The organism is Streptomyces albofaciens JCM 4342, assembly GCF_008634025.1.
Classification (GTDB): domain Bacteria; phylum Actinomycetota; class Actinomycetes; order Streptomycetales; family Streptomycetaceae; genus Streptomyces; species Streptomyces albofaciens.
Map to the genome: position 1 here is coordinate 3,874,404 of NZ_PDCM01000002.1, position 54,529 is coordinate 3,928,932.

Here is a 54,529-nt window from a genome sequence, read left to right on the forward strand (position 1 = left end):
GCCGACGCTCCCCGCCGAGCTGCTGCCCTGTGCGGAACTCGGCGAGTACATCGCGGAGTTGATGCCGATGATCTGGCCCTTCATGTCGATCAGCGCGCCGCCGGAGTTGCCGGGGTTGAGCGCCGCGTCGGTCTGGATGGCCTTGTACGTGGTCTTGGACGAACCGGTGTCGCCGTTGTACTGGTTGCCGCCGAACTCGAACGGCCACCGGGGCCCGCCCTGCTCCTGCTGCTGCTGTCCCTCGTCCTTGGGGACCGTCACATCACGCTTGAGGGCGGAGACGATGCCGCTGGTGACCGAGCCGGTGAGGCCCTCGGGCGAGCCGATCGCGACGACCTCGTCGCCCACCGCCAGGTTGTCGGAGTTGCCCAGCGAGGCGGTGGTGAGGTTCTTGGCGCCCCTGACCTTGAGCAGCGCCAGGTCCTTGTCCGGGTCGGTGCCCACCACGTCGGCCTGCTTCTTGCTGCCGTCGCTGAAGGTGATCTCGACCGTGGACGCGCCGGCCACCACGTGGTTGTTGGTGATGATCTCGCCGTCCGGGGTGATCACCACGCCGGAGCCGGTGGACTGGCCGCTGGACGTGCGCGCCTTGATCTCGACTATGGCGGGGCTGACCGCCTTGGCGACCGCCGAGACGCCGCCGCTCTTGGACGAGCCCGCGTTGACCGCCGGGGTGGTCGTGCTCGCCTGCGGCCGGTCCGTGGCATTGCCGATGAGTGCGGCGCTGCCGCCGCCGATCAGGCCGGAGGCCAGCGCCACGGCCGCGATCAGCGCGACCGGGCGGCGGGCCCGGCGGCGCGGCGCGGGCGCGTCCGTACCGGTGGCGTCGGGGCCTTCCGGGCCACCGGGGCCGCCGAAGCCGGCCGGCTGCCCGGCGCCGTACGGCGGGTGGGGCGGGGGCGGCGGATAGCCCGCGCCGCCCGTCCCGCCGCTCGTCCCGCCCTGCGCCTGCGGCTCATGGGCGTAACTCTGGTACTGAGGTGCTTCGTCGCCGCTTCGGCGGTACGTCTCGGTCATGTACCCGACTTTGCGAGCCGACCATGAGAACCGTCTGAGAACGCCCTGAGAGGCCCGACAGAAGTAGGTATGCCCGGTGTAAGGAAGATCGGCCGGGCGGGGTTTTCCGGCCCTGGCGGGGGGTGACCGGCCGGGTCAGCCGCGGGGCGACTGGTCGACGCTCGGCACCTGGCCGCCGGCCGCCGGGCCGCAGCCGCACGAGCCCCGGACGACCAGCCGCGCCGGGAACTGCCGCAGCCGCTCGCGCCGCGAGCCGACCACCCGCAGGCCGTCGTCCAGCACCAGGTCCACCGCGGCCCGCGCCATCGCCACCCGGTCCGAGGCGACCGTGGTCAGCGGCGGGTCGGTCAGCGCGGCTTCCTTGACGTCGTCGAACCCGGCCACGGCCAGTTCGCCCGGTACGTCGATGCGCAGCTCGCGGGCGGCCCGCAGGACGCCGATCGCCTGATCGTCGGTGGCGCACATGATGGCCGGCGGCCGGTCCGGGCCGGCGAGCAGCCCGAGGGCGACCCGGTAGGCGTCGTAACGGTTGTACGGCGCCTGGAAGTACCGGCCTTCGAGCGACTTCCCGGACTCCTCCATCGCCCGGCGCCAGCCCTCCAGGTGGTCGGTGACCGGGTCGCCGGACTTCGGCGTCTCTTCCGTGCCGCCGAGGAAGGCGACGTACGGATGGCCGTGCTCCAGCAGGTGCCGGGTCGCCAGCTGCGCGCCGCCGATGTCGTCCGTCATCACCGCCACGTCGTCGATCGCGTCGGGGCGCCGGTGCAGCAGCACCACCCGGGCGTCCCAGGCGTCGATCTCGGCGGCGGCGTGCTCGCTGGGCCCCTGGCTGATCAGGATCAGACCGGCCACCCGCATGCCCAAGAAAGCGCGCAAATAGTGCACTTCGCGCTCGTCCAGGTAGTCGGCGTTGCCGACCAGGACCATCTTTCCGCGCTCGGCGGCGGCCTGCTCGACGGCGTGCGCCATCTCCGCGAAGAACGGCTGCCGGGTGTCCGGCACGATCAGACCTATGAGGTCCGTGCGCCGGGACGCCATCGCCTGGGCCACCCGGTCCGGGCGGTACCCCAGTTCCTTGATCGCGGCGAGCACCCGCTCGCGCGTGGCCGGGGCGACCGGCCTCGGTCCGTTGTTGATGACGTAACTCACCACGGCGGTCGAGGTACCCGCCAGTTTTGCCACATCATCCCGCGTCACCTTGGCCACGCGCGGCAGTCTACGCGGGTGGTTCTACCGCTCGGCAGGCCGAGCGGCGGCGGCTTCCCTCCCGGCACCGGCGCGCGAGGGCGTGCCGCGGCGCGCGCCCGCGCCCGCGCCGTCCTCCGAGCCGTCGCCGTTCGCCGCGGACCGGCCGCCGCGCTTGTCCTTCGGCTCCCGGTCCTCCGCCGCGCGCTCGGGCTTCTCCGGGGTCACGAAGCGGTAGCCGACGTTGCGCACGGTGCCGATCAGCGACTCGTGCTCCGGGCCCAGCTTCGCGCGCAGCCGCCGTACGTGCACGTCGACGGTCCGCGTACCGCCGAAGTAGTCGTAGCCCCAGACCTCTTGCAGCAGCTGGGCGCGGGTGAAGACCCGGCCCGGGTGCTGCGCCAGGTACTTCAGCAGCTCGAACTCCTTGAAGGTCAGGTCCAGGACCCGGCCCTTGAGCTTGGCGCTGTAGGTCGCCTCGTCCACCGACAGGTCGCCGTTGCGGATCTCCATCGGGCAGTCGTCGGCGGTGATCTGCTGGCGGCCCATCGCCAGCCGCAGCCGGGCCTCGACCTCGGCGGGGCCCGCGGTGTCCAGCAGGACGTCGTCGATGCCCCAGTCGGCGGTGACGGCGGCCAGCCCGCCCTCGGTCACCACCAGCACCAGGGGACAGCCGGGGCCGGTGGAGCGCAGCAGCTGGCACAGCGACCGTACGTGCGGCAGGTCACGCCGCCCGTCGATCAGTATGACGTCGGCACCGGGGGTGTCCACCAGGGCCGGCCCCTCGGCGGGGGCGACCCGCACGCTGTGGAGCAGCAGGCCGAGCGCGGGCAGCACCTCCGTCGAGGGCTGGAGGGCGTTGGTCAGGAGCAGCAACGAGCTCATCGCCGACCACCCGCCCGGGTCCCGGCCGGCCGTTTACTGCCCTTCGTGTCCTGCACGCTTCGCTCGCCCATTACGTCTGGTTCCTCCTCGGTCCCTGCGAACGGGGCCCCTCCCATGACGTTCTTCCCGGCATGGGGGCGTCTGCGGCACTGCTTCCTACGGGCGGGCTCCGCTGCCACCCGAAGGGCCCTCGGAGCGCCGGTGCTCATCGGCGCGTGAACGCGTTTCAAAGCACAAAAGGACCCGGGGGCAACGCTGCCCGGATCCTTCTTGCCCAGCAGAATAGCCCACATGACTTCCGGACCCGAGGCCGATTTTGCGCGATCTTGTGTTCCGTCGATCACTTCGAGTGGCCGGCGCACGTCGTTGTTGACGGAGGACGGGGTCCGGATCGAGGCCGTCTACACGCCTCCGCGCGCCCCCGCGGGCGCCCCCGCGGACGGCCTCGCCGTGGTCCTCGCGCACGGTTTCACCGGGGCGCTGGAGCGGCCCGCGCTGCGCCGCGCGGCCGAGGTCTTCGCCCAGGATGCGGCCGTGATCACGTTTTCCTTCCGGGGGCACGGGCGGTCCGGCGGGCGGTCCACGGTCGGCGACCGCGAGGTGCTGGACCTGGCCGCGGCGGTCGGCTGGGCGCGGGCCCTGGGCCACCGCCGGGTCGCGACCGTGGGGTTCTCCATGGGCGGCTCGGTCGTCCTGCGGCACGCCGCGCTGTTCGGAGGGGCGCGCGGGGGGCGCACAGATGCGCGGACCGACATGGTGGTGTCGGTGAGTGCTCCCGCGCGGTGGTTCTACCGGGGTACGGCGTCGATGCGCAGGCTGCACTGGGTGGTGACCCGGCCCACCGGACGCCTGGTGTCGCGCCTGGGGCTGCGGACCCGCGTCCACCCGGAGGACTGGGACCCCGTACCGCTCTCCCCCGTCGCCGCCGTCCCGCGCATCGCCCCCACCCCCCTGCTGATCGTGCACGGCGACCGGGACCCGTACTTCCCGCTGGACCATCCGAGGATGCTCGCCGCTGCCGCCGACCCGGACACCGCGGAGCTGTGGCTGGTGCGCGGCTTCGGCCACGCGGAGAACGCGGCGCCCGAGGAACTGCTCGGCCGCATCGCGGCGTGGACGGCGGCGCGGGCCGCGGAGCGGACGGCGGAGCGGTCAGGATGAACGCGACGGCGGCCCGTACCGGGTGGTACGGGCCGCCGTCGGGTCGCTGCCGGTGACCGGCCGCCGATGATTCGGCCTCCGGTGCCCGGCCCCCGGTTATCCCGCCTCTGCCACCGGCTCCGCGAACTGCGCCGCGTACAGCCGCGCATAGGCCCCGTCCGCCGCCAGCAGCTCGTCGTGGGTGCCCTGCTCCACGATCGCGCCGGACTCCATGACCAGGATCAGGTCCGCGTCGCGGATCGTGGAGAGCCGGTGCGCGATCACGAAGCTGGTGCGGCCGGTGCGCAGCTGCGCCATGGCGTGCTGGATGAGGACCTCGGTACGGGTGTCGACCGAGCTGGTGGCCTCGTCCAGGACCAGGATCGCCGGCTCGGCGAGGAAGGCGCGGGCGATGGTGATCAGCTGCTTCTCGCCCACCGAGACATTGGCGCCCTCGTCGTCGATGACGGTGTCGTAGCCGTCCGGGAGGGTGCGGACGAAGCGGTCCACGTGGGTGGCCTTCGCCGCCTCGATGATCTTGTCCATCGAGGTTCCCTCGGGCGCGCCGTAGGCGATGTTCTCGGCGATGGTGCCGCCGAAGAGCCAGGTGTCCTGGAGGACCATGCCGATGTTGGAGCGCAGCTCCTCGCGGCTCATCGCCTGGATGTCCACGCCGTCCAGGGTGATCCGGCCGCCGCGCACCTCGTAGAACCGCATCAGCAGGTTGACCAGCGTGGTCTTGCCCGCGCCGGTCGGGCCGACGATCGCGACGGTCTGGCCCGGGTGGACGGCCAGCGACAGGTCGTCGATCAGCGGCTTGTCGTCCTCGTAGCGGAAGGAGACGTCCTCGAAGACGACATGGCCGCTGAGGTGCTCGGGGCGCTCGGGCGCGGCCGCGTCCGGCTCCTGCTCGGCGGCGTCCAGCAGCTCGAAGACCCGCTCCGCCGAGGCGACGCCGGACTGCACCAGGTTGGCCATCGAGGCGACCTGGGTGAGCGGCTGGCTGAACTGCCGGGAGTACTGGATGAACGCCTGGACGTCCCCGATGGACAGCGCGCCGGAGGCGACGCGCAGGCCGCCGACCACCGCCACCAGGACGTAGTTCAGGTTCCCGATGAACATCATCGCGGGCTGGATGATCCCGGAGATGAACTGGGCCTTGAACCCCGCCTCGTACAGCGCGTCGTTCTGCTCGCGGAACAGCGCGGCGGACTCCTTCTGGCGGCCGAAGACCTTGACCAGGGAGTGGCCGGTGTACATCTCCTCGATGTGCGCGTTGAGCTTGCCGGTGGTCTTCCACTGCTGGACGAACTGGGGCTGCGCCCGCTTGCCGACCTTGGTGGCGACGACGACCGAGACCGGCACGGTGACCAGCGCGACCAGGGCCAGCAGCGGCGAGATCCAGAACATCATCGCCAGCACGCCGACGATGGTCAGCAGCGAGGTGAGGATCTGGCTGAGGGTCTGCTGGAGCGTCTGCTGGATGTTGTCGATGTCGTTGGTGGCGCGGGAGAGCACCTCGCCGCGCGGCTGCTTGTCGAAGTAGCGCAGCGGCAGCCGCGCCAGCTTCTCCTCGACCTGCTCGCGCAGCCGGAAGACGGTGCGCTGGACGACGAAGGTGGCGATCCGGGCCTGCACGAAGCCGAAGGCCGAGGCGCCCACGTAGATCAGGAAGACCCACATCAGGACGGTGCCGACGGCGCCGAAGTCGATGCCCTGGCCGGGCACGACCGGCATCGTGCCGAGCATGTCGGCCAGCCCGTCGTCGCCCTGGTCGCGCAGGTGGGCGACGGCCTGGTCCTTGGTGATGCCGGCCGGCAGCTGCCGCCCGACGATGCCCGCCACGATCAGGTCGGTGGCGTGGCCGAGGACCTTGGGGCCCAGTACGGACAGCGCGACGCCCAGCAGGCCCAGCACCACCGCCACCCACATGACGGCGCGCTCGGGCCGCATCTGCCGCAGCAGCCGCAGGCCGGAGCCGCGGAAGTCCATGACCTTCTCGGTGGGCTGGCCGCCCATCATGCGCGCGGGTCCGGCGGCCGGCGCGGGCCCGCGCCGCTGTGGCGCCTCCTGGCTGGTCACGCGGCCTCCTGCTCGGTGAGCTGGGAGAGGACGATCTCCCGGTACGTCTCGTTGTCCGCCATCAGCGCGGTGTGCGTGCCGGTGCCGACCACCCGGCCCTCGTCCAGGACGACGATGCGGTCGGCGCCGCGGATCGTGGACACCCGCTGGGCGACGATCACGACGGTGGCGCGGTCCGTCTCGCGGGCCAGCGCGGCCCGCAGCGCGGCGTCGGTCGCGTAGTCCAGGGCCGAGAAGGAGTCGTCGAACAGGTAGATCTCCGGCTTGCGCACCAGCGCCCGCGCTATGGCCAGGCGCTGCCGCTGCCCGCCGGAGACGTTGCCGCCGCCCTGGGCTATCGGCGCGTCCAGGCCGCCTTCCATCCGCTCGACGAAGTCGCGGGCCTGCGCGGTCTCCAGCGCGTGCCACAGCTCCTCGTCGGTGGCGTCCGGGTTGCCGTAGCGCAGGTTCGTGGCGACGGTCCCGGAGAAGAGGTACGGCTTCTGGGGGACGAGGCCGATGACGGAGGCCAGCGTCTCGGGCGCGAGGGTGCGCACGTCCACGCCGTCCACCAGCACCTGGCCGCCCGTCGCGTCGAACAGCCGGGGCACCAGTCCCAGCAGGGTGGACTTGCCGCTGCCGGTGGAGCCGATGACGGCGGTGGTCTCACCCGGGCGGGCGAGCAGCGAGACGTCCTTGAGGACCGGCTCCTCGGCGCCCGGGAAGCGGAACTCCACGCCGCGCAGTTCCAGTTCGCCGTGCCGCCGCAGCTCGGTGACCGGGGCCTTCGGCGGACTGACGCTGGTGTCGGTGGCCAGCACCTCCTGGATGCGCTCGGCGCAGACCTCGGCGCGCGGCAGCATCATCACCATGAACGTCGCCATCATGATCGACATGAAGATGTACATCAGATAGCTGAGGAAGGCGGTCAGCGCGCCGATCTGCATGCCGCCGCTGTCGATGCGGTGCCCGCCGAACCAGACCACGGCCACGCTGGAGACGTTCACGATCAGCATGACCAGCGGGAACATCAGCGACATCAGCCGGCCGGCGCGCAGCGAGACGTCGTACAGGTCGTGGTTGGCGCCCTTGAAGCGCTCGCGCTCGTAGCCGTCGCGCACGAACGCCCGGATGACCCGTATGCCGGTGATCTGCTCGCGCAGCACCCGGTTGACGGTGTCGATGCGCTCCTGGACACCGCGGAACAGCGGGCGCATCCGGCGCACGATCAGCGACACCAGGACCGCCAGCACCGGCACGATGACCAGGATGAGGCCGGACAGCGGCACGTCCTGGTTGAGCGCCATCACCACACCGCCGACGCACATGATGGGCGCCGCGACCATCATCGTGAACGTCATCAGGACCAGCATCTGGACCTGCTGTACGTCGTTGGTGGTACGGGTGATCAGGGACGGCGCGCCGAACCGGCCCACCTCACGGGCGGAGAAGGACTGCACCCGGTCGAAGACCGCGGCCCGGATGTCCCGGCCCAGCGCCATGGCCGTACGGGCGCCGAAGTACACCGCGCCGATGGAGCAGCAGATCTGGAGCAGCGTCACACCGATCATGACGCCGCCGAGACCGAGGATGTAGCCCATGTCGCCCTTGATGACGCCGTCGTCGATGATGTCGGCGTTCAGGGTGGGCAGGTAGAGGGTGGCCAGCGTCTGGATGAGCTGGAGCAGCACGATCAGGGATATGGGGCGCATATGGGGTCGCAGATGCGCCCGCGCCAATCGGACCAACACCATTCGAGCCTAAGCGAGCGATGACCACCGGCAATCGGATTTTCCGGCGCCACCCGAACGGGCCGGCAGGCTTTACCAGAACTTGTCCGGACACCCGCCGTGGCCAACCGGAACGGGTCCCGTCGCCGCGTACGCCATCATGGAGGCACCCTGAACGACGCAACGACGTGACGACGAACGACGACGAAGAGGCCGCCGTGACAACAACTGGCACCGTGCGCTACTGGGCCGCGGCGAAGGCCGCCGCCGGCACCGCCGAGGAGCCGTACGCGGCGGCGACGCTCGCCGAGGCGCTGGCCGCGGCGCGCGAGCGGCACGCCGCGAACCCGGAGTTCGCCCGCGTCCTGCTGCGCTGTTCGTTCCTGGTGGACGGGGACCCGGTCGGCAGCCGCGATCACGCGGCCGTCCGGCTGGCCGAGGGCGGCACCGTCGAGGTCCTGCCGCCGTTCGCGGGAGGATGAGCGAGAGCATGAGCGAGAACCAGTCGCCGAACCCGTACGGGCCCTACGGCCCGTACGAGCCGCAGGACCAGCAGCAGGACCGGCGGCCGCAGCAGCCCGCGCCCGACCCGCAGGCTCCGTACGGCACGCCCGGGACGTACGAGAACGGCGGTGCGTACGGGCAGCAGGCACCGCAGTCGTACGGCGGTCACGACGGCCCGTACGGCCAGGCGCCGCAGCAGCCGTACGGGCAGCAGGCCTACGGGCAGCAGCCCCAGCAGTCGTACGGGCAGCAGCCCCAGCAGCCGCAGCAGACGTACGGCCGGCAGGCATACGGAACCCCGCCGTACGGACACCAGCAGCACCAGCAGCATCCCCCGCAGCAGGCTTACGACGCGTACGGGCAGCCGCAGCAGACGGCCTGGCCCGCGGCGGCCGGGCAACAGCAGCAGACCGGCCAGTACGGACAGCCGGGCCACAGCGGGCAGTCCGGCCAGTACGCCACCGGCCACGACGGCCGGGCGGGTTACGGCCAGGGCCCGGCGCAGGGCGCTGCGTACGGACAGCAGGCCTCCACCACGGGCGGCGGCCACGAGGACCCGCAGACCCAGATCTGGACGGCGCCGACCTGGGACACCAGCGCGCAGCTGCCCGTCCTCGGCGGACCGGACGCGGGCCCCGACCCGTCGGCCGCCGAGACCTCGTACCTCCCGAAGCAGAGCCCCGCGCCGACCGCCGTGCGGAGCCCGCAGCCGCAGACCCAGACCCCGCCGCAGACCGGCGCACAGCCGCGGCACCGGGGCGCGGCGGAGCCCGAGCGGCCGTCGGACGGGCCCGCGCCCGACCTCTCGCGGCTCGCGCCCAACCAGCGGGCCCGCGCCGAGGGCCGGTCCCCGATCATTCCGCCCGGTCTGCGGCCCGCGGCCGTCACCGCCGCGCTGGCCGTGCTCCTGGCGCTCGCCGCGCCGCTGCCCCGGGTGGCCCTGATGGTGCCGGTGGTGCTCCTCCAGGCCGTCACCGCGGCCGGCTGGTTCCGGCTCAACGGCATGTGGCCGGCCCGGCAGGGCATCGCGCTCGCCTTCCTGGCGGGCGTGACCACCGACATCGCGCTGCTGGCCACGGAGCGCGAGCAGGCGCCCGTGGTCGCCATCGGCACACTCGGCGTCTGGTGCCTGTTCGTGCTGATCCTCCAGCTGCGCAACCGCAGCAGCGCCGACGAGCGGATGTACGCGCTGACCGCGGGCCTCACCTCGACCGCGCTGACGGTGCTGGCCGCCGGGCAGCTGGCCGCCGCGGCGAACGCGGTGACGGTGGGCTGCGTCGCGGTGGCCGTGGCCACCCTCGCCCGCGCGCTGCCGCTGCCCCCGGTCCCGTCGCTCGCCGTCGCGCTGCTCGGCGGCGCGGGCGCGGGCATCGCGGCCGGCCAGCTCACCGGCCTGGGCGCGGCCGGCGCCCTGCTCGGCCTGGTCGCCGGCGGCTGCGCCCTGATCGGTCTCCGCGTGGCCAGCTACGACTACCCGTCCCGCTTCGTCCACCTCACCGCGGGCGTGGCCCTGCCGCTGACCCTGGCGGCGCCGGCGGTGTACGTCCTGGGGCGGGCGCTGGCCTGACACCTCGGTTCACAGGCGGGTCCGGTGTTGCGCCGGGCCCGCCTTTCCGTTGCCGGGACCGGTGCCCCGGACCGCGGAAATCCGCCTGCCCCCACCGGCCGGTTAGGCTCACGGGACAGACCGGGGGTCTGACCCGGTACACAACCGGGCCGAAATCGGCCCCACGCCTGGGGGTAGTGGTTCGATGCGCGCACTACGAGTGCTGTTGGTGATCGTCGTGATACTCGGCGGCCTGTTCGTGGCCGCCGACCGCGTGGCCGTGAACATCGCCGAGGACAAGGCCGCGGACAAGATCCGCGGCAGCCAGGGGCTGGACCGTACGCCGGAGGTCTCGATCACCGGCTTCCCGTTCCTGACGCAGGTCGCGAACCGCAGCCTGGACGAGGTGGACGCCACCATCGACGGGCTGAACGCCACCGCCGAGGGGCACACGCTGCGCATCCAGCAGCTCTCGGCGAAGTTCCACGACGTCAAGCTGACCAGCGATTACACCTCGATCGAGAGCGCCGCGAGCGCGTCCGGCGAGGCCCGCATCTCGTACGCGGACCTGACCACCGCGTCCGGCAAGAACGTCAAGGTGAGCTACGGCGGCGAGAAGAACGGCAAGAGCCAGGTGAAGATCTCGCCGAACCTGCCGAACCTGCCGATGCTGAACTCGCTGGAGGTCACCGGCACGGTCAGCGTCGTGAACGGCGACACCGTACGGCTGCGCGCCGACTCGCTGCCGGCCCTGTGCTCGCAGCTGTCCGCCTGCCGCGACCAGGTCCGCGCGCAGACCGACCACGAGTGGAAGCTGAACCGGCTGCCCGGCGGCCTGAAGCTGGACAAGGTCGTCTCGACGCGGGACGGCATCTCGATCTCGGCCAGCGGCACGAACGTCAAGATCCAGGGCTGAGCGCCGGTGCCGTGCCCCCGGCCGGGGCTCCCCCCACCCCCGGCCGGGCCGGTAACGGCACGGAACGCCGCGAATCACCCATCCGTCCGGCCATTGAGACACACCGTCCCGTAAGCCAGACCCCCACCGTCGGGCGAGCCGCACCGGGGTGCCCCGCACCCCTCCGCCCACCACTCCGCGTACCGCCATACGGACGACAGCGTCTCAGCATCCGACACACCGGTGACACGCCGAGCCGACCCTCCCTACGATCGGTCGCATGCAGAGCTCTCTGAGCGGTCCCCGTCACCGGGGACAGGCGAATCTCACGAAGCGGCGGGCAGTCGACCTGTGCCGCGTCGCCGCCATGCTCTGTCGCACTGCCTGACGGGCGGCCTCTCCCCCCGTACACGCCCGGCCCGCTGAGGCCACCCTGCCACTTCCACGCAGCGCCGCGATCCCCGCCGCCGCGCGCATCGGCGTACGCGTGCCCCGCAACTGCCCCGGAGGAGAACAACATGAGCCGTAGCGACGTCCTGGTGGACGCCGACTGGGTCGAGGCCCACATCGACGATCCGAAGGTGGTCATCGTCGAGGTCGACGAGGACACCTCGGCCTACGACAAGAACCACATCAAGAACGCCGTCCGCATCGACTGGAAGCAGGACCTCCAGGACCCGGTGCGCCGCGACTTCGTCGACCAGGCGGGCTTCGAGAAGCTGCTCTCCGAGAAGGGCATCGCCAACGACGACACCGTCGTCCTCTACGGCGGCAACAACAACTGGTTCGCCTCGTACGCGTACTGGTACTTCAAGCTGTACGGCCACGAGAGCGTCAAGCTGCTCGACGGCGGCCGCAAGAAGTGGGAGCTGGACTCCCGCGACCTGGTCGACGGCGCGCAGGTGCCGAACCGCCCGAAGACCGACTACAAGGCGAAGGCCCAGGACACCTCCATCCGCGCCTTCCGGGACGACGTCGTCGCCGCGATCGACAACCTCAACCTGGTCGACGTGCGCTCCCCCGACGAGTTCAGCGGCAAGCTGCTCGCCCCCGCGCACCTGCCGCAGGAGCAGTCGCAGCGCCCCGGCCACGTGCCCAGCGCCCGCAACATCCCGTGGTCGAAGAACGCCAACGACGACGGCACCTTCAAGTCGGACGACGAGCTCAAGGCCCTCTACGAGGCCGAGAACGTGGACCTGTCCAAGGACACCATCGCCTACTGCCGCATCGGCGAGCGCTCCGCGCTCACCTGGTTCGTCCTGCACGAGCTGCTCGGCCAGTCGAACGTCAAGAACTACGACGGTTCGTGGACCGAGTACGGCTCGCTGGTCGGCGTGCCGATCGAGCTCGGCGCCGCGAAGTAGGCGCACCGCCGCAGTACCGCCTCCCCGTACCCCTCAACCCTCCAAGGAAGTACCGACATGTGTGGAGCACAGGCCGGCGGCCCGGACGCTTCGACGATCAAGCCGGGTGAGACCACCATCCAGGGCAGCGTGACCCGCGACGGCCAGCCCGTCACCGGTTACGTGCGCCTGCTGGACAGCACCGGCGAGTTCACCGCCGAGGTCCCCACCTCGGCCACCGGGCAGTTCCGCTTCTACGCGGCCGAGGGCACCTGGACGCTGCGCGCGCTGGTCCCGGGCGGGACCGCCGACCGCACCGTGGTCGCCCGCAAGGGCGGTCTCGCGGAGGTCGCCATCGCCGTCTGACGACGGTACGCAGCCGTACGCGCGTACGGCCGGAGGGCCGCACCCCAGGGGTTTGGACGCCATGGCTGGGGGTGCGGCCCTCCGCGCTTCCCAGGCACCCGCGCCGGACCTACCGTGGAAGCATGTCCGCGCACCAGCGTCCGCCCGCGCAGCGCCGGCACCGCCGGTACTTCGCCCTGATGGGCGTGTGTGTCGCCCTGTTCGTGCTGGCGTGGGGCGTGGTGCGGCTGTGGTCCGTCCCGGCGGCCGTGGCGATGTGCGTGGTCGCCATGGTCATCCCGCCGTTCGCGGCGATCATCGGCAACCGGCGGGAGCCGGGTGAGCGCTGGTGGGACGAGTCGGGCGACCCGGAATCGGACCGGTGGTGGCGCGAGCTGGACGACCACGGGCCCGGCCGCCGCTGAGCCGCGGGCGCGGGCACGCTTCCGGGCCCGGCCGTACGCGTACGTCCCGGGCCCGGCCGTACGGGCGCGCCGCCTCAGTACACCAGCGCCTGCACGCCGTCCGGCATGACCTCGCTGACGAACACCTGCGCCCCGGCGATCCGGGCGCCCTCGATCAGGTCCTTCTCCTCGATGTCCCGGCGTGCCGCGCACTGCGTGCACACGGTGATGGTGCCGCCGCCCGCCGTGATCGAGTCGATCAGGTCCGGCAGCGGGGCCGCGTGCGGCAGCTCGAACTCCGCCGCGCGCCCCGGCAGCCCGAACCACGCCGACTCGCCGGTCAGCCAGAGCGAGACCTGCACCCCGCTGGCCACGGCCACCGCCGCCACCGTGAACGCCTGCGAACACCGCTCGGGCGCGTCCGCCCCCGCCGTCACCTTGATCACCAGCTTCTTCGCCATACCCGCACTCTAGGGCGCGCCCGCGCGTTCCCGGCGGCCCGCGCGCCGGGCGGGACCGACCTCACAGCGCCGGGTCCGACCGCGCCGACTAGACTCGCTCCCGGTCCGTAACACCTCACTGACGTCCGAGGAGCGCGCTCGTGCTTGAGGCAGTCTTCACCACCCTGCTCGTCCTGGTCGCCGTCGGCGTCGTCGCCTTCGCCGGACTGACCTGGAAGAAGCTGTACCAGGGCCAGCGCTGAACCACTGAGACCCGACCTTTCCCCGAAACAGATCGCCTGAGCTGATGATCGAGATCCCGTCCGACCTGAACCCGGCCCTCGTGCCCCTCGCCTTCCTGCTGGGCAACTGGGAGGGCGCGGGCGTCGCCGACTTCCCCGGTTCCGAGAAGTGCAACTTCGGCCAGGAGGTCACCTTCACCCACGACGGCCGTGACTTCCTGGAGTACACCTCGCACAGCTGGGTGCTCGACGGCGAAGGCAAGAAGGTCGCTCCGCTGGAGACCGAGTCCGGCTACTGGCGCATCGACAAGGACCGCAAGGTCGAGATCGTGATGATCCGCGACGGTGGTGTCGCGGAGGTCTGGTACGGCGAGCTGGCCGACCAGAAGCCGCAGATCGACCTGGCCACCGACGCCGTCGCGCGCACCGCCGCCTCCGGCCCGTACAGCGGTGGCAAGCGCCTGTACGGCTACGTGAACAGCGACCTGATGTGGGTCGGCGAGAAGGCCACCCCCGAGGTGCCGCTGCGCCCGTACATGTCCGCGCACCTGAAGAAGGTCGTCGACCCGCGCGAGTGGGCCAAGGACATCAAGGACCTGCCGGACGACGGCATCGCGTTCTTCAAGTAGACCCCCGTGGGTCCGCACGGACCCACGGCACACGGCGCCCCGCGGGGGAAGTCCGGTGAGAGTCCGGCGCTGACCCGCAACGGTAAGCGGAAGCCTGCTTCCGCGAGCCCGATCGCCCGCGGGGGCGCCCGTTCCTGACAACTCGCCGTGGACTGCGAGGGGACTCCGCCGCCGGCCTCGTGCCACGCGCCGTCACCCCGAGCGTACGGACGCGGCCCGAGCCGAAGGCGTACGTCCCCTTGGCCGCCCCCGCCGCCCGCACCACCGCCGTACCCACCGCGCCGCTGGCCGCCGGGCTCGCCATGGCGCTGCTCGTCTCGCTGCTGTGCGGCGTCGGCCTCGGCGCCTCCGGCGTCGGCTGGGCCGATGTGCTGCGCTATCTCAGCGCGGGGCTGGGCGGCGGCACCATCGCCCCGGACGAGGTCTCCGCGTACACCATCGTGTGGGAGCTGCGCTTCCCGCGCGCCGTGCTGGCCGCCGTGGTCGGCGCCGGGCTCTCGGCCATCGGCGTCGCCGTGCAGGCCCTGGTCCGCAACGCGCTCGCCGACCCGTTCGTGCTGGGCATCTCCTCCGGCGCGGCGGTCGGCGCCAACGCCGTCCTGCTCTTCGGGTCGCTCGGCGCGCTCGGCGTCTGGGCACTGTCCACCGCCGCGTTCGGCTCGGCCCTGCTGGCCATGGTGCTGGTGTACGCGGCGGCCCGCGGCGCGCACGGCCTGACTCCGCTGCGCCTGGTCCTGACCGGCTCCGCGATGTACTACGGCTTCTCCGCCGTCTCCACGCTGATGATCTTCGCCCATGACCACGGCGAGGCGGCGCGCTCCGCGATGATGTGGCTGCTCGGCAGCCTCAGCGGCGCGGGCTGGGGCTCGGTGCCGGTCGCCGCGGCGGCGGTGGCCGGCGCGCTGCTGTACCTGTCGCTCTCCGCGGGCCGCCTGAACGCGCTCGCCATGGGCGACGAGTCGGCCGCCGCGCTCGGCGTGGACCCGGGCCGGCTGCGTCGGCAGCTGTTCGCGGTCACGGCGGCCGTCACCGGCGCGGTGGTCGCGGTCAGCGGGGCCATCGGGTTCGTCGGGCTGGTGGTGCCGCACGTGACGCGGATGCTGGTGGGCGCCGGGCACCGCCGGGTGCTGGTGGTGGCGCCGCTGCTGGGCGCGGTGCTGCTGGTGTGGGTGGACATCCTGTCCCGGGTGCTGCTGGCGCCCGTCGAGCTGCCGGTCGGGGTGATCACGGCCGTCATCGGGGTGCCGTGCTTCGTGCTGCTGCTGCGGCGGCGCGGTTACGCGTTCGGGGGTGGGGCGTGATGCGGGGACACGGCACGTCGTACGGAGGCGAGGGCTGATGCGGCTCGATATCGACGCGGTGTCCGTGGACGTGGCCGGGGCCCGGCTCGTGCACGACATCACCCTGCGCGCCGGCAGCGGCCGGGTCGTCGGACTGGTCGGGCCCAACGGCAGCGGCAAGTCGACACTGCTGCGCTGCGCGTACCGCGCGCTGCGCCCCGCCGCCGGGGCGGTACGGCTGGACGGCACCGACCTGCACGCCATGGGCGTACGCGAGAGCGCCCGCCAACTGGCCGCGCTGCCCCAGGAGTCGGCGACCGAGTTCGGCTTCACGGCCGCCGAGGTGGTCGCCATGGGGCGGCTGCCGCACCAGCGCGGTTCGGGCCGCCCCAGCGCCGCGGACCTGCGGGTGTGCGAGCGCGCGCTGGACCGTACCGGCGCCGCGCACCTGGCCGAGCGCGCCTTCCTGAGCCTGTCCGGCGGCGAGAAGCAGCGCGTCCTGATCGCCCGCGCGCTGGCCCAGGAGCCGCGGGTGCTGGTACTGGACGAGCCGACCAACCACCTCGACATCGCGCAGCAGTTGGAGCTGCTGGCCCTGGTGCGGGACAGCGGGCTGACGGTGCTGACCGCGCTGCACGACCTCAATCTGGCCGCCGGGCACTGCGACGAGCTGTACGTCGTCTCCCACGGCCGGATCGTCGCCTCCGGCGCGCCGCACGACGTACTGGCCCCGGACCTGCTCGCCGAGGTGTTCGGGGTGCGCGCGCACCGCGTACCGCATCCCGAGACCGGCGCCGTCCAGCTGCTGTTCGACCGCCTGCCCGGCCGTACCGAACCGTCGGCCGCCCCGTGAAGACCGCCGCCGAAACCGCCCCGAGGACCCCCATGCGCATCCGCCACCGCTCCGCCGCCCTGCTCACCGCCCTCGCGCTCGCCGCGCTCACCGGCTGCGGCGCGCACGTCGCCGAGGACGGGAAGGGGGCCGGGAAGGGGGACTCCGCGACGGCGTCCGGGTCCGGGCACTACCCCGTCACCATCGAGAACTGCGGCACGAAGACGACGTACGACAAGGCGCCGCGGCGGGTGGTCACCAACGACGTCGGGATCGCGGACATCATGTTCGCGCTCGGGCTGGAGGACCACATGGCCGGGTATGTGATGCCGGAGTACCGGGGGAAGCTCGACGCCGTCGCCTGGAAGGACGCGTACGGCAAGGTGCCGTGGCTGTCCAAGAAGGCGATCACCAAGGAACTGGCCCTGGACGCCAAGGCCGACCTGGTCTTCGCCGGCTGGAACTACGGCTTCGGCGAGGACAGCGGCGTCACCCCCGCCTCCCTGAAGAAGCTCGGCATCGGCAGCTACGTCCTGACCGAGTCGTGCCGCAACGGGGCCGACGGGGACCAGGGCACCGCGCGCGGTGTGATGCCGCCGCTGGACGCGCTCTACACCGACCTGCGGACGCTGGGGAAGATCTTCGACGTCGAGGACCGGGCGGAGGCGCTGATCGCGAAGTACCGCAAGCAGGTCGCCGACGCGCAGGCCGGGGCGCCGGAGGACGGTGCGCGGCCGACCGTCTTCCTGTACGACGGCGGCCAGGACAAGCCGATGACCTCCGGCCGCTTCGCCGGGCCGCACGACATCATCACCAAGGCCGGCGGCGACCACGTGATGAAGGACCTGAAGGACTCCTGGACCACGGTGGGCTGGGAGACGGTGGTCGAGCGCGATCCCGACGTGATCGTCATCAACGACTACGGCACGCCCACCGCCGAACAGAAGAAGGCGTTCCTGAAGTCGTACGCGCCCCTGAAGAACGTCTCGGCGGTCAAGAACGACCGCATCTTCGTCATGGACTACGCCGACCTGGTCGAGAGCCCGCGCAACCCCGCGGCCGTCACGGCGCTCTCCGGCTACCTGCGGGGCGTACGCGAGCACTGACACCGGACCGCCCGCCGGCCGGACACGGCCACTGGACGAACGCGGCCGCCGCGCACCCTCCTACACTGGACGCGTGGTGAGCACCGACTGGCAGAGCGACCTCCGCAAGCGCGGATACCGGCTGACCCCGCAGCGCCAGCTCGTGCTGGAGGCGGTGGACAAGCTCGAACACGCCACCCCCGACGACATCCTCACCGAGGTGCGCAGGACGGCGGGCGGCGTGAACATCTCCACCGTCTACCGGACGCTGGAGCTGCTGGAGGAGCTGAAGCTGGTCAGCCACGCCCACCTCGGGCACGGCGCGCCCACCTACCACCTCGCCGACCGGCACCACCACATCCACCTGGTGTGCCGGGACTGCACGGAGGTGATCGAGGCCGACCTGTCGGTGGCCGAGCCGTTCACGGCGACGCTCAAGGAGACGTTCGGCTTCGATACGGACCTGAAGCACTTCGCGATCTTCGGGTGCTGTGCGGCGTGTACGGACAAGAGCGCGGCCGGGGCGGCGGACGACGGACCGGAGGCCGGGGGCGGCGCCTCCGGGGCCGGGGCGTAGCCGGACGCACCGCCCGGGGCCGGGCACCGGCGCACCGGTCGTAGGCTGGGGGTATGCCGCGTCAACGTGAAGCCAGTCCGCTGCTGTCGCTGCCCGGTGCCGTCCCGGCCGAGGCCCCCGACGAAGGTGTCGCCGCCCACTACGGCGATCTGTTCCGCGAGCAACGCGCCCTCGCGGACGGCCGTGGCTTCGTGGACCTCTCGCACCGCGGCGTGGTCACCGTCAGCGGGCCCGAGCGGCTGAGCTGGCTGCACCTGCTGCTGACCCAGCACGTCACCGAGCTGCCGCCCGGCCACGCCACCGAGGCGCTGATCCTCTCCGCCAACGGGCACATCGAGCACGCCCTGTACCTCGTCGACGACGGGGAGACGACCTGGCTGCACACCGAGCCGGGTGACGAGGAGCCGCTGCTCGCCTACCTGGAGAGCATGAAGTTCTTCTACCGGGTCGAGATCGCCGACCGTACGGAGGAGTACGCGGTCGTCCACCTGCCGGCCGGCTCCATCGCCGAGGCCCCGAAGGACGCCGTCGTACGGGAGACCGCGCACGGCCGGGACCTGTTCCTGCCGCGCGGCGAACTGGAGGCCTTCGCGGCGGCCAACGGACCGGCCGCCGGCACCCTGGCCCTGGAGGCGCTGCGCGTGGAGGCGCACCGGCCGCGGCTGGGCCTGGAGACCGACCACCGCACCATCCCGCACGAGCTGGGCTGGATCGGCACCGCCGTCCACCTCCAGAAGGGCTGCTACCGCGGCCAGGAGACGGTGGCCCGCGTCCACAACCTGGGGAAGCCGCCGCGCCGCCTGGTCTTCCTGCACCTGGACGGCAGCGAGGTGCACCTGCCGCCGCACGGCGCGCCCGTACGCCTCGCCGCCGACGGCCCCGAAGGCCGCCAGCTCGGCTTCATCACCACCTCGGCCCGCCACCACGAGCTGGGGCCCATCGCGCTGGCCCTGGTCAAGCGCAACGTCCCGGTGGACGCGCCGCTGCTCGCGGAGAGCACCGCGGCGGCCCAGGAGGTCGTGGTCGAGCCGTAGGCGGCCGGGCAGGCCGTATACCGGCCCGGGTACGGTACGGGCGTCCGCCGGACCGGCGGACGCCCGCTCACACCTCCAGCAGCACCGTGAACGGCCCGTCGTTCGTCAGGCTCACCTTCATGTCCGCGCCGAAGCGGCCCGTGGCGACCTCCGCGCCCAGCGCGCGCAGCCGGGTGACGACCTCGTCCACGAGCGGTTCGGCCACCGGACCGGGCGCCGCCGCGTTCCAGGTGGGCCGACGGCCCTTGCGGGCGTCACCGTAGAGAGTGAACTGGCTGATCACCAGCAGGCCCGCACCCGTGTCCGAGCAGGACTTCTCGCCGTCCAGGATCCGCACCGACCACAGCTTGCGGGCGAGCTGCGCCGCCTTCGCCGGGGTGTCGTCGTGCGTGACCCCGACCAGCACGCACAGCCCTTCTCCGACGATCTCACCGACCGTCTCGCCGTCCACCTCGACGCGTGCGCCGTCGACCCTCTGCACCACTGCTCGCATACCGCCCATGATGCACCGGGGCCCGCGGGCCCCCGACAGCCGTACCGGGCCGGGGCCGTTCGGGTGCCATGGCCATGGCTGGCCCTGCGGGGGCCCCGTCCGCAGTGGCACGATGCGTGCACGCGGTGCGTTCCACGGACAACCCGCCCGTGCGACCGCACCGGACGAGGGGACGGAAACGACTCATGAGCACTGCCGGTTCCGGGCACACACCCGGTCCCGTACCGACCGCCCGTACGGCGCCCGCCGCGGCCCGTACGACCACGACGGCCCAGGCGCGCCCCGGGCCCGCCCGCACGGAGGACGGTCCCATGGTCCAGGCAGGCACGGCCGCGGCGCCGCACCGCGCCCCGCTGCAACGCGACCGCTTCCGCCCGGTGTCCCGGCCCGACCTGGACGGACTGAGCCTGCCCGACCTGCGGGTGGTGCGGCGCGAGGCGCAGCGGGAGGAGGCCGACCTGAGCTATGTGCGGCGGCTGCTCCAGGGCCGGATCGACATCCTGCGCGCCGAGAGCACCCGCCGCACCGCCCCGCACTCCCCGCTGCTGGACCGCCTGCCGGAGATCCTGACGGACGGGCCGTCGCGGCACCGCTCCTCGGCCCGCCATGTGACGCTCGGCATGCCGCACAGCGAGGAGTACCGCCAGCTGGCGGAGCAGATGGCCGGTGAGGTGGAGCTGTCGGACCTCACCGCCCGTACGGACCAGGAGCTGCACGACGCGATGTGCCGCCTGGTCCGGTACGAGCAGCAGGTCTCCCGGCGCCGCCAGTCCCTCCAGCGGACGGCCGACGATTGCAGTGCGGAGATCGCGCGCAGGTACCGTGAAGGCGAAGCACAAGTAGACGACCTGCTCTCCTGACCCCGCCGCCACCGGTCCCGGGAGGAGCGCGGGCCACCTCCCGGAAGGCCGCCGCCGATGAGCACTGCCACCGTTACCGACGGGTCCGTCCCGTCCGGTATACCCCCCGTCCTCGCCGAGGTCGTGCGTTCGGGCTTCGTCGAGGGCCGGCACCGCGGATCGCTCGTGATCCTGGCGGCGGACGGCAGCGTCGAGACCGCGCTCGGCGATGTGACCTCCCCGGTCTTCCCGCGCTCCGCCAACAAGCCGATGCAGGCCGCGGCCATCCTGCGGGCGGGCCTGGACCTGTCCGGCGAGCGGCTGGCGCTGGCCGCGGCGAGCCACTCGGGCGAGGGCTTCCACCTCGACCTGGTGCAGAAGATGCTCAGCGAGCACGGCCTGTCCACGGACCAGCTGCGCACCCCGCCGGACCTGCCGCTGGACCCCGCGGAGGCGGAGACGTACCTGGCCTCCGGGCGGGTGCGCGAGTCGCTGACGATGAACTGCTCCGGCAAGCACGCCGCGATGCTGGCGGCCTGCGCCGCCAACGGCTGGCCGCTGGAGTCGTACCTCCACCTGGAGCACCCGCTCCAGCAGCTGGTGCTGGAGGCGGTGCGCTCCGCGAGCGGCGAGCGCGTCGAGCACATCGGTACGGACGGCTGCGGCGCCCCGCTGATGGCGATCTCGCTGACCGGCCTGGCCCGCTCCTTCCGGCACTTCGTGCTGGCCGACGAGGGCACGCCGGAGCGGCGGGTGGCCGACGCGATGCGCGCGCACCCGGAGTACGTGGCCGGCACCCGCCGCCCCGACACCTGGCTGATGCAGGCGGTGCCCGGCGTGCTGTCCAAGATGGGCGCGGAGGCCGTGCAGGCGGTGGCGCTGCCGGACGGGCGCGCGCTGGCGTTCAAGGTGGACGACGGGGCGACCCGTACCCTCGGCCCGATACTCGCCCGCGTCCTCGGGGAGATGGGCGTCGAGTCGCCGGTGCTGGCGCGCATCGGGGAGGCACCGCTGCTGGGCGGTGCCGAGCGCGTCGGAGAGATCCGCGCGGCCTTCTGAGGCACCAGGGTGCCCGCGGTCCCCGGGCACCCCCTCGAAATTGCCGCGACGGCGGTACAGGGCCGTGGCTACCGTACGCGCATGGACATCGAGGTGCGTACGGTCGGCGACGACGACCTGCCCGAGTGGATGCGGGCCATGGAGGTGGGCTTCCTGCGGCCGCCCGAGATCTCCGAGGACCGGATCGGATACCGCCGCGCGCGCTACGACCCCGCCCGTACGCAGGGCGCGTACGACAACGGCCGCTGTGTCGCCACGTTCCGCAGCTTCGCGCAGGAACTGACCGTCGTCGGCGGGGCACCGGTGCCCGCCGACGCCGTCTCGAACGTGACGGTCTCCCCCACCCACCGGCGGCGCGGCCTGCTCAGCCGGATGATGGCGAACGACCTGCGGCTCGCCAAGGAGCGCGGGGACGCCGTCGCCACGCTGATCGCCGCGGAGTTCCCGATCTACGGGCGGTACGGCTTCGGCCCGGCCACCTGGTTCACCGAGTGGCACATCGACGTGGCGCGCGCCGCGCTGGACCCGCGCCACGCGGGCCCGGAGTGCGGCGGCCGGGTCGACTTCGCCGACGCCGCCGAGGTCCTTGAGGCGGGTCCCGCCCTCCACGACCGGTTCCGGGCCCGGCAGCCCGGCGCGATCGACCTCTCCCACGACTGGTGGCGGGAGCTGACCGGTGTGAACCCGCGCCCGTACAACCCCGCCAAGGACCGCTTCCACGCCCTCTACCGCAGCGCGTCCGGCGAGATCGAGGGCCTGGTCTCGTACCGCGCGGACGACAAGTGGGAACGCAAGCTGCCGCAGAACACGGTCACCGTCGACCGCCTGACCGCGCTCACCCCGGCCGCCGAGCGGGCCCTGTGGCGGTTCCTGTGCTCGATCGACTGGGTCATGCACATCACGTCCGGCGTGCGCGGCCCCGACGACCTCCTGCCGTACCACCTCGGCGACCCGCGCGCGGCACGGATCGAACAGCACGCCGACTACCTGTGGATACGGCCGCTGGACGTCCCCCGGCTGCTGGAGGCCCGTACGTACCCGGCCGAGGGCTCCCTCGTCCTGGAGATCCATGACAAGGCGGGCCTGGCCGACGGCCGCTACCTCCTCGAAGCCACCCCGGCGGGCGCCACCTGCACCCGCACGAACCGGCCCGCCGAACTCACCCTCGACGTGGGCGACTTCGCGGCGCTCTACCTCGGCGACGAGTCCGCGGCACGCCTGCACGCCCTGGGCCGCGTCACCGAGGAACGCCCGGGCGCCCTGGCGACCTCCGACCTCCTGCTGCACACCGCCCGCCGCCCCTGGTGCCCGGACATCTTCTGACCGGGCGCCGCGCGCCGGGGGCCCGGCGGTGGTGTGCTGCATAAGGTGGCGGAAACACGTAACGGCCCAGGCGGAAGTTGCAGGACACCGCCCACCACCGGAGCAGGAGGACGGCGACCATGAGTGACGCGAACACGGAGCCGCAGGGTCCCGACACGACCGAGCACGCCCACGACCCCGAGGTACTACAGCTCGCGGCCAAGGTCTTCGACCTGGCCCGGCACGGCGACACCAGCACCCTCGCCGCCTACGTCGACGCCGGCGTCCCCGCCACGCTCACCAACGACAAGGGCGACTCCCTGGTGATGCTCGCCGCCTACCACGGCCACGCCGACACGGTGGCCGCCCTCCTGGAACGCGGCGCCGACCCCGACCGCACCAACGACCGCGGCCAGACCCCGCTGGCCGGTGCCGTCTTCAAGGGCGAGGACGCGGTCGTACGCGTCCTGGTGGCCCACGGCGCGGACCCGGCGGCGGGGACGCCGTCGGCGATCGACACGGCGCGGATGTTCCAGAAGGGGGAGCTGCTGGGGCTGTTCGGGGCGGAGTGAGCCGGGGGCCGCACGGCGGCGGGCGGCAGCGTCCCGCCGCGTCCGGCCTTCGCCGCGAGGGCGCGGTTCGGCGAGTGGTGTCCCGGCCTCCGGGGTGAGGCCGGCGTGGCGAGTGGAGCGGCCTTGGGTTAGGAAGGTGGCACCTTCGACTCCGTCTTCGACGTGGCCGACGCCGTGGCCGACCCCGACCGGCCGGACCGCATCCGCGCCGAGTTCGACAGCGGAGACGGACTGCATCTCAACGACGCCGGGGCCCGGGCCATGGCGGCGACCGTCGATCTCGACGCACTCGGCGGCTGACGGCCGCCCCCGGACGTCACCCCAAGGCCACACCTTGACATCAACTTTGGTTGAGGTTTTAGCGTCGGGTCCCGAAGCCGACCGCCGGCTCCGCGCCACCGCCTTCAGGAGGACCCGTCATGCCCGAGCGCCCCTTCACCCTGGCCGTCATCGTCGGCAGCACCCGTGAGGGCCGGTTCGCGCCCGTTGTCGCGAACTGGTTCACCGCACACGCCGGCCGGCGTACGGACGTCGTGGTGGACCTCATCGACCTGGACGAGGTCCGTCCGTACGAACTGCGGCACGGCAGCGAGGAGATGGAGACCTACGCCAAGCGGATCGGCGCGGCGGACGCCTTCGTCGTGATCACACCGGAGTACAACCACTCCTTCCCCGCCCCGCTCAAGCACGCCATCGACCTGCTGCACCAGCAGTGGCAGGCCAAGCCGGTCGGCTTCGTGTCCTACGGCGGGATCTCCGGCGGCCTGCGCGCCGTCGAGCAACTGCGGCTCGTCTTCGCCGAGTTGCACGCCACGACGGTGCGCGAGACGGTCAGCTTCCCGATGGCCGGGCGCCTCTTCGACGAGGGCGGGCAGCTGCGGGACCCCGAGGACGCGGACCGGGCCGCCGCCGTGCTGCTCGACCAGCTGGCCTGGTGGGCCCTGGCGCTGCGCGAGGCGCGCGAGGCGCGGCCGTACGGGGGCTGAGACCGCGCGGCGGCGGGCGGGCCGTCCCGCCCTCGCCGCGCTCGCAGCCGGCTTACGATTTCCCCGTCCGGCGGCGAACGAGGGGGACACGGTCATGAGCCGACGCAAAGGCCCGTACGAGTGCGGCCTGGACGCCGCCGTGGACGTCATCGGCGGCAAGTGGAAGGTCCTGCTGCTGTGGCAGCTGGCCCAAGGGCCGCAGCGCTTCGGTGAACTGAAGCGCGCGCTGCCGGACATCAGCGAGAAGGTGCTGATCCAGCAGCTGCGCGAGATGGAGACCGACCGCATCGTGCACCGCGAGGTCTACCACCAGGTCCCGCTGAAGGTGGAGTACTCCCTCACCGGGCTGGGCACCTCGCTCAACGCCGCGCTGGAACCGCTCGGCGCGTGGGGCCTGGTGCACATGGAGGAGATCGAGGCGACGTACGGGTCACGTCACCCGTGCGCGAGCTGAGCGGCCGGGGCCGACGGCCCGCTCGTGAGCGGCTCACGGTTGCCGCGGCGCGCGTTCGCACCCGTACCGCTCCCGGGCCAGCGCCAGTGACCGGTCGAAGTCCCGCTGGGTGGCTTCGCACCAGTGCAGCAGGTCGGCCAGGACCCGCTGGAGCGTCTCGCCCGGGCTCGCCCGCCAGCCCGCCTCGGAGAGCGTGTACGTCTCCAGGGCCGCGCCCGCGCGCCGCACCTGTTCATCGTTGCCGGTCATGGCGTCCCCTTCCGGTGTCGGTGCGCCCAGCGTACCAATGCAAGCGCATCGGAAAGGCTCTCACTCCTGGTCCGGTATCCAGTTGCCGTGGAACCCGACCGGCACCCGCACCGGCAGGTGCACCCGGGCGACCGGCTCGCCCGTGATGTCCTGGGCCGCGAGGATGACGAGGTCCGTCGCGTCGCGCTCCGGGGCGTGGACGTACGCCAGCAGCCAGCCGTCGTCCTCGGCGGCGTCCGGGCCGGCGGGCACGAACACGGCCTCTCCGGCACCGCCCTGCGGGGAGAAGCGGCGCACCTCGCTCGTGCCGCGCTCCAGGTCGTACTTCACCAGCCCGCAGCCCATCCGCTCGATCCCCGGGTACCGGGGCGCCCGCAGGTCCGAGTCGGCGGACTCCAGCACCGCGTAGCCGTAGCGGTGGGGCAGCGTGAGCCGCCGCGGGTCCACGCGCGGCAGTTCCACCGGCCGCTCGTCCAGCCGCTCGCGGTGGACCCGGCCCGCCCGCAGGTCCACGGTCCAGCGTTCCAGCGCGGGCGGCGCCCCGTCCGGACCGGTACGCCCCTTCGCGAACAGCCGCTCGTAGCGCACGAGATGGACCACGATGCGGCCGCTGCCGTCCTCGGCCTCGTACGCGTTCATCGGGTGGAAGACGAAGCACGGGTCGACCTCCAGCCACCGCACGTCCGCCGCCCGCCCCTCCCGCGGCAGCACGCCCAGCCGGGCCGGGCGCTCCGCGTCCCACACGTACGGGAAGGACGGCCCGACGCCGACGCCGCCCGGATTGAAGACCACCGGCAGGTCGTACAGCAGCACATGCCGCTCGGTCAGCGAGAAGTCGTGCATCATCGGCCGCCCCTCGACGGGGACGTCCACGCGGCGCCGGACGCGGCCGTCCGTCCCCACGACCAGGTACTGCACGTACGGCCAGGCCCAGCAGTACGCCACGCAGTGCAGTTCCTCGGTGTCCGGGTCGATCGTGGTGTGCGCGGCGAGGCCGCCCGGCAGCGTGCCGGCGAAGTCGAAGGGGCCCACCGTGTCCAGCTCGGCGTCCACCTCGTACGGCAGCGAGCCGCCCTCGACCAGCGCGAGGAGGCGCCCGGCGAAGCGGGTCACATGGCTGTTCGGCGCGAAGTCCATGTCCAGGTGGCGAGGACCGTGCAGGATCTTCTCGCCCAGGCGCATCGCCATCGCGTCGGAACGCACCCAGCGGTTGCGGTACCACTCGGCCCGGCCCCCGCGCAGCCGGACGCCGTGCAGCATCCCGTCGCCGCTGAACCAGTGGTACGCCACCGGGTCGTCCACCCCCAGCGGATTCGGTCCGTTGCGTACATAACGTCCGTCCAGCTCCTCCGGTATCCGGCCGGTCACGGCCATGTCGTACGCGGTGGTCTCCTCCTTCACCGGAGCGAACAGTCCCCGCATGTACGGATTCCTGGCACCCACCATCGCCGCCCACCTTCCCGGCTCCGCCCCGCGGCGACCCCCCGGTCACCGCCTCCCGCGCAGCACCCCACATCCACCCTCCAGCCCCGGCACCGCCGCGTCGAGACCACCGGCGAGCCCGGGGGCGCGGAGAGCTTCCCCGCACGCCCCTTCGGGACACCGGCCGGGACACGTCATGGGGCCGCTCCGCACCCGCCCGGCGTCCCCGCACCGCGTCAACGCTCCCGGCTTCGGGTAAGGTGACCGCCTCAAGCAGTGAGCGACCGAGGAGGTGAGACCCATTACCGCTGTCCAGGCCGGGTGCTCTCACCGCACGGCTGTACGGTCCCTCCGAGGCAGGTGACCGCGAGAGCGCCCTTCGGCACCCCGAAAGGCCCGAACTCGCATGTCACACCACCTGTCTTCACCCTCTCCCGCCGCCGTCCCCGCCCCGCTGCCCGCCCTCGTCGCCAGACTCCGCGCGGCCGGCTGCGTCTTCGCCGAGGACGAGGCGGAACTGCTCGTCGCCACCGCCCGCACACCGTCCAACCTCGCCGCCATGACGGACCGGCGCGTCGCCGGATTCCCCCTCGAACAGGTCCTGGGCTGGGCGGAGTTCTGCGGCCGGCGCATCGCGGTCGACCCCGGTGTCTTCGTACCCCGCCGCCGCACCGAATTCCTCGTCGGCCGGGCCGCCGCCCTCCTGCGCGCCGTTCACCGGCCGAGACCCGTCGTCGTGGACCTGTGCTGCGGCACGGGCGCGGTGGGCGCGGCACTGGCGGCGGCGGTCGGCGGCCCGGCGGGGGCTCCCGCGGACCTGCCGTCTCCGCCCGTCGAACTCCACGCCGCCGACATCGAACCCGCCGCCGTACGCTGCGCCCGCCGCAACATCCCGCCCGCCACGGGCCGGGTGTACGAGGGCGACCTGTACGCCGCGCTCCCGCCCGGCCTGCGCGGACGCGTCGACATCCTGGTCGTCAACGCCCCCTACGTACCGACCGACGCCATCGGCCTGCTGCCGCCGGAAGCACGCGACCACGAGCCGCGGGTGGCGCTGGACGGCGGCGCGGACGGACTCGATGTGCAGCGCCGGGTGGCGGCCGAGGCGCTTCAGTGGCTGGCCCCCGGCGGCCACCTCCTGATCGAGACCAGCGAACGCCAGGCGCCGCACACCCTCGACGCCTTCCGGCGCAGCGGTCTGCGCGCCTGGCTGGCCACCGACGAGGATCTGTGCGCGACGGTCGTCATAGGCACCGGGCCGGACGGCGCCCCGTCCTGACAGGGGGCTCCCTCCGGGCGCGGACGGGCTCGGATATTCCGTTGCCCGGCGGGGAGCCGGGGCGGCAGCATGACGCCCCGTGCAACGTGACGAGTACGCCGGTCCGTTGGCCCTGCGCGCCATGCAGAGCCTGGCCGTCCGCGCCTTCCCGGTGACCGGCTACCGTCACATCGGCGACCTGGCCTGGAGCTGGTGCCTGGCGCTCGGCCGCGCCGACCAGTGCCCGACGGCGGTCTGGAGCGACGGCGGCCGGACGCTGGCGTGGGGCTGGCTGGAGCTGCCCGGCGGGCTGATGCTCCAGGTCGATCCGGAGCGGCCGGAGTTGGTGCACGACGTGCTGGACTGGGCGGAGGCGGCGGTCGGTACGGCGGTCGGTACGACGGCCGGTGCGGCGGTCGGTGCGGCGGTCGGTGCGGCGGCCGGTGCGACGGTCGGTGCGGCCGAGTCCGGCCCGCTGAGCGTCGAGGTGGCCGGCACCGAGCAGGCCGTGATCGAGGCGCTGGAGCTGCGGGGGTACGTACGGGAGACCGGCGGGCCGGGTCCGGGCCCGGCGACCGGCCAGGGCACGTGCCCCGCCACCGGCCCCGGCCCGGACTCCGCGACCGGCTCGGGCACCAGCCCCGCCACCGGCCCGTACATGACCTGCCTCGGCCGCCCCCTCACCGGTGGTCTCCCGCTCCTCCCCCGCCTGCCGGACGGATACGTGATCCGCGCCCAGCGGGATTACGCGGACGTGGCGGGCCGGGCGGCAGCGCACCGCGCCGCTTTCGGTTCGGAGCGGATCACCGCCGAACGCCACGCCCGGATGCGCGCGGTCTGGCCGTACCGTCCCGAGTTCGACCTCGTCGTCGCCTCCCCCGGCGGCGACATCGTGGCCTACTGCCAGGGCTGGTACGACGAGGCCAACCGTACGGGCGTGTTCGAGCCGGTCGGCACCCGTCCGGACCACCGCCGGCTCGGGCTGGCCCGGGCCGTGTGCGCCGCGGTGCTGCACGCCTTCGCCCGGGCCGGCGGGCACCGCGCCGTCGTGCAGGCCCGCGGTGACGCCGCCTATCCGGTTCCCAAGCGGCTCTACGAGTCGCTGGGGTTCGCCGCGTACGCCCGGACGTACACGTACACCCGTACGCGCACGCCCGGACCTGCGCCCGTGCCGCCCGGTCAGGCGCCCACGTAATCCGCCAGGTGCTCGCCGGTGAGGGTCGAGCGCGCGGCGACCAGGTCGGCGGGGGTGCCCTCGAAGACGATCCGGCCGCCGTCGTGGCCCGCGCCCGGGCCGAGGTCGATGATCCAGTCCGCGTGGGCCATGACCGCCTGGTGGTGCTCGATGACGATGACCGACTTGCCGGAGTCGACCAGCCGGTCCAGCAGGCCGAGCAGCTGCTCGACATCGGCGAGGTGGAGGCCGGTGGTCGGCTCGTCGAGGACGTAGACGCCGCCCTTGTCGGCCATGTACGTGGCCAGCTTCAAGCGCTGCCGTTCGCCGCCGGAGAGCGTGGTGAGCGGCTGGCCGAGGGTGAGGTAGCCGAGTCCGACATCGGCGAGCCGCCGGAGGATCTTGTGGGCCGCCGGGAGGCGCGCTTCGCCCGCGCCGAAGAACTCCTCGGCCTCGGCCACCGGCATCGCCAGCACCTCGCTGATGTCGCGGCCGCCGAGGCGGTACTCCAGCACCGACGCCTGGAACCGCTTGCCCTCGCAGTCCTCGCAGGTGGTCGCCACACCGGCCATCATCGCCAGGTCGGTGTAGACGACCCCGGCGCCGTTGCAGGCCGGACAGGCGCCCTCGGAGTTGGCGCTGAACAGCGCCGGCTTCACGCCGTTGGCCTTGGCGAACGCCTTGCGGACCGGGTCCAGCAGCCCGGTGTACGTCGCCGGGTTGCTGCGCCGCGAGCCGCGGATCGGCGTCTGGTCCACCGCGACCACACCCGTGTCCGCCGGGATCGAGCCGTGCAGGAGCGAGCTCTTGCCGGAGCCCGCGACACCGGTGACCACGCAGAGCACCCCGAGCGGGATGTCGACGTCCACGTCCCGCAGGTTGTTCGCGGTGGCTCCGCGGATCTCCAGCGTGCCGGTGGCCTCGCGCACCGACTCCTTGAGCGAGGCGCGGTCGTCGAGGTGGCGGCCGGTGACGGTGCCGCTCGCCCGCAGCTTCTCGACGGTGCCCTCGAAACAGACGCTGCCGCCCGCCATACCGGCGCCCGGGCCGAGGTCCACCACATGGTCGGCGATCGCGATCGTCTCCGGCTTGTGCTCCACGACGAGCACCGTGTTGCCCTTGTCGCGCAGCCGCAGCAGCAGGTTGTTCATGCGCTGGATGTCGTGCGGGTGCAGGCCGGTGGTCGGCTCGTCGAAGACGTACGTGACATCGGTGAGCGAGGAGCCGAGGTGGCGGATCATCTTGACGCGCTGCGCCTCGCCGCCGGAGAGCGTGCCGGCCGGGCGGTCGAGCGAGAGGTAGCCCAGGCCGATCTCCGTGAACGAGTCGAGGGTGCCCTGGAGCGCGGTGAGCAGCGGCGTCACCGAGGGCGCGGCGAGGCCGCGCACCCACTCGGCCAGGTCGCGGATCTCCATCGCGCAGGCGTCCGCGATCGAGATCCCCTTGATCTTCGAGGAGCGGGCGCCCTCGCTGAGCCGGGTGCCGTCGCACTCGGGGCAGGTGGTGAAGGTGACGGCCCGCTCCACGAACGCGCGGATGTGCGGCTGCATCGCCTCCTTGTCCTTGGCCAGGAACGACTTCGTCACCCGCGGGATCAGACCCTCGTAGGTCATGTTGATGCCCGCGATCTTCATCCGGGTCGGTTCCTGGTGGAGGAGGGCGTGCAGCTCCTTCTTGGTGAACTCGCGGATCGGCTTGTCCGCGTCGTACAGGCCCGACTCCGCGTAGAGCCGCGCGTTCCAGCCGCCCGCCGTGTAGCCGGGGATGGTGAACGCGCCCTCGGAGATCGACTTGGAGTCGTCGTAGAGCTGGGCGAGGTCGATGTCGGACACCTTGCCGCGGCCCTCGCAGCGGACGCACATGCCGCCGGTACGGCTGAAGGTCACCTTCTCCGTCTTGGTCTTCTCCCCGCGCTCGACCCGGAACCCGCCGCTCGCCGACACCGACGCGGTGTTGAAGGAGTACGCGCTGGGCGGGCCGATGTGCGGCTCGCCCAGCCGGCTGAAGAGGATGCGCAGCATCGCGTTGGCGTCGGTGGCGGTGCCGACGGTGGAGCGGGGGTCGGAGCCCATCCGCTGCTGGTCGACGATGATCGCGGTGGTCAGCCCGTCGAGCACGTCCACCTCGGGGCGGGCCAGGGTCGGCATGAAGCCCTGCACGAAGGCGCTGTACGTCTCGTTGATCAGCCGCTGCGACTCGGCGGCGATCGTGTCGAACACCAGCGAGCTCTTGCCCGAGCCGGAGACCCCGGTGAACACCGTCAGGCGGCGCTTCGGGATCTCGATGCTGACGTCCTTGAGGTTGTTCTCGCGCGCGCCGTGCACGCGGATCGCGTCGTGGCTGTCGGCGGCGTGCCGCGCGGCCGGCCGCGGATCCGTCTTCGGGCCCGTGCTCATACGTTTCTCCCTGTGTGCGGCGGCGCCGCCGCCGCGGTTCCCCCGTCGGCGTCGCCGGATTCCGACTGACTGCTCGGGGCCGTACGACCGGTACGCACCGGCCCGGCCCCGGCCGGTGGCCGCCGCCGGCCGGGGCGGTCACCGGCCGGCGTCCGGCTCACTTCTTGCGCTGAGCGAAGCGCAGCATATTGCCCGCGGGGTCGCGGAAGGCGCAGTCCCGCACCCCGTACGGCTGGTCGGCCGGCTCCTGGAGCACCTCGGCGCCCGAGGCCTGGACCCGCTCGAAGACGGCGTCCACATCGTCGGCCGAGAAGATCACGCCGCGCAGCAGGCCCTTGGCGAGCAGCTCCGCCATGGCCTGCCGGTCGGCCGGCGAGGCGTTCGGGTCCGCGAGCGGCGGCTCCAGCACGATCTCCACGCCGGGCTGCGACGGCGAGCCGACCGTCACCCAGCGCATCCCCTCGAACGTGACGTCGTTGCGCACCTCCAGGCCGAGCACGTCCCGGTAGAAGGGCAGCGCCTTGTCGTGATCGTCGACGGCGATGAAGCAGGTGGAAAGGTGAATGTCCATGCGCAACACGCTACGGCGGGGCCGTGCGCCGCGCTTCTCCATTCGTGACCGGTTCGGGGCGGGGTCCGGGAGGGGAGCGCTCGGCCGTTGCCGTCGGGGTGGCTCAGTCGCCGTCGGCGCGGGAGGCTCAGTCGCCACCGTCTCTGGAGGCTCAGTCGCCGTCGGCGCGGGAGGCTCAGTCGCCACCGCCTCTGGAGGCTCAGTCGCCGTCGCTGTCCGCACCGGCTTCGGCGTCGGCACCGGCACCGCCACCGGCACCGGTGGACGGCGGCCCGTTCCGCACCGGCCGTGTGTAGATCTTGGCGACACAGGCCGGAATGGCCGCCCCCGGCTCGTGCGAACGCGCCCGGTAGGCGCTCGGGCTCTCCCCCACCAGCTCGGTGAACCGCGAGCTGAACGACCCCAGCGACGTACACCCCACGGCGAAGCAGACCTCCGTCACCGACAGGTCCCCCCGCCGCAGCAGCGCCTTGGCCCGCTCGATCCGGCGGGTCATCAGGTAGCTGTACGGCGTCTCCCCGTAAGCGGCCCGAAAACTCCGCGAGAAGTGCCCCGACGACATGTGCGCCGCCCGCGCCAGCGCCGGCACGTCCAGCGGTTGCGCGTAATCCCGATCCATCAGGTCACGCGCCCGCCGCAGCTGAACCAGGTCTTCCAGATTCACGGGGTCAGGATCGCACGGGGGACGTACGGGGGCGTACGGGCAGCGCATGGGGCGCCGTGACCTGCGCGACCCAGTGTTCGGTGGCGAACACACGGCGGTCAGGGAGAAGGCTCCCGGCCCGCGGACCACCGCGAATCCCGGTGGCGCTCCGCAGCCGCCACCGGCCAGGATCACGGCATGCGTGCCTTCCTGGAGACCGACCGGCTGGTGCTGCGGCCGTTCACCGCCGACGACGCCGGCCGCCTCTTCGCGCTCGACAACGACCCGGACGTCATGCGCTTCATCAACGGCGGCCGGCCCACGACCCACGAGGAGATCGCGGAGCGGACCTTGCCGCGGCTCCTGCACGACCACCCGTGTTTCGGGACGCGCGGATACTGGGCGGCGTCGGAGAAAGGGACCGGGGTGTTTCTGGGGTGGTTCGAATTCCGGCCCCTGGAGGACGACAGCCCCGCCGTGGTCGAACTCGGCTACCGTCTCAACAAAGCGGCCTGGGGCCGCGGCTACGCCACCGAGGGAGCGCGGGCGCTCATCGACAAGGGCTTCACCGAGTTCGCGGTGGAGCGGGTGACCGCGAACACCATGGCGGTCAACCGCGCGTCCCGGCGGGTGATGGAGAAGTCCGGCCTGTCCTTTCTCCGCTCCTTCACCGGCGACTGGCCGGAGGCGATTCCCGGCTCGGAACACGGCGAGGTGGAGTACGTGCTCACGCGGGACGAGTGGGAACGGCGGCGGTAAACGACGACAGGCGGCGATGTCCGTATTGCTGAAGCCCGAAGGCGCCGCTCAGCTCAAGCGGGCTCGCAGGAGGCAGAATTCGTTGCCTTCGGGATCGGCCAGGACGTACCAGGGCTCATCACCGCTCTGGCCGATATCGGCGTGGCGCGCACCGAGTTCCAGGAGGCGTTCGAGTTCGGCGTCCTGGTCGCGGTCGGTGGCGTTGACGTCGAAATGCAGCCGCGACTGCCCGGTTTTGGGCTCGGTGGTGGGGACGAGGACCAAAGTCGGCTGCAATCCGCCGAACCCTTCGCGTGGTCCGATCTCCACCGCGCCGTGGTCGTCGGGGTCGAGCACGACGAAGTCCAGTACCTCGCACCAGAACGCCGCCAGCCGCTGCGGATCCCGGCAGGGAATGACCAGTTCGGAAATACGACATGCCATGGCCGGAACCCTACGGCTCGTCAAATGCGCGTGACCAGACCCTTGCTGCCACTCGCCGGGCACGTCGGGAAGTGCGACGACGAGACCAGAGGTTGGTATGCGCATTCATGCGATGATTGTGCAATATGGACGGACGTATGAGCAGCAGAAACCCCTTGCACAACTCGGCGACCGCGATCCTCTATCTCGTCTTCGCGGTCATCGCCGTGGCCGGCTCCGTGTGGTTGATCAGCGTCTGGGTGCCGGATCGGATCGCCGCTGAACGTGCGTACCGATCCGCGCCGTCCTGCGCCCAGGCTTCCCGCGCCGATGACTGCGTGCGGGACGAGGAGTTCACCGTCTCGGACATCCACATCGGGAAGAAGCAGTACAAGGCGACCCTGACCGATTCCGCGGGCACGGCCTGGCGGGTCGGATTCGCCGGTGAGGACCCGCTGCTGAACGAGCTGCACGACGGTGACCGGGTGACCGGCACCGTCTGGCAGGGCGCCGTCCAGGAGATAGCCGCCAAGGGGACGCGGCAGAAGACCTGGGAGCGGCCCGTCAATCCCCCCGGAACCGAGCTGGCCATGGCCATCGGCCTCGGGGCCGCGGGACTGGTCCTGGGTGTCGTGTGCGGCTGGCGGCTGCGGCAGGGCGCCGACCGGCACGAGCCGACCCGGCGCATGCGCTACCTGGTCCGGTTGGCCGCCGGCCTGGGTGCGGCCGGTATCGCCGCGACCGTGCTCACCGCGGTCTTCGACCTCCGGCTCTGGATGGGCCCTGCCCTCTGGGCGTTGTTCAGCGCGCCCATGGCCGCCTGGGCCGTACGCGCGTGGCGGCGGGCGCCGTTCCTGGCACCCGAGCCGTGGACGCCGAAGCCGCTGTGACCCGAGCCGACCGCCGGCATGTCCCGCGTCCGGCGGCCCGCCCGGCGGTCCGTCCGCCCGGCGGTCCATCCGTCCGGCGCTCCATCCGTCCGGCGCTCCATCCGCCCGGCGGCCCGCCCGTCCGGCGCCGACCGCGTGCCCCAGCGGCGAGCCTCGGCCGCTATGGGCGGCCCGGCCCAGGAGCAGCGTCGAGCGCGTCGAGCACCGCGTCGCCGTTCGCCCTCGCCCACTCGGTCAGCATGTGGATCGGCTCGATCAGCGTCGCCCCGAGCGGGGTGAGTTCGTACTCGACGCGGGGCGGCGCATCGGCGTAGGCGTGGCGGCGGACGAGTCCGTGCGCCATGAGCCGCCGGAGTGTCTGGGTGAGCATCTTGCGGGAGATGCCGCCGATCAGCTCGATCAGTTCGCCATGGCGCACCGGGCCCTTGCTGAGGCCGTAGAGCACGACCACCGTCCATTTGTCGGCGATCAGCTCGACCGCCAGCCGCGCCGGGCAGTCGGCGAGAAAGGGATCACCGGGACCGAAACCGCTCACGGCGCCAAAAGTACCCGCGCGCAAGGTACCTGCTGGTTCCTGTCGGAAACCTAGCCTGGCTGCTCTCCCCTCCCGAAGCAGCCAGGAGAGTCATGCGAGTCATCACCCAGCAGACGCTCGGCGGCCCCGAGGTGCTCACCATCGTGGACGCGCCCGAGCCCCGCCCCCTCCCGACCGAGGTTCTCGTCCACGTCGAGGCGATCGGGCTGAACCCACTGGAGGCACGCCTGCGCGCCGGCGAGTTCCCGCTGATCGGCCGGCCGCCGTTCACCCTCGGCTGGGACCTCAGCGGCGTGGTCGGGGAGTCGCCGCGGACGTGGCGGTTCCGGCCCGGGGACGAGGTGTTCGGGATGCCGCTGTTCCCGCGGGCGGCGAGCGCGTACGCCGAGGCCGTGTCGGCGCCGGCGTTGCACCTGATACGCAAGCCGGCATCGCTGTCGCACGTCGAGGCGGCGGCGCTGCCGGTCGTCGGGCTCACCGCGTGGCAGGGTCTCGTCGACCTCGGCGGCGTGACCGAGGGCGCCCGGGTCCTGGTCCACGGCGGGGGTGGCGGGGTGGGCCACGTCGCGATCCAGATAGCGAAGGCGCTCGGCGCACACGTGATCACGACAGCCCGCGGGAGCAAACGGGAGTTCGTCGAGGGGTTCGGCGCCGACGAGGTGGTCGACTACACGGCGGTCGACTTCACCGAGGCGGTCCGCGACATCGACGTCGTACTCGACACGCTCGGCGGCGACACCGCCGAGCGCTCGCTCGAAGTCCTCCGCCCGGGCGGTCACCTGGTGACGGCGGTCGCCGAGGAGGACGCGCGGCTCGCCGCCAAGTACGCGGCGGCCGGCATGCGCTTCAGCGGCATCGCGGTCGACCCCGATCCGGTCGCCCTGCGCGGCCTCGTCGAACTCGTCGAACAGGGCGGGCTCCGGGTCCACGTGCAGGAGACGTTCCCGTTCGAGCGCGTCGCCGACGCGCACCGGGTGCTCGACGCCGGCCACCTCCAGGGAAAGCTCGTGCTCACGGTCTGAATTCTGTGTGGTGCCTGGACTTCGTCACGCCGTTGGGCCTCGGCTCCGACCCGCCGTGGGGCCTTCGCGGGGCCCTCGACCCCGCCCCGCCGTGAAGCCTTCGTGGGATCCTGGACTCCGACCCGCCGTGGGCGTGGACTTCGCCCCGCCGTGGGGCCCGCCGAGCGTCGGATTCTCTGATCCCCAACCGCACCGGATCCAGCCGACCTGCCACTCCCACCGGAAACCGGCAGACATCCGGTGGCTACCGGAAGCCGACAGTCCTCCGGCGGCTACCGGAAACCGACAGCCCCCGGCGGGTGGTGAAGGTCATTCCGGGCCACCCCGCCAGGTCACGCGCATCGCCTCCGGCCCCCGGATGTGCGGCCGTTCTCGCCACCTGATGTCGCGGACGGTCAGCTCCGGGGCCCTGGTGAGCAGCACCCGCAGGCCCTCCTGGAGGTCGATGCGCCCGAGCTGGGCACCGACGCAGTAGTGCGCGCCATAACCGAAGGTGAGGTGTCCACCGGGCGGCCGGGTGAAGTCGATCGCGTCGGGGTCCTCGAACCGGGCCGGGTCGTGGTTGGCCGACTCGACGGCGACGGTCAGGGCTTCTCCCGCGCGTACCAGCGTGCCGCCGACGTTGACGTCCTCCCGCGCATAGCGGACGAACAGGCCGGCACCGGCGGAGGCGTTGTTGCGCAACAGCTCCTCGACCGCCGACGGCAGCTCGGCCGGATTCGCACGCAGCCGGTTCCAGAGCGCACGGTCGCCCCGCGTGAGAACGTAGACGCAGTTCGGAATCTGGGTGGTGATCGCCTCGAACCCGGCCAGCAGCATGCTGACGACCAGTTCGATCAGGTCGGCGTCGGTGAGCCGGTCCTCCTCGTCCCGGGCCTGGACCATCGCCGACATCAGGTCGTCGCGGGGGCGGGCCCGCCGCTCGGCGATGAGCCGCTCGGTGCAGGCGCGCAGGTCACCGAACCGCCGCATTATGTCCTCGTGGCCGACGGCACTGCCGGGCATCAGCGCCGCGCTGGTCGACTCGAACGCCTCCCGGTCCGAGACCGGCACGCCGAGCAGGTCGCAGATGGACAGCACGCTCATCGGCTGCGCGTAGTCCACCACGATGTCCATGCCCGGTCCGGCGTTCATCGCCGACGTCAGCAGTTCGTCCGCCGCCGCGCGCACCGCCGGGCGCTGCGTTTCGATACGGGACCTGCTGAGGGCCTTCGCCAACAGCGTGCGCAGCCGGGTGTGTTCGGGGGCGTCCAGGATGATCAGCCCGGCCAGTTCCGTCGCCTCCTCCTGGCGCGGGTAGTCCCGGCCGACCGACATCGCACGGCTGAACCGCGCGTCGCCCAGCACCAGCCGGGCGTCCGCGTAGCGGGTGACCAGCCAGGTGGGTTCGCCGTAGGCGAGCCGCACCCGGAGCAGCCCCTCGCGCTGCCGCAGCTCCCGGAACCGCTCGTTGACCTCGATGCCGCGGCCGTCGTCGAAGGGGAAGTGCTCCAGTGCCTCGGTGGCCTCGGGAAGATCGGGAAGTTCGGGAACAGTCGTCATGCGGGCTGCACCTCCGTCAGCCAGTCGTGCGGGTTCGCTGAGATCAGGTCGGCGTGCTGGGACAGGATGGTGAAGTGATCGCCGGGCAGCCTGCGCAGGCGGTACGCCGGTTCGGCCGGAAACGGGCGGTCCTGCGAGCTGATGGGCATACCCGCGACACCCGCGATCACCTCGCCGGCGAGCAGGTGCAGGATCGGCGCCTCCAGCGGGCCACCTCGACTCCGTCGGAAATCCAGGACGACCGTATGACCGGCGATTCCCGATTTTCCCTAGAGTCCCGTTGCGGCCGAAACGCAGCCGTCCGTCCGTATCACCCGGGGGAAGCCGCGACTGTGGCGCCGACGCCGGCCCTTCTGGGGGCGGGGCCGCCGGGAGGTGTGTTGCGCGGCCTTCCGGACATCTACGCCCGGTTCCCCGACCGGCAAGCGGCCCGCCGCGCCTACCTGCGGTGACCGCCCGGACAGGAAGGCGTATCGCCACGGCGCCCACCGCATTTCGACCCCGTCGACGAGCGGATCACCGAACCTGCCCAGCCCGCGCCGGCCCCTCGGCAGCCGACCGCCGCAGCCCCTGGGGCCCGGTCACCCAGCGACAGCGAGGCACACCAGCAGGACGGGTAGGCCCCCGCCCCACCCCGACACGACCACTTTTGCTAGCACCCGCTTGCAATAGTTAGCACGATGCCGCACCATCGAGACATGGCATCACTCAACGTCGGCAATCTCGGCGAGTTCCTGCGGGAGCAGCGGCGCAACGCGCAGCTGAGTCTGCGGCAGCTCGCGGATGCCGCCGGGGTGTCCAACCCGTATCTCAGTCAGATCGAGCGCGGGCTGCGCAAGCCGAGCGCGGACATCCTGCAGCAGCTGGCCAAGGCGCTGCGGATCTCCGCCGAGACGCTGTACGTGCAGGCCGGGATCCTCGACGAGCGGAAGGTGGACGGGGTCGAGGTGCATACCGCGGTCCTCACCGATCCGGCGCTGACCGAGAAGCAGAAGCAGGTGCTGCTGCAGATCTACGAGTCCTTCCGCAAGGAGAACGGACACGGGAGCGGGAGCGGCGGCACGCCCGCCGGCGAGCCCGCCCCGGATGCCCGAGAGGCCGACGGCGACCCGCACGCCACCTGAGCGACCGACCACCGATTCCAGGAGGAACCACGCCATGGCCATCACCGACGACGTCCGCAAGGCGCTGACCGACCCGACTCCGCTGTATGCCATCGCCGGCACCGTGGACTTCGCCGCCGAGAAGGCCAAGGAGATCCCGGCCCTGGTGGAGAAGTTCCGCGCGGAGGCCCCCAAGCGCTTCGAGGCCGTCCGCAACACCGACCCGAAGACCGTCCAGGACCGCGTGAGCAAGGAGGCGAAGGAGGCGCAGGACTGGATCACCCGCCAGCTGAGCCTGCTCGACTCCGACTTCAAGAAGCTGAGCCAGCAGACGCAGGACCTCGTGCTCCAGGGCGTGGGCCGGGCGGCCGAGGCCGCCGTCAAGGCGCGTGAGGGGTACGAGGAGCTGGCCGAGCGGGGCCGCAACGCGGTGCAGACGTGGCGTTCCGAGACCGCCGAGGCCACCGAGGACCTGGCGGTCGCGATCGAGCCGGAGCCCAAGCAGGAGCCCGTGACGGAGCCCGGCTCCGAGGGCGCGGCCGGTGCCGACACGGTGATCGGCGCCGACGCGAAGGCGGCTTCCGCCAAGAAGACCACCACCGCCAAGAAGACGACGGCCAAGAAGACCACGCCGCCGGCCGAGAACGGCAAGTAACGCATCGAGCGACGGCGGGCCGGGCACGCACCGCGTGTCCGGCCCGTTCTCCGGGTACGGTGGGGCGGCGACGGACCGAGTCGAACGGGTGGTGGCAGTGCTGATCTACGGATTCCAGAACGTGCTGAGCTGGGTACAGCTGGCCCTGGCCGTGTACGCCGCCGTGATGCTCGTCGACGCGGCCGTACGGCGCGAGGACGCCTACCGGGCCGCGGACAAGCAGACCAAGGGCATGTGGCTGATCTTCCTGGTGATCGCCACGGCGCTGCTGTTCCTGCTGCCGCTGATGTCCTTCCTGCCGATCATCGGGCTGATCGCGGTGATCGTCTACACGGTGGACGTACGGCCCGCGGTCAAGGCGGTCTCCGGGGGCGGCCGGGGCCCTCGCCGCGGCGGCGGGTCGAGTTCGGACGGGCCGTACGGGCCGTTCAACGGGCGGTAGAAAGGTTTCGGCCCCGCTCCCGGCCGCGGCCCCGTTCCCAGCCGCGGCTGCGATCGCGGCCGCAGTCGGTGTCGCAGTCGCAGTCGCAGTCGCAGTCGCAGTCGCAGTCGCAGTCGAGCGTGTATGGCGGTCCCTTGACCGTCACAGGTCCCGCCCCTGCGTCAGTCCCGCACCCGGCCCCGGTCCAGCAGGAGTACGGCCACGTCGTCCGTCAGCTCCCCGCCGTTGAGGTCCCGTACCTCCGTGACCGCCGCGTCGAGCAGCTGCTCGCCCCGTAGCCCGGCGGCCATCTGACGGGCCACCAGTTCGGCCATGCCTTCCTGGCCGAGGCGTTCCCTGCCCTCGCCGACGCGGCCTTCGATCAGACCGTCCGTGTACATCATCAGGCTCCACGAGCCGCCCAGCACGACCTGGCGGCGCGGCCAGCGGGCGCCCGGTAGCAGGCCGAGGGCCGGGCCGCCGTCCTCGTACGGAAGAAGGCGCGGCGCGCCGCCGGAGCGGGCGAGCAGGGGCGCGGGGTGGCCGGCCAGGCAGACGCTGGCGTGGCGGCCGTCCGGCGCGATGTCCACCAGGCACAGCGTCGCGAAGATCTCGTCGTCGGCGCGCTCGTTCTCCAGGACCTTCTGGAGGGTGGAGAGCAGCGCGTCACCGCACAGGCCGGCGAAGGTCAACGCGCGCCAGGCGATGCGCAGTTCCACGCCGAGGGCGGCCTCGTCGGGGCCGTGGCCGCAGACGTCGCCGATCATCGCGTGGACCGTGCCGTCGGGCGTGCGCACGGTGTCGTAGAAGTCGCCGCCGAGCAGCGCGCGGCTCCGGCCGGGGCGGTAGCGGGCCGCGAAGCGCAGGTCGGAGCCGTCCAGGAGCGGTGTGGGCAGCAGGCCGCGCTCCAGGCGCCGGTTCTCCTGGGCCAGCATCCGGGACTCGGTGAGCTGGCGCTGCGCGAGGTCGGCGCGCTTGCGCTCGACGGCGTACCGCACGGCCCGGCTGAGCACCGAGCCGTCCAGCTCGTCGCGGAAGAGGTAGTCCTGCGCGCCGACGCGGACCGCTTCGGCGCCCCGCTCGGCGTCGGCCTCGGCGGTCAGTACGAGGACGGCGTGGGCGGGTGCCATCCGCAGCACCGCGCGCAGGGCGCCCAGTTCGTCGCGGCCGCCGCCCTCCTCCGGCGCGGCGCCGTCCCGGTCCGCGCGGTCCGGCGCGCCCGCCGGTGCCAGGTCGAGCAGGATGCAGTGCACGTCGTCGGTGAGCAGCCGCTCCGCCTCGGTGAGGTTGCGGGCCGTACGGACGCGGGCCCGGCGGCCGTCCCGGTCCCGCATCTCGGGCACCGGGCTGGTGGGGTCCTCGCCGATGAGGAGCAGGGTCAGCCCCGGCCCGCCGGTGTCCGCGGGCTCCGCCGCCGGGTCCGCCGCTTCCGCCGTGCCCGCCGCGGCGTCGCGCGCGTGGCCCGCCGGCGCTGCCTGGTGCGGCAGCACGGCCGTCCGCTGGCGCGGTATCGGTACGGACATGCTCTGCTTCCTTCCCTCCCCCGAGGGTGCGCGGGCCCGCCGAGCGGCGTGCCACTGTGCCCGGTTCCGCCGCCGCCCGGCGGTCGGTCCGGGCGGTGCGCCACCGGGCACCGAGACGCGACCATAGCGGTAGCGCCGAGTGCTACGGAATGGCCGACGGCAAACCGCCCTTGTCATATGCCGTCCGCCACAGGCCTTTTGACCTGGGAAGGGAGGAAAGCGGAATGACGAACATCACCCCGCGGCCAGGACCGCACCCACCCACACAGCGTGACCAAGGGCACGCCGGTGTCACGCTGAGTGCAACATCGGGAACCCTGGCCCGTCAGCGCGGCGTGAGCGGGGCCGCACCCTCGGTGAGGCCCCGCCCGCCTCGCTCCGGCCCCGTCACTTGTCGGGCCGCACCACCCCGAGGATCGGCATCGACCCGGCACCGGCGAGCGTGACCTGCCGCCCCGGGCGCGGCGCGTGCACGATCGCGCCGTCGCCGACGTACATGCCGACGTGGCTCGCGTCGCCGTAGTAGATGATCAGGTCGCCGGGGCGCATGTCCTTGATGTCGATGCGCGGCAGCTGCCGCCACTGCTCCTGCGAGGTACGGGGCACGGCCTTGCCGGCCGCCTCCCAGGCGCGCATGGTCAGCCCCGAGCAGTCGAAGGTGTCCGGGCCCTCGGCGCCCCACACGTAGTCCTTGCCGATCTGCGCCGTCGCGTACGCCACGGCCTTCTTGCCGGCCGCCGAGGCATGGGCGTCGATGTCCTTCAGTACACCGGAATCCAGCCACTTCTGCTGTTCCTGGAGGGCCCGCGCGTCCTCCATCTTGCGCAGCCGCTCCTTCTCCTCGGCGGCCAGCCGGGATTCCAGCTCCTGCGCGGCCTCGACCTTCTTGCGGATGTCGAGCTGCGCGGCCTCCTTCTTCCGGCGGTTCTCCTCCAGCCGCTCCCAGCGGTCGGTCGCGTCCTGGGAGTAGCCCTCCAACGCGGACTTGGTGCGGCCCAGTTGGGTGATCAGGTCGTTGGCGGCGTGCTGGCTCTTGCGGACCAGTGTGGCGTCGTCGAGGAACCGCTCGGGGTCCTTGTTGAGCATCAGGCGGGCCTCGGGGGGAATGCCGCCGCCCCGGTACTGCGCGCTGGCCAGCGCGCCCGCCTGGCGCTTGAGGTCGTCCATCCGCCGCTGCGTCCGGTCGATGTTCCGCGCCAGCTTGACGATCTCCTTCTGCTGGAGATCCACCTGTTCCTTCGCCGCGTTGTACGCCTCGGTGGCCTTCTCCGCCGCGCGGTAGAGGTTCTCCAGCTGCGTGCGGACCTCCTCCAGACGCTTTTCGGACACGGTCGGCCCGGGGTCCGCGTACGCGGCGGGCGCCGTCCCGGCGAGCATCCCCGTCACGCCCAGCGCCACGGCCGTCGCGGCCACCACGGCGCCCCGCAGCCCCCGCGCGCCCGGCCCGCCCCCCGCGCCCCGGCGCCTCGGTACCCCGGTGGGCGGCACCGTGCCCGCCGCCCCCGCCGCGCCCTTGACGCTCCCTGCGTCCCGTATGCCGTATGCACCGCGAACGCCCCGCCCTGCCCCCTGCCGCACCACCAGCCACCTCCGGTCGATCCGCACCGATTCGCGCACTCCTACAGGCGCGGATGCTGCCATACCGGCGGGTAATCCGACAGAGCGACGCCGAGGATTCCGGGCCGTACGAACGCCGCCCCCAGCCGTCGGCCGAGGTTCACCCCACGTTCACCCTCCTCCATCGGCAGCTTCACCTGATCTGCCTAATTTCGGCCGTACCGAGCGGCGCGCCGCTCCTTCGGGGCGAGCGCGGCACGGCATTGCTGGGCCACCGGGCAACCGGCTCCGGCGGCCCTTGTCCCACCGCTTCGGCCGCCGCACAGTGACCGGCACAGGCCGCCCTCCGGGCGACCGCCCCGGACACCGTCCCGGTGACCACACACATCTCCACCGCACGCCGAAGAAGCGGCGCGCCCCAGGAAGGAACTGACGACCGTGAAGCAGCTGCAGCGCAAGAACCGGGTTCGCGCCCTCGCCGTCGGCGCTCTCGCCGTCACCGGTGCCCTGACCCTGTCGGCGTGCGGCTCCGACGACACCAGTGGTGGCGGCGGGGCGTCCTCGGCGAAGGCAAGCAACATCAAGTGCGAGGGCAAGGGCAAGCTGCTCGCCTCCGGCTCGTCCGCGCAGAAGAACGCCATGGACGCCTGGGTGCAGGTCTACTCCGGCGCCTGCAAGGACACCAGCATCAACTACCAGCCCACCGGCTCCGGCGCGGGCATCACCACCTTCCTCCAGGGCCAGACCGCCTTCGCGGGCTCCGACTCGGCGCTCAAGCCCGAGGAGGTGGAGAAGTCCAAGAAGGTCTGCAAGGGCGGCCAGGCGATCAACCTGCCGATGGTCGGCGGCCCGATCGCGGTCGGCTACAACGTGCCCGGTGTGGACAGCCTGGTCCTGGACGCCCCGACGCTCGCCAAGATCTTCGACTCGGAGATCACCAAGTGGAACGACGCGGCGATCAAGAAGCTGAACCCCGAGGCCAAGCTGCCGGACCTGAAGATCCAGGCGTTCCACCGCTCGGACGACTCCGGCACCACCGACAACTTCACCAAGTACCTCAAGGGCGCCGCGCCCGACGCCTGGAAGCACGAGCCGGGCAAGACCTGGGAGGGCAAGGGCGGCCAGGCCGCGTCCGGTTCGGCCGGCGTGTCCTCGCAGGTCAAGCAGACCAGCGGCGCGATCTCCTACTTCGAGCTGTCGTACGCCACGGCCAGCAAGATCAACACGGTGAAGCTGAACACCGGCGCCAAGGCCCCGGTCGAGGCCACCGTCGACAACGCCTCCAAGGCCATCGCCGAGGCCAAGCAGGTCGGCCAGGGCAGCGACCTGGCCCTGAAGCTGAACTACACCACCAAGGCCGAGGACGCCTACCCGATCACCCTCGTCACGTACGAGGTCGTCTGCGACAAGGGCAACAAGGCGGAGACGCTGCCCGCCACCAAGTCCTTCCTCACCTACATCGCCGGCAAGGACGGCCAGAACTCCCTGAAGGAGCTCGGCTACGCGCCGCTGCCCACCGAGATCGCCGACAAGGTCCGCTCGGCCGTCTCCTCGCTCTCCTGACCCACCGGGCGGCGGCCCGCGCACCCCTCGCGGGCCGCCGCCCTTCCGGTGCACCGCCGCGCCAGGAGCCCCCGCCGGGCTCCGCAGACCGGAGAAACCATGAATTCAGCACCCTCGATATCCAGCGCCCCACCACCGCCCGCGCCGCCCGCCTCCGCGGTCTCCGGCAAGGCGGTACGCCCCGGAGACCGCGTCTTCCTCGGCCTCTCCCGCGGCTCGGGCATCGCCCTCCTGGTGATCATGGCCGCCATCGCGGTCTTCCTCACCGTCCGCTCGGTGATCGCCATCTCCGGTGACCACGCGAACTTCCTGACCTTCTTCGAGTGGAACACCTCGGGCCCCGAGCCGCGGTTCGGCATCGCGGTGCTCGCCTTCGGCACCGTCGTCAGCTCGGTGATCGCGATGGTCATCGCGGTCCCGGTCGCGGTCGGCATCGCGCTGTTCATCTCGCACTACGCACCGCGCAGGCTGGCCTCCCCGCTCGGGTACGTCATCGACCTGCTCGCCGCCGTCCCCAGCATCATCTACGGCCTGTGGGGCGCCCTCTTCCTCGTGCCGCACCTGACCGGCCTCTTCAGCTGGCTGAACGACTACTTCGGCTGGACCGGCATCTTCTCCTACGCCGACGAGGCCCCCCGCGCGCTGTTCACCGTCGGCGTCCTGCTCGCGATCATGATCCTGCCGATCGTCACCAGCGTCAGCCGCGAGGTCTTCCTCCAGGTGCCGAAGATGCACGAGGAGGCCGCCCTCGCGCTCGGCGCGACCCGCTGGGAGGTCATCCGCATGTCGGTGCTGCCGTTCGGCCGCTCCGGCATCATCAGCGCCTCGATGCTGGGCCTGGGCCGCGCGCTCGGCGAGACGATGGCCGTGGCCACCGTGCTGTCCCCGAGCTTCCTGATCAACGTCAGCCTGCTGAACCCGGGCGGCGGCACCTTCGCGCAGAACATCGCCAGCAAGTTCAGCGAGGCCGACGAGTTCGGGCAGGACGCCCTGATCGCCTCCGGCCTCGTCCTCTTCGTCATCACGCTGCTCGTCAACGCCGCGGCCCGCCTGATCATCGCGCGCCGCAAGGAGTACTCGGGGGCCAACGCATGAGCAACACGGTCACCGCGCCGCGGCCGGTCGCCGACAGCGCCCCGCTCCCGGTCTCGCTCCGGCAGCCCCGGCTGCCCCGCTGGGCCCCGGCCGCCCTCGCCCTGGCGGCGGTCGCCGTGGGCTGCGGCATCGGCCTGCTCGCCGGCCTGGAGAGCCGCATCCAGTGGGGCCTGATCGCCGCCCTGCTGTTCGTCCTCGGTACGTTCGCGCTCGCCGCCGCCGTCGAGGGCACCCGGCAGGCCAAGGACCGCCTCGCCACCAGCCTGGTCTGGATCTGCTTCATCCTGGCCGTGGTGCCGCTGGCCTCCCTCATCTGGGAGACCGTCGCACGCGGCATCAAGGTCCTCGACGGCTACTTCCTCAGCCACTCGATGGGCACCCTGCCCGACGCGCTGCCCGGCGGCGGCATCTACCACGCGATCATCGGCACCCTGGAGCAGGTCGGCCTCGCCGCCCTGATCGCCGCGCCGATCGGCCTGCTGACCGCCATCTACCTCGTCGAGTACGGGCGGGGGAAGCTCGCCAAGGCCGTCACCTTCTTCGTGGACGTGATGACCGGCATCCCCTCGATCGTGGCCGGCCTGTTCATCCTCTCGGTGTGGATCCTCATCCTCGGCTTCGGCCCGTCCGGCTTCGCCGGCGCGATGGCCCTGGCGATCCTGATGATGCCGGTGGTGGTCCGCTCCACCGAGGAGATGCTCAAGCTGGTGCCCAACGAGCTGCGCGAGGCGTCGCTGGCCCTCGGCGTACCGAAGTGGCGCACCATCCTCAAGGTGGTCCTGCCGACCTCGATCGGCGGCATCACCACCGGTCTGATGCTGGCCGTCGCCCGCATCACCGGCGAGACCGCGCCCGTCCTGCTGCTCGTCTGGGGCGCGAAGACGATCAACAACAACCCCTTCGAGGGCGCCCAGCAGTCGCTGCCGCTGTATGTCTTCCAGCAGTGGCAGCAGGGCTCCGAGGCCTCCTACGACCGCGCCTGGGCCGCGGCCCTGGTCCTCATCGCCTTCGTCATGATCCTCAACCTGGTGGCCCGCGGCATCGCCCGCTGGAAGGCCCCCAAGACCGGCCGCTGACCCTCCCCACGACCTGTACGGAGCGGGGGTGTCCCCGCTCCCCGAAAGAAGCAGTGATTTCCATGGCCAAGCGAATCGACGTCAGCGGCCTCTCCGCCTATTACGGCAGCCACAAGGCCATCGACGACATCTCCATGACCGTCGAGCCCCGCTCGGTGACCGCCTTCATCGGTCCCTCGGGCTGCGGCAAGTCGACGTTCCTGCGCACCCTGAACCGGATGCACGAGGTCACCCCCGGCGGCCGCGTCGAGGGCAAGGTCCTGCTGGACGACGAGAACCTGTACGGCAGCGGTGTGGACCCGGTGGCGGTGCGCCGTACCGTCGGCATGGTCTTCCAGCGCCCGAACCCGTTCCCCACCATGTCGATCTTCGACAATGTGGCGGCGGGCCTGCGGCTGAACGGCTCGTACAAGAAGTCCGAGCTGAACGACGTCGTGGAGAAGTCCCTCAAGGGCGCCAACCTCTGGAACGAGGTCAAGGACCGGCTGAACAAGCCCGGCTCCGGCCTGTCCGGCGGCCAGCAGCAGCGGCTGTGCATCGCCCGCGCCATCGCGGTCGAGCCGCAGGTGCTGCTGATGGACGAGCCGTGCTCGGCGCTCGACCCGATCTCCACCCTCGCCATCGAGGACCTGATCGGCGAGCTGAAGGAACGGTTCACGATCGTCATCGTGACGCACAACATGCAGCAGGCGGCGCGCGTCTCGGACCGTACGGCCTTCTTCAACCTGGCCGCCGTCGGGCAGCCCGGCAAGCTGGTCGAGATCGACGAGACCGAGCGGATCTTCTCCAACCCGTCGGTCCAGGCCACGGAGGACTACATCTCCGGCCGCTTCGGCTGAGGACCGGTGTCCGGGCCCGCCCGGGTCCCGGAACACCGGCTCCGGCCGGCCCCGCGCGTCCTGCGGTGCTGCATGGCGGTGCCACCGCAAGGACGAGGGCCCGCCCTCCGGTTCCGGAGGGCGGGCCCACAAGAGCGCGCGGCCCGCGGGCCGCGGTCACGTCACGCGAACACGAGGTGGACGCACCAGTAGCTCAGGGCGGCCACCGCCGCACCGGCGGGCATGGTGATGAACCAGCCCATGACGATGTTCTTGGCGACGCCCCAGCGCACCGCCCGGGTGCCCTTCGTCGAGCCCACACCCATGATCGCCGAGGTGATGACGTGGGTGGTGGAGATCGGCGCGTGGAACATGAACGAGGCGGTGTACATGACGGACGCCGCGGTCGTCTCGGCCGCGAAGCCCTGCGGCGGGTCCAGTTCGATGATCCGCCGGCCGAGGGTGCGCATGATGCGCCAGCCGCCCGCGTACGTGCCGAGCGACAGGGTCAGCGCACAGGCGATCTTCACCCAGACCGGGATGGCGTCGCCCGCACTCTGCACGTCCGCGATGACCAGCGCCATCACCACGATGCCCATGGTCTTCTGGGCGTCCTGGAGGCCGTGCCCGAGCGCCATGCCGGCCGCCGAGACCGTCTGCGCGATACGGAAGCCGCGCTTGGCCTTGTGCGGGTTGGACTTCCGGAACAGCCACATGATCACGACCATCACCAGATAGCCGAGGACCAGGCCGATCACGGGCGAGAGGAACATCGGGACGACGATCTTCTCTATGACGCCCGACCAGTAGACGGTCGTACCGCCCGCCAGCGCGGCGCCCACCATGCCGCCGAAGAGCGCGTGCGAGGACGACGACGGCAGTCCGAAGTACCAGGTGACCAGGTTCCAGACCACCGCGCCGACCAGGGCGGCGAAGAGGATGCCCATCCCCTTGGAGCCCTCGGGCGTGGAGATCAGCCCCTCGCTGACCGTCTTGGCGACCCCGCTGCCGAGGAAGGCACCGGCGAGGTTCATCACCGCGGCCATCGCCAGCGCCGCCCGCGGGGTCAGCGCCCGCGTCGAGACCGAGGTCGCGATGGCGTTCGCGGAGTCGTGAAAACCGTTGGTGTACGTGAAACCGAGCGCGACCCCGATGGTCACGATGAGCGCGAAGGTGTCCACCGGAGGTCAGGACTCCTTGACGGCGATCGTCTCGACCGTATTGGCGACATGCTCGAAGGCGTCGGCCGCCTCTTCCAGGATGTCCACGATCTGCTTGAGCTTGAGCACCTCGATGGCGTCGTACTTGCCGTTGAACAGGTGCGCGAGCAGCTTGCGGTGGATCTGGTCGGCCTGGTTCTCCAGCCGGTTGACCTCGATCCAGTACTCGGTGAGGTTGGACATCGTCCGCAGGTTCGGCATCGCCTCGGCGGTCAGCTCCGCCGCCCGGGACAGGACCTCGATCTGCTGCTCGACGCCCTTGGGCAGCTCCTCGATGCTGTAGAGGACGACGAGATCGACGGCCTCTTCCATGAAGTCCATGATGTCGTCGAGCGAGGAGGCGAGGTTGTAGATGTCCTCGCGGTCGAACGGCGTGATGAAGGAGGAGTTCAGCTGGTGGAAGATCGCGTGGGTCGCGTCGTCCCCCGCGTGCTCCGCAGCCCGCATCCTCTCGGCGATCTCTGTCCGCGCGGAGGCGTCCGCCCCGAGCAGTTCCATCAGGAGCTTGGAGCCCGTGACGATGTTGTCCGCGGAGGCGGCGAACATGTCGTAGAAGCTCGTCTCCCTGGGGGTCAGACGAAAGCGCACGTGAAATCCTCGGGGTGCATCGGATTCGGTCGAGTTGATGCTAGGCGCATCATCCAGCCACAGCTAACCGGCATTCCTTCAGTGTCGCCCATCGGGGAGCATGCTCTGCACGGGGGACCGCCCGCGCCCGCGAATTTCTGTACCATATACCCACTGGGGGTATATGGACCGCCTACGTACCACGGGAGATGGCCATGACGACCACGGACGCCGACACCGACGGCAGCACCGCAGCCGCCGCGGCCTGCCACACCGAAGGGCCGAAAACCGCCTTCCGGCCGGACCCCGACGCCGTCACCGATCACGATCTGGGCATCCACGGCTACGCGAAGCAGAAGGACGCGCACATCAAGAGGCTGCGCCGGATCGAGGGCCAGATCCGCGGCCTCCAGCGCATGCTGGAGGAAGATGTGTACTGCATCGACATACTCACCCAGGTCTCGGCGAGCACGAAGGGCCTGCAGTCCTTCGGCCTCCAACTGCTGGAGGAGCATCTGCGGCACTGCGTCGCGGACGCCGCCGTGAAGGGGCCCGAGGCCATCGACGAGAAGGTCAAGGAAGCCACCAAGGCGATCGAGCGGATGCTGCGCACCTGAGAGCGGCTGCCGCGCGCCGCCGCGCACGGCGCCGGCACCCCGTCACGTACGGTTGCCGGGTCCGGGCCCCGGCTGCGCGCGGTCCGCGTCCACGTCCAGCACCTCGTCGATACGGTCCGAGCTGAGCCGATCCTCGCTCGCGGCGGCCGCCGCGATCATCAACTCACCAGTCAGGTCGATCTCGACGAGGGCCACGTGGTCCTGAACCGTCGAGTTGCGGTGTCCGGCCACGTACAACACCTCCTCCTTCGAGCGCCTCCCCACTCCTCTGGTGGTTACGCCCAGCGTAGGTACGGGCGCACGCTCCGCGCATGGCACGGATGGACCATTTCCGCCGGTTCGCACACGCCGTGGCCGGCCGGCGGATCTCAGCCGCCGTCGGCGGTGACCCGGCCCGAGTAGATGTCGCGCCGGTCGGGCAGCCGGACCGGGACCGGCGCGCCGAAGCCGTGGAGCGTGGTGGTCGAGGTCACCGACGTACCCCCCGTGGTGCCGTTGGCGAAGCGGAAGCGCTGGCGGACCTTGCGCAGCCGCCCGGCGTCGTCCAGATACGCGTCGAAGGACACCACGTCGGTGGTGAAGCCTTTCTCCGCCGCGGTCAGCGCGGGCCGGAACGCCGGGGACGCCGCCCGCGCGGCCGAGCCGATGTGCGTGGTGCCGCTGAAGTGCCGCACCCGGACGCCGTCCAGCCGCTCCCGGCCCTCGTACGTCACCTCGCGCACCCCGCGCAGCAGTTCGGCGGCGGCCATCGGGTCGGTCGCGCCGCCGGTGACGAGGTTGCCGTCGGCGAGCGAGGCGGTGTCCACCCGCACCCACTTGTCGGCGGGCACACCCGCGCCGCGGTTCTTCATGTAGAGGGCGCCCGGCGTGAGGATCTCCGTGATGGTGCGGTCCGCGCCGCGGCCGTCGCCGGTGTCCGGGAGGCGGACGTTCAGCCGCCCGGTGCGCCTGCGGTAGTCGTGGCCGCCGGCGCCCCGGATGGCGATACGGGTGCCGCCGCTGGTGGTCTCCAGGTCCGTGCGTACGCGGGAGGAGCCGGCCCGGACCAGGGCGTCGGCGCAGGCGCGCAGGGTCGCGGCGTAGTCCGTGCGGCCGGCGGGGGACCCGGCGGCGGACGGGCCCGCCGGGTCCGGGTCCCCGGTGGACGACCGGGCGCCCGGTGGGCGGGCACGGTCGGTGAAGGGCAGCCCGGCCGCGGACCCGCCCACCGGGCCGTCTGCGGAGCGGCCGGCCGAGGTCTGGTCGTCGGCCGCCGCCCCGTTGGAGGAGCAGCCCGTCGTGAACAGGCCGACCGCCAGGCCCACCCCGCACGCGGCGGCCGCGACGGCGCCGCCTCGCCTGTCCTGCACCACCATCGCGTACGAGCCCCCTCGGCCGCTCTGCTCGGGTAGTTCCGGACCGAGATGTTCCGGTTGCCCGGAGCAGCCCGACCCGTTCCGTTCAACGACTGTTCAGGCCGCTTCGTCACGCCCGTACACCTGCGGCGCGTACCGTGGCGCCGTGCGAGACCGAGCCTCGGCAGAGCCGATACCGCAGTCCTCAGGACCCGTACCGCAGTCCGCGGAGCCGCCCGGCCACCGGACCTCCACCGTCGAACGGGGCGCGTTCTGCCTGGCCCGTTGCAGCTGCGGCTGGCACGGCCCGGCCCGCCGGGCGCGCTCCCAGGCACGTACGGACGCGGAGCGGCACCCGCGGACGGAGTGAGGCGGCCCCCGCCGCCCCGCGTCACGCGCCCTGACGCCCCGCGTCACGAGCCCTGACGCCCCGCGTCGCGAGCCCCGCCGCCCCGGGTGGTCGCGCCGTACCCGCCGCCCCACCCGCACGCCCTTGGAACCTCCCGCGCCTCCCGCCCCATCTGAGGGGAGGGAAGTCATCCACGGCGCGCGGGCCCCCAAGGGGCCCCGAAAAGGGGCAGTTCACAATGAAGCGGCGCACGATTCTGGCGGCCGGCGGCGGACTCACGGCGACGGCCGTCGCCGTGGCCTGCGGCAGCAGTTCCGGCCACGCGAGCCCGCCCGGCACCGGCCCGTCGTCCGGCGGCGTCGGCCTGACGGCCGGGTCGCAGACCGCCGGGCGCCCGGCGGACAAGGCGTCCTGGGAGGCGCTGCGCAAGAGCCTCGACGGCAGACTGATCCGCGCCGGGGACGCCGCGTACGACACCGCCCGGCGCCTGTACAACACCCGTTTCGACACCCTGAAGCCCGCAGCCGTGGCGTATGTGCGCCACCCGGCCGACATAGCCGAGTGCCTGTCCTTCGCCCGCCGCTACGACGCCCCCGTCGCGATACGCAACGGGGGTCATTCGTATGCCGGCTGGTCCAGCGGCAACGGCAAGCTGGTCATCGACGTGTCGGCCCTGAACACGGTCGGGGCGCCGTCCGGCGGCATCACCCGCATCGGCGCCGGCGCCAAGCTCATCGAGGTCTACGAGGGCCTGGGCCGGCACAACGTCACCCTCCCCGGCGGCTCCTGTCCGTCCGTCGGCATATCCGGCCTCACCCTCGGTGGCGGCCACGGCGTCGCGTCCCGCGCGTACGGTCTGACCTGCGACAGCCTGGTCGGCGCCACCGTCGTCACGGCCGACGGCAAGACCGTGGAGTGCGACGCCGAGCGCGACAGCGACCTCTTCTGGGCGCTGCGCGGCGCGGGCAACGGCAACTTCGGCGTCGTCACCGAACTCCGCTTCAGGACCCACCCGGCGCCCCGCTCGGTCATGGCGTACATGACCTGGCCCTGGTCCAAGGCCACCGCCGTCCTGCGCTCCTGGCAGGAGTGGGGCCCCGCCCAGCCCGGCGAGATATGGTCCTCGCTGCACCTGGACGCCCACCCCGGCGGCACCCCGTCCGTGGCCGTCGCGGCGTTCTCCCTGGGCTCGTACGGCGACCTCCAGAACGCCGTCGACAAGCTGGCCGACCGGGCGGGCGGCCCCGGCCCGGCGAAGTCGGTGCGCCTGACGCCGTCCTCGTACCTGGACGCGATGGAGTCGTACGCGGGCTGCTCCTCGAAGAGCGCCGAACAGTGCCACCTGCCCGGCGACGTCCCCGGGCGCAGCGCCGCGGGCAAGCTCGCGCGCGAGACGTACGCCGCCCGCTCCGACTTCTTCGACCGCTCGCTGGACGCGGCCGGCATGCGGGCCCTGCTGGGCCAGATCGAGGCGGCGAGCCGCAAGGGCGTGGCGGGCAACGCGTCGCTGACCGCGCTGGGCGGCGCGATCAACCGGGTCCGCCCGACGGACACCGCCTTCGTGCACCGCCGCTCGCGCTTCCTCGCCCAGTACCTGGCGTCCTGGAAGGCGGGCGGTTCCGGCTCCGCGCAGAGCGCGTGGCTGACGAGCGTGCACGGTGCGATGCGTCGGTACGCGTCGGGCGCGGCGTACCAGAACTACACGGACGCGGCCCTGACCGACTGGAAGAAGGCGTACTACGGTCCGGCCGCCGACCGGCTCACCGAGCTGAAGCAGCGGTACGACCCGAACGGGCTGTTCAGGACGTTTCCGCAGGCACTGTGACGGGGCGGGCCCGCGAGGTGTGTCGGGGCGCCCGTCCGTGCGGTGAGGGGCGGGCGTCCGTTCCGTGAGAAGCGGGGCGTCCGTTCCGTGGAGCGGGTGTCCGTGCTGTGAGAAGCGGGCGTCCGTTCCGTGGGGCGGGCGTCCGTTCCGTGGGGCGGGCGTCCGGACATGCGTCGGGCCCCGGCACGCGTACGTGCCGGGGCCCGGTGCGCGGCGCGTCGCCCTCGCTACGCCGCCAGGTCCTCGTCCCGTTCCGTACGGGACACCGGCGGTACGGCCGTCACCGGCTCGGACACCGGGCGTCCCGCCGGGCCGCCGGCCCGGACGAGCCACCAGCCGGGCGAGCGGCTCACGGCGGTCGTCACCGGCACCAGCAGGGCCAGCGCCACCGGCGCCAGCAGCAGCGCGACGGCCGTGCCGAGCGCGAAGCCGCCGATCACATCGGTCGGGTAGTGCACGCCCATGTAGACCCGGCAGAACCCCTCCAGCAGCGCGAGCGCGATGCCGATCAGGCCGTACTTGCGGTGGGCGATGAACAGCCCGACGCCGACCGCCATGGTCAGCGTCGCGTGGTCGCTGACGAACGAGAAGTCGCTCTTGCCCGGGATGAGCACTTCCAGGCCCGCGTGGTCCTTGAACGGCCGGGGCCGCTCCACCACCGCCCGGATCGGGATGTTGGCCAGCAGCGCCACACCGGCCGCCAGCGGCGCCCACACCAGGCCCGCGACGGCGGACGGCGCGTCCGGCCGCTTGCGGGCGCCCCACCAGGCGATCAGGCACAGCACCGCGAGCCCGGCGATGATGCCGTACTCGCCGAGGTACTCCATGGCGCGGTTGAGCCAGTGCGGTGCGTCCTTCGCGAGGCCGTTGATGCCGTCGAGCACGTCCACATCGGGGTTCGACCCGTCCATTGCGAGTCCAGCCATCTGCCGCGGCCCCTTACCTTTCGCGCGCGCGAGCGCCGTGTGAGTGCTGCCAACCCCCGTGGTCGTCGGGCGTGGCCGGATTCCTACGGCCCCGCCATGTCTCCACGCCTAGGAAACGCGATGCGCATCCGAGCCGTT

Annotated in this window: 59 protein-coding genes (1 of these 59 running past the window's edge); 36 read left to right on the forward strand and 23 right to left on the reverse strand. The window is 72.2% G+C overall.

The window, feature by feature from the left end:
- The 3 genes from CP973_RS36850 to CP973_RS36860 form a co-directional block, all read right to left on the reverse strand.
- Positions 1 to 1,017, reverse strand: partial view of a S1C family serine protease gene (locus tag CP973_RS36850; RefSeq protein ID WP_150248665.1) — the 5' portion only. It extends 78 nt beyond the left edge of the window; the window shows 1,017 of its 1,095 coding nt (coding positions 1-1,017); its start codon is at positions 1,015 to 1,017; its stop codon lies beyond the left edge, outside the window.
- 135 nt (positions 1,018 to 1,152) lie between these two features.
- Positions 1,153 to 2,223, reverse strand: coding sequence for a LacI family DNA-binding transcriptional regulator (locus CP973_RS36855; protein WP_150248668.1), 1,071 nt, complete (start codon positions 2,221 to 2,223; stop codon positions 1,153 to 1,155).
- 24 nt (positions 2,224 to 2,247) lie between these two features.
- Complete coding sequence (locus CP973_RS36860; RefSeq protein ID WP_150248670.1) at positions 2,248 to 3,087, reverse strand: response regulator transcription factor; 840 nt, start codon at positions 3,085 to 3,087, stop codon at positions 2,248 to 2,250.
- Between the two features lie 291 nt (positions 3,088 to 3,378).
- On the opposite strand from CP973_RS36860, the gene CP973_RS36865 reads away from it, so the two are divergent.
- Complete coding sequence (locus tag CP973_RS36865; RefSeq protein WP_167538583.1) at positions 3,379 to 4,248, forward strand: alpha/beta hydrolase; 870 nt, start codon at positions 3,379 to 3,381, stop codon at positions 4,246 to 4,248.
- A gap of 96 nt (positions 4,249 to 4,344) precedes the next feature.
- Here CP973_RS36865 and CP973_RS36870 read toward each other — a convergent pair whose 3' ends face one another.
- Both CP973_RS36870 and CP973_RS36875 read right to left on the reverse strand, forming a co-directional pair.
- Complete coding sequence (locus CP973_RS36870; protein WP_244410313.1) at positions 4,345 to 6,246, reverse strand: ABC transporter ATP-binding protein; 1,902 nt, start codon at positions 6,244 to 6,246, stop codon at positions 4,345 to 4,347.
- A 59-nt stretch (positions 6,247 to 6,305) separates the two neighbouring features.
- Positions 6,306 to 8,039 carry an ABC transporter ATP-binding protein gene (locus CP973_RS36875; protein ID WP_150248679.1) on the reverse strand — a complete coding sequence of 578 codons (1,734 nt, stop codon included), beginning with the start codon at positions 8,037 to 8,039 and terminating at the stop codon, positions 6,306 to 6,308.
- Positions 8,040 to 8,254: 215 nt separating this feature from the next.
- Here CP973_RS36875 and CP973_RS36880 point away from each other — a divergent pair, with 215 nt between their 5' ends.
- From CP973_RS36880 to CP973_RS36910, 7 genes are all read left to right on the forward strand, one after another.
- The gene (locus tag CP973_RS36880) at positions 8,255 to 8,500 is read left to right on the forward strand and encodes a MoaD/ThiS family protein (RefSeq protein WP_003987004.1); all 246 of its coding nucleotides are present in this window, start codon (positions 8,255 to 8,257) and stop codon (positions 8,498 to 8,500) included.
- An 8-nt stretch (positions 8,501 to 8,508) separates the two neighbouring features.
- Positions 8,509 to 10,089 (forward strand): hypothetical protein, encoded by a 1,581-nt coding sequence (locus CP973_RS36885; protein ID WP_150248682.1) that lies wholly within the window; start codon positions 8,509 to 8,511, stop codon positions 10,087 to 10,089.
- Between the two features lie 184 nt (positions 10,090 to 10,273).
- Positions 10,274 to 10,984 carry an LmeA family phospholipid-binding protein gene (locus CP973_RS36890; RefSeq protein ID WP_167538584.1) on the forward strand — a complete coding sequence of 237 codons (711 nt, stop codon included), beginning with the start codon at positions 10,274 to 10,276 and terminating at the stop codon, positions 10,982 to 10,984.
- A gap of 259 nt (positions 10,985 to 11,243) precedes the next feature.
- Positions 11,244 to 11,351 carry a putative leader peptide gene (locus tag CP973_RS41890; RefSeq protein WP_394298653.1) on the forward strand — a complete coding sequence of 36 codons (108 nt, stop codon included), beginning with the start codon at positions 11,244 to 11,246 and terminating at the stop codon, positions 11,349 to 11,351.
- A gap of 130 nt (positions 11,352 to 11,481) precedes the next feature.
- Positions 11,482 to 12,327, forward strand: coding sequence for a sulfurtransferase (locus CP973_RS36900; protein WP_150248685.1), 846 nt, complete (start codon positions 11,482 to 11,484; stop codon positions 12,325 to 12,327).
- Between the two features lie 57 nt (positions 12,328 to 12,384).
- Positions 12,385 to 12,672 (forward strand): DUF1416 domain-containing protein, encoded by a 288-nt coding sequence (locus tag CP973_RS36905; RefSeq protein ID WP_150248689.1) that lies wholly within the window; start codon positions 12,385 to 12,387, stop codon positions 12,670 to 12,672.
- A gap of 122 nt (positions 12,673 to 12,794) precedes the next feature.
- Positions 12,795 to 13,076 carry a DUF3099 domain-containing protein gene (locus CP973_RS36910; RefSeq protein WP_150248692.1) on the forward strand — a complete coding sequence of 94 codons (282 nt, stop codon included), beginning with the start codon at positions 12,795 to 12,797 and terminating at the stop codon, positions 13,074 to 13,076.
- Positions 13,077 to 13,150: 74 nt separating this feature from the next.
- Here CP973_RS36910 and CP973_RS36915 read toward each other — a convergent pair whose 3' ends face one another.
- A complete protein-coding gene (locus tag CP973_RS36915; protein WP_150248695.1) occupies positions 13,151 to 13,516 on the reverse strand; it encodes a DsrE family protein in 366 nt (121 codons plus the stop codon).
- A gap of 286 nt (positions 13,517 to 13,802) precedes the next feature.
- Here CP973_RS36915 and CP973_RS36920 point away from each other — a divergent pair, with 286 nt between their 5' ends.
- The 6 genes from CP973_RS36920 (at position 13,803) to ygfZ (ending at position 19,174) form a co-directional block, all read left to right on the forward strand.
- Positions 13,803 to 14,366 carry a heme-binding beta-barrel domain-containing protein gene (locus CP973_RS36920; RefSeq protein WP_030592261.1) on the forward strand — a complete coding sequence of 188 codons (564 nt, stop codon included), beginning with the start codon at positions 13,803 to 13,805 and terminating at the stop codon, positions 14,364 to 14,366.
- Between the two features lie 302 nt (positions 14,367 to 14,668).
- Entirely contained in the window at positions 14,669 to 15,667 is a 999-nt protein-coding gene (locus CP973_RS36925) for a FecCD family ABC transporter permease (protein WP_150250794.1), read from the forward strand.
- 37 nt (positions 15,668 to 15,704) lie between these two features.
- Positions 15,705 to 16,499 carry an ABC transporter ATP-binding protein gene (locus CP973_RS36930; RefSeq protein WP_150248698.1) on the forward strand — a complete coding sequence of 265 codons (795 nt, stop codon included), beginning with the start codon at positions 15,705 to 15,707 and terminating at the stop codon, positions 16,497 to 16,499.
- 32 nt (positions 16,500 to 16,531) lie between these two features.
- Positions 16,532 to 17,584 (forward strand): ABC transporter substrate-binding protein, encoded by a 1,053-nt coding sequence (locus CP973_RS36935; RefSeq protein WP_150248701.1) that lies wholly within the window; start codon positions 16,532 to 16,534, stop codon positions 17,582 to 17,584.
- Positions 17,585 to 17,657: 73 nt separating this feature from the next.
- Positions 17,658 to 18,140, forward strand: coding sequence for a Fur family transcriptional regulator (locus CP973_RS36940; protein ID WP_150248704.1), 483 nt, complete (start codon positions 17,658 to 17,660; stop codon positions 18,138 to 18,140).
- Between the two features lie 53 nt (positions 18,141 to 18,193).
- The gene (gene ygfZ / locus CP973_RS36945) at positions 18,194 to 19,174 is read left to right on the forward strand and encodes a CAF17-like 4Fe-4S cluster assembly/insertion protein YgfZ (protein WP_150248707.1); all 981 of its coding nucleotides are present in this window, start codon (positions 18,194 to 18,196) and stop codon (positions 19,172 to 19,174) included.
- Between the two features lie 67 nt (positions 19,175 to 19,241).
- On the opposite strand, the gene dtd is transcribed toward ygfZ, so the two are convergent.
- Entirely contained in the window at positions 19,242 to 19,667 is a 426-nt protein-coding gene (dtd, locus tag CP973_RS36950; protein ID WP_150248710.1) for a D-aminoacyl-tRNA deacylase, read from the reverse strand.
- 185 nt (positions 19,668 to 19,852) lie between these two features.
- On the opposite strand from dtd, the gene CP973_RS36955 reads away from it, so the two are divergent.
- The 7 genes from CP973_RS36955 to CP973_RS36985 all read left to right on the forward strand — a co-directional run bounded on the left by CP973_RS36955 (position 19,853) and on the right by CP973_RS36985 (position 24,879).
- The gene (locus CP973_RS36955; RefSeq protein WP_150248713.1) at positions 19,853 to 20,527 is read left to right on the forward strand and encodes an RsiG family protein; all 675 of its coding nucleotides are present in this window, start codon (positions 19,853 to 19,855) and stop codon (positions 20,525 to 20,527) included.
- 57 nt (positions 20,528 to 20,584) lie between these two features.
- On the forward strand, positions 20,585 to 21,565 hold the full coding sequence (locus CP973_RS36960) for an asparaginase (protein WP_150248716.1): 981 nt from the start codon (positions 20,585 to 20,587) through the stop codon (positions 21,563 to 21,565).
- A gap of 81 nt (positions 21,566 to 21,646) precedes the next feature.
- Positions 21,647 to 22,888: a GNAT family N-acetyltransferase gene (locus CP973_RS36965; protein ID WP_150248719.1), complete on the forward strand. Its 1,242-nt coding sequence runs from the start codon at positions 21,647 to 21,649 to the stop codon at positions 22,886 to 22,888.
- A 119-nt stretch (positions 22,889 to 23,007) separates the two neighbouring features.
- Positions 23,008 to 23,439, forward strand: a complete 432-nt coding sequence (locus tag CP973_RS36970) for an ankyrin repeat domain-containing protein (RefSeq protein ID WP_150248722.1) — start codon at positions 23,008 to 23,010, stop codon at positions 23,437 to 23,439.
- Positions 23,440 to 23,601: 162 nt separating this feature from the next.
- A complete protein-coding gene (locus CP973_RS36975) occupies positions 23,602 to 23,739 on the forward strand; it encodes a hypothetical protein (protein ID WP_341874874.1) in 138 nt (45 codons plus the stop codon).
- Positions 23,740 to 23,858: 119 nt separating this feature from the next.
- The gene (locus tag CP973_RS36980; protein WP_150248724.1) at positions 23,859 to 24,425 is read left to right on the forward strand and encodes an NADPH-dependent FMN reductase; all 567 of its coding nucleotides are present in this window, start codon (positions 23,859 to 23,861) and stop codon (positions 24,423 to 24,425) included.
- 94 nt (positions 24,426 to 24,519) lie between these two features.
- On the forward strand, positions 24,520 to 24,879 hold the full coding sequence (locus CP973_RS36985) for a winged helix-turn-helix transcriptional regulator (protein ID WP_150248726.1): 360 nt from the start codon (positions 24,520 to 24,522) through the stop codon (positions 24,877 to 24,879).
- Positions 24,880 to 24,912: 33 nt separating this feature from the next.
- Here CP973_RS36985 and CP973_RS36990 read toward each other — a convergent pair whose 3' ends face one another.
- Both CP973_RS36990 and CP973_RS36995 read right to left on the reverse strand, forming a co-directional pair.
- Positions 24,913 to 25,128 carry a hypothetical protein gene (locus CP973_RS36990; protein WP_150248729.1) on the reverse strand — a complete coding sequence of 72 codons (216 nt, stop codon included), beginning with the start codon at positions 25,126 to 25,128 and terminating at the stop codon, positions 24,913 to 24,915.
- Between the two features lie 60 nt (positions 25,129 to 25,188).
- Entirely contained in the window at positions 25,189 to 26,550 is a 1,362-nt protein-coding gene (locus tag CP973_RS36995) for a carotenoid oxygenase family protein (RefSeq protein WP_150248733.1), read from the reverse strand.
- A gap of 406 nt (positions 26,551 to 26,956) precedes the next feature.
- Here CP973_RS36995 and CP973_RS37000 point away from each other — a divergent pair, with 406 nt between their 5' ends.
- Both CP973_RS37000 and CP973_RS37005 read left to right on the forward strand, forming a co-directional pair.
- A complete protein-coding gene (locus CP973_RS37000; protein ID WP_150248736.1) occupies positions 26,957 to 27,829 on the forward strand; it encodes a putative protein N(5)-glutamine methyltransferase in 873 nt (290 codons plus the stop codon).
- Positions 27,830 to 27,908: 79 nt separating this feature from the next.
- On the forward strand, positions 27,909 to 29,003 hold the full coding sequence (locus CP973_RS37005; RefSeq protein ID WP_150248739.1) for a GNAT family N-acetyltransferase: 1,095 nt from the start codon (positions 27,909 to 27,911) through the stop codon (positions 29,001 to 29,003).
- On the opposite strand, the gene CP973_RS37010 is transcribed toward CP973_RS37005, so the two are convergent.
- The 3 genes from CP973_RS37010 to CP973_RS37020 form a co-directional block, all read right to left on the reverse strand.
- On the reverse strand, positions 28,988 to 31,378 hold the full coding sequence (locus CP973_RS37010; RefSeq protein ID WP_150248743.1) for an ATP-binding cassette domain-containing protein: 2,391 nt from the start codon (positions 31,376 to 31,378) through the stop codon (positions 28,988 to 28,990). The genes CP973_RS37005 and CP973_RS37010 overlap by 16 nt on opposite strands.
- Positions 31,379 to 31,535: 157 nt before the next feature.
- Positions 31,536 to 31,949 carry a VOC family protein gene (locus tag CP973_RS37015; protein ID WP_208853370.1) on the reverse strand — a complete coding sequence of 138 codons (414 nt, stop codon included), beginning with the start codon at positions 31,947 to 31,949 and terminating at the stop codon, positions 31,536 to 31,538.
- 199 nt (positions 31,950 to 32,148) lie between these two features.
- Complete coding sequence (locus CP973_RS37020; protein ID WP_150248748.1) at positions 32,149 to 32,613, reverse strand: helix-turn-helix domain-containing protein; 465 nt, start codon at positions 32,611 to 32,613, stop codon at positions 32,149 to 32,151.
- Positions 32,614 to 32,790: 177 nt separating this feature from the next.
- On the opposite strand from CP973_RS37020, the gene CP973_RS37025 reads away from it, so the two are divergent.
- Entirely contained in the window at positions 32,791 to 33,351 is a 561-nt protein-coding gene (locus CP973_RS37025) for a GNAT family N-acetyltransferase (RefSeq protein ID WP_150248753.1), read from the forward strand.
- A 48-nt stretch (positions 33,352 to 33,399) separates the two neighbouring features.
- Here CP973_RS37025 and CP973_RS37030 read toward each other — a convergent pair whose 3' ends face one another.
- A complete protein-coding gene (locus CP973_RS37030; protein ID WP_150248756.1) occupies positions 33,400 to 33,774 on the reverse strand; it encodes a VOC family protein in 375 nt (124 codons plus the stop codon).
- A 137-nt stretch (positions 33,775 to 33,911) separates the two neighbouring features.
- Here CP973_RS37030 and CP973_RS37035 point away from each other — a divergent pair, with 137 nt between their 5' ends.
- Complete coding sequence (locus CP973_RS37035; protein ID WP_150248760.1) at positions 33,912 to 34,643, forward strand: hypothetical protein; 732 nt, start codon at positions 33,912 to 33,914, stop codon at positions 34,641 to 34,643.
- Between the two features lie 160 nt (positions 34,644 to 34,803).
- On the opposite strand, the gene CP973_RS37040 is transcribed toward CP973_RS37035, so the two are convergent.
- A complete protein-coding gene (locus tag CP973_RS37040; protein WP_150248764.1) occupies positions 34,804 to 35,178 on the reverse strand; it encodes a winged helix-turn-helix transcriptional regulator in 375 nt (124 codons plus the stop codon).
- Between the two features lie 92 nt (positions 35,179 to 35,270).
- Here CP973_RS37040 and CP973_RS37045 point away from each other — a divergent pair, with 92 nt between their 5' ends.
- Positions 35,271 to 36,200, forward strand: coding sequence for an NADP-dependent oxidoreductase (locus tag CP973_RS37045; RefSeq protein ID WP_150248767.1), 930 nt, complete (start codon positions 35,271 to 35,273; stop codon positions 36,198 to 36,200).
- A gap of 309 nt (positions 36,201 to 36,509) precedes the next feature.
- Here CP973_RS37045 and CP973_RS37050 read toward each other — a convergent pair whose 3' ends face one another.
- Complete coding sequence (locus tag CP973_RS37050) at positions 36,510 to 37,742, reverse strand: cytochrome P450 (protein WP_150248770.1); 1,233 nt, start codon at positions 37,740 to 37,742, stop codon at positions 36,510 to 36,512.
- A complete protein-coding gene (locus CP973_RS40280; protein ID WP_167538586.1) occupies positions 37,739 to 37,891 on the reverse strand; it encodes a hypothetical protein in 153 nt (50 codons plus the stop codon). The genes CP973_RS37050 and CP973_RS40280 overlap by 4 nt, the downstream gene beginning before the upstream one ends.
- A 549-nt stretch (positions 37,892 to 38,440) precedes the next feature.
- Here CP973_RS40280 and CP973_RS37055 point away from each other — a divergent pair.
- From CP973_RS37055 to CP973_RS37065, 3 genes are all read left to right on the forward strand, one after another.
- Positions 38,441 to 38,866: a helix-turn-helix domain-containing protein gene (locus tag CP973_RS37055; RefSeq protein ID WP_150248773.1), complete on the forward strand. Its 426-nt coding sequence runs from the start codon at positions 38,441 to 38,443 to the stop codon at positions 38,864 to 38,866.
- Between the two features lie 34 nt (positions 38,867 to 38,900).
- On the forward strand, positions 38,901 to 39,500 hold the full coding sequence (locus CP973_RS37060) for a hypothetical protein (protein WP_150248775.1): 600 nt from the start codon (positions 38,901 to 38,903) through the stop codon (positions 39,498 to 39,500).
- A 97-nt stretch (positions 39,501 to 39,597) separates the two neighbouring features.
- Positions 39,598 to 39,942, forward strand: a complete 345-nt coding sequence (locus CP973_RS37065) for a DUF2516 family protein (protein ID WP_208853438.1) — start codon at positions 39,598 to 39,600, stop codon at positions 39,940 to 39,942.
- A gap of 161 nt (positions 39,943 to 40,103) precedes the next feature.
- Here CP973_RS37065 and CP973_RS37070 read toward each other — a convergent pair whose 3' ends face one another.
- Both CP973_RS37070 and CP973_RS37075 read right to left on the reverse strand, forming a co-directional pair.
- The gene (locus tag CP973_RS37070; RefSeq protein ID WP_150248780.1) at positions 40,104 to 41,444 is read right to left on the reverse strand and encodes a PP2C family protein-serine/threonine phosphatase; all 1,341 of its coding nucleotides are present in this window, start codon (positions 41,442 to 41,444) and stop codon (positions 40,104 to 40,106) included.
- 387 nt (positions 41,445 to 41,831) lie between these two features.
- Positions 41,832 to 42,857, reverse strand: a complete 1,026-nt coding sequence (locus CP973_RS37075) for a C40 family peptidase (protein WP_150248783.1) — start codon at positions 42,855 to 42,857, stop codon at positions 41,832 to 41,834.
- Between the two features lie 582 nt (positions 42,858 to 43,439).
- Between CP973_RS37075 and pstS the strand changes: the two genes are divergently transcribed.
- The 4 genes from pstS to pstB all read left to right on the forward strand — a co-directional run bounded on the left by pstS (position 43,440) and on the right by pstB (position 47,574).
- A complete protein-coding gene (gene pstS / locus CP973_RS37080; RefSeq protein ID WP_150248786.1) occupies positions 43,440 to 44,564 on the forward strand; it encodes a phosphate ABC transporter substrate-binding protein PstS in 1,125 nt (374 codons plus the stop codon).
- A gap of 99 nt (positions 44,565 to 44,663) precedes the next feature.
- Positions 44,664 to 45,659, forward strand: coding sequence for a phosphate ABC transporter permease subunit PstC (gene pstC, locus CP973_RS37085; RefSeq protein ID WP_150248790.1), 996 nt, complete (start codon positions 44,664 to 44,666; stop codon positions 45,657 to 45,659).
- Complete coding sequence (pstA, locus tag CP973_RS37090) at positions 45,656 to 46,735, forward strand: phosphate ABC transporter permease PstA (RefSeq protein ID WP_150248794.1); 1,080 nt, start codon at positions 45,656 to 45,658, stop codon at positions 46,733 to 46,735. The genes pstC and pstA overlap by 4 nt, the downstream gene beginning before the upstream one ends.
- Before the next feature lie 62 nt (positions 46,736 to 46,797).
- Complete coding sequence (gene pstB / locus CP973_RS37095) at positions 46,798 to 47,574, forward strand: phosphate ABC transporter ATP-binding protein PstB (RefSeq protein ID WP_030372816.1); 777 nt, start codon at positions 46,798 to 46,800, stop codon at positions 47,572 to 47,574.
- A gap of 161 nt (positions 47,575 to 47,735) precedes the next feature.
- Here pstB and CP973_RS37100 read toward each other — a convergent pair whose 3' ends face one another.
- A complete protein-coding gene (locus CP973_RS37100) occupies positions 47,736 to 48,734 on the reverse strand; it encodes an inorganic phosphate transporter (protein WP_003983067.1) in 999 nt (332 codons plus the stop codon).
- A gap of 6 nt (positions 48,735 to 48,740) precedes the next feature.
- Positions 48,741 to 49,361 (reverse strand): DUF47 domain-containing protein, encoded by a 621-nt coding sequence (locus tag CP973_RS37105; RefSeq protein ID WP_150248797.1) that lies wholly within the window; start codon positions 49,359 to 49,361, stop codon positions 48,741 to 48,743.
- 194 nt (positions 49,362 to 49,555) lie between these two features.
- Here CP973_RS37105 and CP973_RS37110 point away from each other — a divergent pair, with 194 nt between their 5' ends.
- On the forward strand, positions 49,556 to 49,957 hold the full coding sequence (locus CP973_RS37110) for a metal-sensitive transcriptional regulator (protein WP_150248800.1): 402 nt from the start codon (positions 49,556 to 49,558) through the stop codon (positions 49,955 to 49,957).
- A 42-nt stretch (positions 49,958 to 49,999) separates the two neighbouring features.
- On the opposite strand, the gene CP973_RS37115 is transcribed toward CP973_RS37110, so the two are convergent.
- Both CP973_RS37115 and CP973_RS37120 read right to left on the reverse strand, forming a co-directional pair.
- Complete coding sequence (locus CP973_RS37115; RefSeq protein WP_150248803.1) at positions 50,000 to 50,194, reverse strand: hypothetical protein; 195 nt, start codon at positions 50,192 to 50,194, stop codon at positions 50,000 to 50,002.
- Between the two features lie 131 nt (positions 50,195 to 50,325).
- Positions 50,326 to 51,312 (reverse strand): SCO4651 family lipoprotein, encoded by a 987-nt coding sequence (locus CP973_RS37120; RefSeq protein WP_208853371.1) that lies wholly within the window; start codon positions 51,310 to 51,312, stop codon positions 50,326 to 50,328.
- Between the two features lie 145 nt (positions 51,313 to 51,457).
- On the opposite strand from CP973_RS37120, the gene CP973_RS37125 reads away from it, so the two are divergent.
- Together CP973_RS37125 and CP973_RS37130 are read left to right on the forward strand one after the other, a co-directional pair.
- Positions 51,458 to 51,661 carry a hypothetical protein gene (locus tag CP973_RS37125; RefSeq protein ID WP_150248806.1) on the forward strand — a complete coding sequence of 68 codons (204 nt, stop codon included), beginning with the start codon at positions 51,458 to 51,460 and terminating at the stop codon, positions 51,659 to 51,661.
- Between the two features lie 217 nt (positions 51,662 to 51,878).
- The gene (locus tag CP973_RS37130) at positions 51,879 to 53,465 is read left to right on the forward strand and encodes an FAD-binding oxidoreductase (protein ID WP_150248808.1); all 1,587 of its coding nucleotides are present in this window, start codon (positions 51,879 to 51,881) and stop codon (positions 53,463 to 53,465) included.
- A 227-nt stretch (positions 53,466 to 53,692) separates the two neighbouring features.
- Here the strand turns inward: CP973_RS37130 and CP973_RS37135 are convergent, their stop codons facing one another.
- The gene (locus CP973_RS37135; RefSeq protein WP_244410214.1) at positions 53,693 to 54,391 is read right to left on the reverse strand and encodes a phosphatase PAP2 family protein; all 699 of its coding nucleotides are present in this window, start codon (positions 54,389 to 54,391) and stop codon (positions 53,693 to 53,695) included.
- Positions 54,392 to 54,529 lie beyond the last annotated feature (138 nt).

Bases quoted from the DNA above. Each gene is read 5' to 3' on its own strand.
- CP973_RS36860 (WP_150248670.1), bottom strand. From the start codon at position 3,087: ATGAGCTCGTTGCTGCTCCTGACCAACGCCCTCCAGCCCTCGACGGAG.
- CP973_RS36865 (WP_167538583.1), top strand. From the start codon at position 3,379: ATGACTTCCGGACCCGAGGCCGATTTTGCGCGATCTTGTGTTCCGTCG.
- CP973_RS36870 (WP_244410313.1), bottom strand. From the start codon at position 6,246: ATGGGCGGCCAGCCCACCGAGAAGGTCATGGACTTCCGCGGCTCCGGC.
- CP973_RS36885 (WP_150248682.1), top strand. From the start codon at position 8,509: ATGAGCGAGAACCAGTCGCCGAACCCGTACGGGCCCTACGGCCCGTAC.
- CP973_RS36890 (WP_167538584.1), top strand. From the start codon at position 10,274: ATGCGCGCACTACGAGTGCTGTTGGTGATCGTCGTGATACTCGGCGGC.
- CP973_RS41890 (WP_394298653.1), top strand. From the start codon at position 11,244: ATGCAGAGCTCTCTGAGCGGTCCCCGTCACCGGGGACAGGCGAATCTC.
- CP973_RS36900 (WP_150248685.1), top strand. From the start codon at position 11,482: ATGAGCCGTAGCGACGTCCTGGTGGACGCCGACTGGGTCGAGGCCCAC.
- CP973_RS36905 (WP_150248689.1), top strand. From the start codon at position 12,385: ATGTGTGGAGCACAGGCCGGCGGCCCGGACGCTTCGACGATCAAGCCG.
- CP973_RS36910 (WP_150248692.1), top strand. From the start codon at position 12,795: ATGTCCGCGCACCAGCGTCCGCCCGCGCAGCGCCGGCACCGCCGGTAC.
- CP973_RS36915 (WP_150248695.1), bottom strand. From the start codon at position 13,516: ATGGCGAAGAAGCTGGTGATCAAGGTGACGGCGGGGGCGGACGCGCCC.
- CP973_RS36920 (WP_030592261.1), top strand. From the start codon at position 13,803: ATGATCGAGATCCCGTCCGACCTGAACCCGGCCCTCGTGCCCCTCGCC.
- CP973_RS36925 (WP_150250794.1), top strand. From the start codon at position 14,669: ATGGCGCTGCTCGTCTCGCTGCTGTGCGGCGTCGGCCTCGGCGCCTCC.
- CP973_RS36930 (WP_150248698.1), top strand. From the start codon at position 15,705: ATGCGGCTCGATATCGACGCGGTGTCCGTGGACGTGGCCGGGGCCCGG.
- CP973_RS36935 (WP_150248701.1), top strand. From the start codon at position 16,532: ATGCGCATCCGCCACCGCTCCGCCGCCCTGCTCACCGCCCTCGCGCTC.
- ygfZ (WP_150248707.1), top strand. From the start codon at position 18,194: ATGCCGCGTCAACGTGAAGCCAGTCCGCTGCTGTCGCTGCCCGGTGCC.
- dtd (WP_150248710.1), bottom strand. From the start codon at position 19,667: ATGCGAGCAGTGGTGCAGAGGGTCGACGGCGCACGCGTCGAGGTGGAC.
- CP973_RS36955 (WP_150248713.1), top strand. From the start codon at position 19,853: ATGAGCACTGCCGGTTCCGGGCACACACCCGGTCCCGTACCGACCGCC.
- CP973_RS36960 (WP_150248716.1), top strand. From the start codon at position 20,585: ATGAGCACTGCCACCGTTACCGACGGGTCCGTCCCGTCCGGTATACCC.
- CP973_RS36965 (WP_150248719.1), top strand. From the start codon at position 21,647: ATGGACATCGAGGTGCGTACGGTCGGCGACGACGACCTGCCCGAGTGG.
- CP973_RS36970 (WP_150248722.1), top strand. From the start codon at position 23,008: ATGAGTGACGCGAACACGGAGCCGCAGGGTCCCGACACGACCGAGCAC.
- CP973_RS36980 (WP_150248724.1), top strand. From the start codon at position 23,859: ATGCCCGAGCGCCCCTTCACCCTGGCCGTCATCGTCGGCAGCACCCGT.
- CP973_RS36985 (WP_150248726.1), top strand. From the start codon at position 24,520: ATGAGCCGACGCAAAGGCCCGTACGAGTGCGGCCTGGACGCCGCCGTG.
- CP973_RS36990 (WP_150248729.1), bottom strand. From the start codon at position 25,128: ATGACCGGCAACGATGAACAGGTGCGGCGCGCGGGCGCGGCCCTGGAG.
- CP973_RS36995 (WP_150248733.1), bottom strand. From the start codon at position 26,550: ATGCGGGGACTGTTCGCTCCGGTGAAGGAGGAGACCACCGCGTACGAC.
- CP973_RS37000 (WP_150248736.1), top strand. From the start codon at position 26,957: ATGTCACACCACCTGTCTTCACCCTCTCCCGCCGCCGTCCCCGCCCCG.
- CP973_RS37010 (WP_150248743.1), bottom strand. From the start codon at position 31,378: ATGAGCACGGGCCCGAAGACGGATCCGCGGCCGGCCGCGCGGCACGCC.
- CP973_RS37015 (WP_208853370.1), bottom strand. From the start codon at position 31,949: ATGGACATTCACCTTTCCACCTGCTTCATCGCCGTCGACGATCACGAC.
- CP973_RS37025 (WP_150248753.1), top strand. From the start codon at position 32,791: ATGCGTGCCTTCCTGGAGACCGACCGGCTGGTGCTGCGGCCGTTCACC.
- CP973_RS37030 (WP_150248756.1), bottom strand. From the start codon at position 33,774: ATGGCATGTCGTATTTCCGAACTGGTCATTCCCTGCCGGGATCCGCAG.
- CP973_RS37035 (WP_150248760.1), top strand. From the start codon at position 33,912: ATGAGCAGCAGAAACCCCTTGCACAACTCGGCGACCGCGATCCTCTAT.
- CP973_RS37045 (WP_150248767.1), top strand. From the start codon at position 35,271: ATGCGAGTCATCACCCAGCAGACGCTCGGCGGCCCCGAGGTGCTCACC.
- CP973_RS37050 (WP_150248770.1), bottom strand. From the start codon at position 37,742: ATGACGACTGTTCCCGAACTTCCCGATCTTCCCGAGGCCACCGAGGCA.
- CP973_RS40280 (WP_167538586.1), bottom strand. From the start codon at position 37,891: ATGCCCATCAGCTCGCAGGACCGCCCGTTTCCGGCCGAACCGGCGTAC.
- CP973_RS37055 (WP_150248773.1), top strand. From the start codon at position 38,441: ATGGCATCACTCAACGTCGGCAATCTCGGCGAGTTCCTGCGGGAGCAG.
- CP973_RS37060 (WP_150248775.1), top strand. From the start codon at position 38,901: ATGGCCATCACCGACGACGTCCGCAAGGCGCTGACCGACCCGACTCCG.
- CP973_RS37070 (WP_150248780.1), bottom strand. From the start codon at position 41,444: ATGTCCGTACCGATACCGCGCCAGCGGACGGCCGTGCTGCCGCACCAG.
- pstC (WP_150248790.1), top strand. From the start codon at position 44,664: ATGAATTCAGCACCCTCGATATCCAGCGCCCCACCACCGCCCGCGCCG.
- pstA (WP_150248794.1), top strand. From the start codon at position 45,656: ATGAGCAACACGGTCACCGCGCCGCGGCCGGTCGCCGACAGCGCCCCG.
- pstB (WP_030372816.1), top strand. From the start codon at position 46,798: ATGGCCAAGCGAATCGACGTCAGCGGCCTCTCCGCCTATTACGGCAGC.
- CP973_RS37110 (WP_150248800.1), top strand. From the start codon at position 49,556: ATGACGACCACGGACGCCGACACCGACGGCAGCACCGCAGCCGCCGCG.
- CP973_RS37120 (WP_208853371.1), bottom strand. From the start codon at position 51,312: ATGGTGGTGCAGGACAGGCGAGGCGGCGCCGTCGCGGCCGCCGCGTGC.
- CP973_RS37130 (WP_150248808.1), top strand. From the start codon at position 51,879: ATGAAGCGGCGCACGATTCTGGCGGCCGGCGGCGGACTCACGGCGACG.
- CP973_RS37135 (WP_244410214.1), bottom strand. From the start codon at position 54,391: ATGGCTGGACTCGCAATGGACGGGTCGAACCCCGATGTGGACGTGCTC.